The following is a 56,404-nucleotide window of genomic DNA, read 5'->3' as shown; positions in this document are numbered from 1 at the left end:
TGGTGGCGATCATCCCGCTGGTCAACGTGTTCAGCGTCGCCGTGCTCGCGCATTACGCAGCGCCCAAGAAGCAGTCCGCGCGGGCCATCGTCGTGACGGTGATCCGCAATCCCCTGATCTGGGCCTGCGCGATCGGCCTCGTCATCAACGTCGTCCATCTGCCGCTGCCGAAGATCTGGCACGAGGTGGCGGACGCGCTCAGCCGCTCCTCGCTGGCGATCGGCCTGCTCGTCACCGGCGCCGGCCTGCATCTCGAAGGCCTGCTGCGCCCGAGCCTGAGCGCGGCCATCGGCGTCGTGTTCAAGCTCGTGCTGATGCCCGCGCTCGCGCTGGCGCTCGCCGTCTGGTTCGGGCTGACCGGCGACAGCCTTGCGATCGTCGCGATCTGCTCCGCGGTGCCGACCTCGTCCAGCGCCTATGTGCTGGCCCGCCAGATGGGCGGCGATGCGCCGCTGCTGGCGCAGATCATCACGCTGCAGACCATTTTGGCGGCGATCACGATGCCGATCGCGATCGCGCTGGTGGCCTAGCTCCCCAGCCACATCGTCAGCACCACCGCGGTCATGTTGTTCAGCGCATGCAGCGCGATGGTGAGCCAGAGCGAACCCGTGCGATAGCGCATGTAGCCGAACCACAGGCCGATGCTGAACACCTCGGCGAGGAAGTACATGTCGTATTGCAGGTGCACGATTGTCCACACCAGCGACGACAGGATGATCGCGCCCGGCACGCGCAAAAAGCTCGCCGACCAGCCGCGAAACAGGAATCCGCGTGCCAAAACCTCTTCCGACATCGGCGCGGCCACGCTGAAGGCGACCAGCAGCATGAGCGCGGCGCCCTTGTCGCGGCCCGATTTCAACAGATCGGTCATGAAGCCCGGCGTCGCCTCGCGGCCGAGCGACCGCGACGCCACCTCCCAGGCCAGGACGATCAGGACAAGACCCACCGCGCCGAACAGCAGTTGCTTCCAGGACGGCCAATAGAGCGCGAGATAATCGACGAAGGATGCCTTCTTGATCCGGATTGCGAGCCACACCGCGGCCAGCGTCGTCGGCAGGCCCATGATCACCGAGAGCGCCAGCGCCTGGGGCTCGTGGCCGACGATTTCAACCGAGCTGAGATTTGCGGGAAGGCCGCGCAGCAGCACCAGCAGCACGATCGCCCCGACCTGCCCGACGAACATCGCGAAGAAGATGAAGAGACCCCACAGCGCCGTGCCCCAGAATTTCCAGACGCGCGGCGGCGCAGGCGTCATGACGAGCGGCGGATGATCGGGATTGAGGGAGTCCATCAGGAGGCTTTCGTTGGGAAGGCTCACGGCAGCGCCCGCACCAGCAGCGCGCGCTCGTCGGCGCTGTCCAGCTCCACCGCGCCATACATGCTGGCATGGGTCGCGGCGAGGCGCGTGGCGGCGAACAGCTCGGCCTGACGAGGCGAGACGCCGTTGAGCGCAGCGGCCGCGGCCAGCAGCGCCAGCTTTTCGACCGCAAGGCGCGCGACACGCTCGCCGTCGGCGCGGCGAAAGATCTTGCCGATGAACGCGGCCGCCTCGGCTGCGCCTGGCAGGCCTTTGGTCTCGGCCGCAAGCGATTGCAGCACGGCCGTCGCCGCCTCCGGCTCGCGCGCGAGTGCGCGCAGCACGTCGAGGCACATCACGTTGCCCGAGCCTTCCCAGATCGCGTTGACCGGCGACTCCCGGTAATGGCGCGCCAGAATGCCGTCCTCGACATAGCCGTTGCCGCCGAGGCACTCCATCGCCTCATAGAGAAAGGCGGGCGCACTCTTGCACGTCCAGTATTTGATTGCGGGCGTGAGCAGCCGCATATAGGCGGCCTCGGACGCATCGTGCGGCGTGCGGTCGAAGGCACGGCAGAGCCGCATCACCAGGGCCACGCTCGCTTCCACATGCAGCGCCATGTCCGACAGCACGGCCTGCATCAGAGGCTGATCGGCGAGATGTTTCTGGAACACGCTGCGGTGACGGGCGTGATGCAGCGCATGCGCGAGCCCCGAGCGCATCAGGCCGGTGGAGGCGATCGCGCAATCCTGCCGCGTCAGCTGCACCATCTGGATGATGGTGCGGATGCCCTTGCCCTCCTCGCCGACCGCTTGCGCATAGGCGCCGACGAATTCGACCTCGGAGGACGCATTGGAACGGTTGCCGAGCTTGTCTTTTAGACGCTGGAACTGGATCGCATTGACCGAACCGTCCGGCGCGAAGCGCGGCATGAAGAAGCAGGTCAGCCCGCTATCCGCCTGCGCCAGCACCAGGAACGCATCGCACATCGGCGCCGACATGAACCATTTGTGGCCGGTGATGCGATAGGCTTCGCCGTCGCGCACCGCGCGCGTCATGTTGGCGCGCACGTCGGTGCCGCCCTGCTTCTCGGTCATGCCCATGCCAAGCGTCATGCCGCGCTTGTCCCACCATGGCGCAAAGCTCGGATCGTAGCTTCTCGTCGACAGCACCGGCATCACGCGCGCGAGCAGGTCCGGCTGCATCGCGAGCGCCGCGACGGAGGCGCGCGTCATGGTGATCGGACAGAGATGGCCGGTCTCGACTTGCGATGCGATGTAGAACTTCGCGGCCCGGATGACCTCGGCGGCATCGCCCGCGGGCCGACCGTCCGCCGTCCACGTCGAATTGTGCACGCCGGCATGGGCACTGTGCGCCATCAGCTCGTGATACGAGGGGTGAAACTCGACCTGGTCGCGGCGATTGCCTTTTGCATCAAAGGTCCTGAGCTTCGGCGTGTTCTCATTCGCCACGCGGCCGCGATCGGCCATCGCGGCCGAGCCCCAATGCCTGCCAAACTCAGACAGCTCCCGCTCCGCCGCCGCGCCGCCATTGGCCTTGATCGCGTCGACCAACGGCCGGTCCACCGCGAACAGGTCGACGTCCTCGAATGGCGGCGACTGGTTGAAGACCTCGTGGGTCGTAAATGCGGGCTGGGTCATCTTGCGTCCTCGACCGGAATCAGTTCCGGCGCGGCTGGATCGGGAAATCATAGGCCGCCCCGCCCGCCCCCGGCAGGGAAAAGTGCCACCACTCCTTCGAATAGTTCACAAAGCCTTGCCTGGCCATCGCAGCCACCAGCCGCCTGCGCCAGGTTCGCTGCTCCGGTGTGATCGACGGTGCCGCGGTATGGCCCTTGGCGTCGGTACAGTCGTAGCCGGTGCCCATGTCGACGCTGCCTTCCGGCGCCCGCGCCTCGACCGGCGCCGTGCAGTCGGCATAGGTTTTCGTCGGGTCGTATTTGCCGGAATTGTCGGCCTTGAGGTCGACCAGCGTGAGATCGAGCGCCGCACCGGTGGAATGCTGCGAGCGGCTCGCGATGTAACCAAGGCGAAATAGCTCGGTCTTCGCGATCTTTGGATTGTAGCGCCGTTCGGCGGCGGTCTCGTGGCCGTTCTGCGACCACCTGACCATGTCGAGCGAGGCCCGCGCCGGCCGGTAGCAGTCGAACATTTTCAGCGACAGGTTTTGCGCCGCCAGCTCCTCCTGCACCGCCTTCAGCCGCAGCCCCACCTCCCGTTTCACCACGCAGTCGCCGGCGCCGTAGCCGGCGAGCGGACGGCCGACGAAATTGTTCGACGTGGCGTAGCGGATATCCTGGACGATGCTGGGATCGATGTCGCGCAGATAGACGAAGCCGCCGGGCAGCGATTGGGCGGCCGCGGATGAAATGGAGGCGATCATGAGAAATGAAATTGAAATAGATCTGACCAAGCCCATTCACCTTCCCCTGTCATTCCGGGGCAGCTCGAAGAGCCGAACCCGGAATCTCGAGATTCCGGGTCTGGCGCTCGCGCGCCATCCCGGAATGACTGTGCGGGAGACAGATCAGGGGATAACTCCCGTCCCGCTCTTTGCCCCTTGCCCCACCCCCGGTCCGCGCCTATAGCTCTGCTTTTAATGACATCGAAATCGACCTTTGTCCTCGGCCACCGGCATTTGCTGGGCATCGAGGGCCTTTCCGCGGCCGACATCACCGGCCTCCTCGACCTGTCCGAAGAATATGTCGAGCTCAACCGCCAGGTTGACAAGAAGCGCACCGTTCTGCGTGGACGGACGCAGGTGAACCTCTTCTTCGAGGCCTCCACCCGGACCCAGTCCTCGTTCGAGCTCGCGGGAAAGCGGCTCGGCGCCGACGTCATGAACATGTCGGTCGCCTCCTCGTCCATGAAGAAGGGCGAGACGCTGATCGACACCGCGATGACGCTCAACGCCATGCACCCGGACATCCTGGTGATGCGCCATCACGCCTCCGGCGCGGTGGAACTGCTGGCCCGCAAGGTTGACGGTTCCGTGATCAATGCCGGCGACGGCGCGCATGAGCATCCGACCCAGGCGCTGCTCGACGCGCTGACCATTCGCCGCAACAAGGGCCGCATCGAGGGGCTCGTGGTCGCGATCTGCGGCGACGTGCTGCATTCGCGCGTCGCCCGCTCCAACATCATCCTGCTGAACACCATGGGCGCCCGCGTCCGCGTTGTCGGCCCCACCACGCTGCTGCCGCCCGGCATCGAGCGGATGGGCGTCGAGGTCGCGCGCGACATGCGCGAGGGCCTCAACGGCGCCGACATCGTCATGATGCTGCGGCTCCAGCGCGAGCGCATGAACGGCTCTTTCGTGCCGTCGACCTCCGAGTATTTCAACTATTTCGGGCTTGACCAGAAGAAGCTCGCTTACGCCAAGCCGGACGCGCTCGTGATGCATCCCGGCCCGATGAACCGCGGCGTCGAGATCGACACGGCGGTCGCCGACGGCGCGCAGTCCCTGATCCGCGAACAGGTGGAGATGGGTGTCGCCGTGCGCATGGCAGTGCTGGAAGCGCTCGCCCGTAACCTGCCGAACGCGTGATGCCCATGCTGACCGACCGCCGCCCGATCCTGCTCGCCAACGCCCGTGTCGTCGATCCCTCAAGGGATTTCGACGGTGTCGGCGACGTCCTGATTGCCGACGGCACCATCCGCGAAACCCGCCGCGGCATTGGCGCGGCCGGCGTCCCCGAGGGCACCGACATCGTCAACTGCGCCGGCAAGGTCATCGCGCCGGGCCTGATCGACGTGCGCGCCTTCGTCGGCGAGCCCGGCTTCAGCCATCGCGAGACCTTTGCTTCCGCGAGCCAGGCGGCTGCGACCGGCGGCATCACCACCATCATCTGCCAGCCCGACACGTCTCCGGTGATCGATAACTCGGCGACCGTCGACTTCGTGATGCGCCGCGCCCGCGACACGGCGATCGTCAACATCCAGCCGATGGCGGCGCTCACCAAGGGCATGCACGGCCAGGAGATGACCGAGTTCGGCCTGCTGAAAGCCGCGGGCGCCGTGGCTTTCAGCGATGGCGACAGAAGCGTGACCAATGCGCAGGTGATGCGCCGCGCGCTGACCTACGCGCGCGATTTCGACGCGCTGATCGTGCACTACACGGAGGACCCCGATCTCGTCGGCGAAGGCGTGATGAACGAGGGCGAGTTCGCATCGCGGCTGGGCCTGATGGGCATCCCGAGTGCCGCCGAGGCGGTGATCCTCGAGCGCGACATGCGCCTCGTTGCATTGACCGGCGGCCGCTATCACGCCGCCTCGCTGTCCTGCGTCGACTCGCTCGACATCCTCAAGCGCGCCCGCGATGCCGGCCTCCCCGTCAGCGCCTCGGTCTCGATCAACCATCTTGCGCTGAACGAGAACGACATCGGCCCCTACCGGACGTTCCTGAAACTGTCGCCGCCGCTGCGCACCGAGGACGACCGCCGCGCGCTGGTCGCCGCCGTCGCCTCCGGCCTCGTCGACGTCATCATGTCCGATCACAATCCGCAGGACGTCGAGGTCAAGCGCCTGCCGTTCGCGGAAGCCGCTCCCGGCGCCATCGGTCTGGAGACCATGCTGCCCGCGGGCCTGCGGCTCGTGCACAATGGCGAGCTGGAACTCAAGACGCTGATCCGGGCGATGTCGACCCGGCCGGCGGAGCTGCTCGGCTTGCCGGGCGGAACCTTGCGCGCGGGTGCGCCTGCGGACGTCATCGTGATCGACCCCGATGTACCCTGGGTGGTCGATCCCGCCGACCTCAAATCGCCCTGCAAGAACACCCCGTTCGACGAGGCCCGCTTTACAGGCCGCGTGGTGCGCACCATTGTCGGCGGACGGACGGTCTACGAGCATGTCTAGAGTGGCTTCGGGCGTCGCCCGGGTTGGCGACCGCGCATCGGGACAGGATCATGCGGGGCGTCGCAGTTCAGCATGGAGACACGGCCAAAGGATTTGCAGCCATGGGGCTTGAAGCATTTTTGCCGGTAGCCTTCGTCATCGGCTATCTCCTCGGCTCGATTCCGTTCGGACTGGTGCTGACCAAACTCGCCGGCACGCAGGATATCCGCTCGATCGGCTCCGGCAGCATCGGCGCCACCAATGTGCTGCGCACGGGGCGCAAGAGCCTTGCCGCGGGCACCCTGCTGTTCGATGCGCTCAAGGGCACCGTGGCCGTGGTGATCGCCGGCTACATCGCCGGACCCAATGCGGCGATGGTGGCGGGGCTCGGCGCTTTTCTCGGGCACCTCTTCCCGGTCTGGCTCAAGTTCAAGGGCGGAAAAGGCGTCGCCGTCTATATCGGCATCCTGCTCGGACTGTTCTGGCCGGCCGCGGTGGTGTTCTGCCTGCTCTGGCTGGCGACCGCCTTCACCACCCGCTACTCCTCGCTCTCGGCGCTGGTGGCGTCCTTCATCACGCCGATGTTCCTGTGGTGGTTCGGCCATCTCGCTTTGTCTGCGCTGTTCGCGGTGCTGACGCTGCTGCTGTTCTACGCGCATCGCGAGAACATCAAGCGGCTGCAATCGGGCAAGGAAAGCCGGATCGGCGAGAAGGCCTAGAGCCTGATCCAAAAAAAGTACGGATACTGCCGCAGCCCTTCCGCATTATATGCCAAATCCTGTTCGCAACTTCCGCACCACTCGCGGCAGGCTGTAGCGGACGGGTTCCATGCCTGTCATCCTGACGTGGAAGATGGCGTTACGCGGTTGCTCAGAATGAGCGAGAAGATGGTCGGCGCGCAGATTGACGGTGGCTCGCAAGGTGCAGCACGCACCGCGGCAAGCCAGCTGCTCTTTGCAACGGACATCTGGTCCGGTGCCCCCTCGCCGCCTCCCGCTCCCGAGCCTGCCTCCGTTGCACCGCCGGCGCCGCCGCCTGTTCCGATCGCGCAACCGCCGCGTCCTGTCGAAGTGATCACCGTCGCTGCACCTGTTGCGCCGGCACCGGCTCCGTCAAGACAATGGCCGCCGCGAAAACTTTCGCTGGCCCTCCAGGGCGGCGGCACCTTCGCGGCCTTCACCTGGGGCGTGCTGGAGCGGCTGCTGGAAGAGCCAGATATCGAAATCGACACGATCAGCGGCGCCAGCGCCGGCGCGATCAATGCACTCCTGCTCGCCTCCGGACTCGCCGAGGGCGGCCGTGAAGCCGCCCGCAACCGGCTGAACCGGTTCTGGGTCCGCCTGATGCACGAGGCCTCGTTCCGCTCATTGATGCTGGTCGGCGGATTTTCACCGGCGGGAAGCTCGGTCGCGTTCGGGCCGACGCTGCGCTCTGGCCAATTCGATCCGTTCGATCTCGATCCGCTCAGGCAGGCGCTGTCGCGCGACATCAATTTCGCGGCGCTGCGCGCGGCGAAATCGCCAAGACTCCTGATCGCGGCAACGCGGATCCGCGACGGGCAGCAACAGATCTTCCGCAATGAGGCCATCACCGCCGACGTCGCGCTGGCCTCGACCTGTCCGCCGCTGGTGCATTGCGCCGTCGAGATCGACGGCGAGGCCTATTGGGACGGCGGCTTCGGCGGCAATCCGCCGCTGGTGAAGCTGGTGCAGGAAACGGCGGCGACGGACGTGCTGCTGGTCCAGGTCACGCCGTCGCGCGACAGCTATGTGCCGATCACGCTCGCCGCCATCGACCGCCGGCTCGACCAGATCGCGGCCAACACCGCGCTCAATGCCGAGGTCGCGGCGATCGCATGGGCTCAGGCGCAGACGGCGCCTTCGCTGCGCCTCTCCAGGATCGCGGCGGAAGACTCCGTCGAAGGGCTGGCGCAGCGCTCGTCGACCGATCTCGGTCGCGGCTTCATCCGCCTCCTGCACCGGAGCGGCCGCGAAGCTGCCGAGCGCTGGCTCAATCAGGGCGCAACCGCCGGCGCAGCTCCACCTGCATCCGGCCAAAGCATCACCGCCGGCGAACCCGCGCTAGCCTGACTTCGCCAGCGCGTTCTCCAGGAACCACGCCGTCGCCAGCGCATGCGCGTCATTGCCGAAGCGCGCGATCACCTGCACGCCGATCGGCAAGCCATTGGCCTTCAGCACCGGCACGTTGACGCACGGATTGCCCATCAGCGTCCACAGCCGGTTGTAGCGGGGGTCGCCGGTGGTCGCGAGTTCCTTCGGCGGCGCGGTGCCCGGCGCCGAATAGGTCAAGAGCACGTCGACGCCCTCGAACAGCTCGCCGAGTTCGCGGCGACCGCGGCGGCCGACCCGACGCGCCTCGTCATATTCCTTCGGCGTCAGGCCAACGGTCGCATCGAGGCTGGCGCGCAGCATCGGCGCGATCTCGTCGTGATGCTCGGAAAACTCCCAGGCGAGCGCGCGATGCGCCTCGAAATTCTGGATGACCGGATGGATGCGCCAGGCTTCCTGCACCGCCTCGGGCAGATCAATCGTCTGCACGCTGGCGCCGGCCTTCTCCGCCGCCTTGATCGCAGCCTGCAAGCCCTCTTCGGCGGATGCCTCGACCGCACCGGCGAACTCCTGCCTGACCACGCCGATGCGCGGCGCCTTCGCCGGAACGATGCCGGAGAATTCGCTGCGGCCGGTCATCGCCAAAAGTCCGCGCGCGAGATCCTCGGCGCGCGCGCCGAACAGGCCGACCGTGTCGAGCGCCCACGAATAGCACTTCACGCCGACCGTTGGCAGCATCCGGAACGACGGCTTGATCGCGGCCGTGCCGCAATAGGCCGCGGGCCGGATCACCGAGCCGCCGGTCTGGGTGCCCAGCGCCAGCGGGATCATGCCGGCGCCGACGGCTGCGGCCGAGCCGGCGGACGAGCCGCCCGGCGAATGGCCGGTATTGTGCGGATTGAGCGTCGGGGTCGGATCACTCGAGGCGAACGCTGTGGTCGTGGTCTTGCCGATGATGGTGGCGCCTGCCCGCTTCAGCATCATCACGACCGGCGCGTCCGAGCGCGGCTGCCAGCCGCGATAGATCTCCGAGCCCATCTCGGTCGGCATATTCGCGGTGTCGATGATGTCCTTGATCCCGACCGCGATGCCCCGCAGCGGGCCGGAGGCTTGCGCCGTCGCGGATTTGTCATGCCGGACGAAGGCGCGGACGTCCTTCTCCTTGGCCTCGATCGCCGCGTGCGACTGGGCGATGGCGGCGTCGGGCGAAAGCTCGCCCGCTTCAATGCGGCGCTGGAGGTCGGCAAGTGAGATCATGGGTATTCCTAAGTAAAGGTGCCTCGGTCGCTGAACGGCAGAGGCAAGCCGTGCTCATCCAGGACGGCCTTGTAGTGATTGAGGTACGACCAAAGCCGGTTTCTGAGCTCGTTGGCATTCTCGTACGCTTCCGACGACCGGTCGAGGGCCGAACAGGCATCGTCTGCCATGCAACAGAGCAAGTGGAGGGTATCGCCCTGGATCAGCACGCCGGGAAAATGCCGTCCCGGGTGACGCATCACCGCCGCGTTCGTGGTGTCGGCGAAAATCTCGACCGGTGCGATACGCATTCCAATGCCTCAGGCAACAATCCGCTTGGTCACTATCCATTTATTGGGGTGTCGCAGCCGGGTCCACCCCCTTCCATACGCCCTCAGGTTGTTCCATGCTGCGCCCACAAGGAGACGCCGTGGACGCCATCAACCCAAGCGTAGAGCTGACCGAGGCTGAGCGGATCGACCGCCTGCGGCTGATCCGCTCCGACAATGTGGGCCCGCGCACCTTCCGTTCGCTGGTCGATCATTTCGGCACGGCGCGCGCGGCGCTGGAGCGGCTGCCGGATCTCGCGCGCCGTGGCGGCGCGGCGCGCTCCGGGCGCATCTGCAGCGCGGATGAAGCGAAGGCCGAACTCGCCGCGAGCCGCAAGTTCGGCATCGCCTGGCTCGCGCCCGGCGAGGACGGCTATCCGGCGCGCCTCGCGATGATCGACGATTCGCCACCGCTTCTCGCGGTGCGTGGGGACGCCAAAACCCTGATGCGGCCGATGATCGCGATCGTCGGCTCGCGCAATGCTTCCGGCGCCGGCTTGAAGTTCGCCGGCCAGCTCGCTCGCGAGCTTGGCGAAGCCGGCTTCGTCATCATCTCGGGGCTGGCGCGCGGCGTCGACCAGGCCGCGCATCGCACCAGCATGGAGAGCGGCACGATCGCCGTGCTCGCCGGCGGCCATGACTGCATCTATCCGCCCGAGCATGGCGATTTGCTCGCCGCGATCCTCGACCACCAGGGCGCGGCGATTTCCGAGATGCCGCTCGGCCACGAGCCGCGCGCCCGCGATTTCCCCCGCCGCAACCGGCTGATCTCGGGCGCCGCGCTCGGCGTCGTCGTGGTGGAGGCGGCGCACCGCTCCGGCTCGCTGATCACCGCGCGCATGGCGGCCGAACAGGGGCGCGAGGTGTTCGCAGTCCCCGGCTCGCCGCTCGATCCGCGCGCCGCCGGCACCAACGATCTGATCAAGCAGGGCGCAACGCTCGTCACCGAAGCAGCCGACATCGTCAACGCGGTTCAGCCGATCATGGAGCGGCCGCTGATGCACACCGTCGGCGAGCCCGACAGCGAGCCGTTCGAGAGCGATCCGCAAGGCCATGACCGCGACCAGATCACCGTCCTGCTCGGCCCGGCGCCGATCTCGATCGACGACCTCGTGCGGATGTCCGGCGCCTCGCCTGCGATCGTGCGCACCGTGCTGCTGGAGCTCGAGCTCGCCGGCCGTCTCGAACGTCACGGCGGCGGACTGGTGTCGCTGCTTTAGCCCTCGTTGCGCTGGTCGAACCGGGTGCGTGCGGCCTCGATCTGATCGAGATGCTCCTTCGCCCATTTGCCGAGCGCCTCCACGGGCCGCGACAGCCCCCGGCCGAGATCGGTCAGCTCATAGTCCACGCGCGGCGGGATGGTCGGGAAGATCGTGCGCGTGACGAGGCCGTCGCGCTCGAGGCCACGCAGCGTCAGGGTCAGCATCCGCTGCGAGATACCGTTGATCATGCGCTTCAGCTCATTGAAGCGCCTTGGCCCGTCGCTCAGCATCATGATGACGAACACGCTCCATTTGTCGCCGACGCGGGACAGCACGGAGGCGACCCCGCGGCAGTCCGCGTGGTTCGGATCCGGCCGTTGATCCGGACCTGGATACGGCCTTGGTGAGGCAGGCAAATCGGTGTGTGCCGGTTTCAAATATGTGTCCATGGCTCAAAAAAGTGCGTTCTTGCGGGGATTTCGACAGTCACTCATGTAGTGCGGGTTACAAATCTATACCATGGGTGACCCAAATGAAACTCCTCCATATCGACTCCAGCGTACTCGGCCCCCACTCCGTCAGCCGGCAGGTTTCCGCCGCCATCGTCGACCGCCTCAAGCAGGCCACGCCCTCGCTTCAAGTGGTCTACCGCGACCTGAGCCAGGCCCCGCTCGCCCACCTCTCCGGCTCGCACCTGGCAGCCGCGCAAGGCGTGCCGGCGCCGGCGGAACTCGGCCCCGACCTCGCCGCGAGCGCGGCCGCGCTGGACGAGTTCCTGGCCGCCGACATCGTCGTGATCGGCGCGCCCATGTACAACTTCACCATTCCCAGCCAGCTCAAGGCCTGGATCGACCGCATCGTCGTCGCGGGCAAGACGTTCAGCTACGGGGCGAATGGGCCGCAGGGTCTTGCCGGCGGCAAGCGCGTGATCCTGGCCATCTCACGCGGCGGCTATTACGGCGCCGGCTCGCCCGCCGCGGCGCTCGAGCATCTCGAAACCTATTTGCGCGGCGTGTTCGGCTTCATCGGGATCAATCCCGAATTCATTAGCGCCGATGGCATCCAGGTCGGACCGGAGCACCGCGAAAAGGCGATTGCAGGCGCGCTCCAGGCCGCCACCAATTTGCGCGCCGCGTAAAGCTCGCGCCGACGACACCAGCCGCTGCCGGACTCCGGCGGCGGCTGACCTCGCTAAAACCAGGCGCCCTGCATGCCGAGGATGACGGCCACGAGCGAAATGAACAGGCCGATGCCGGCGAAAAGAGCCACTCCGATGAACTCTGAGGTGTCGGAGCGTTTGGCGGGAATGGCGGAACGTTCGGTGTAAATACGCGGTGCTGAAATCGACGAAAAAATGCGAGCTGCCTTCGGCATCACGGGCTCCCATAAAATCGGGTCTTGTGACCCCCTGCCCGTAAAAATGTCTTTGCAGCGCAAGCGAAGGTTCAACACCTCACGCAAAGGTTTAGAAATTAGATCGCACAACGCGAGGGAACCGGTCGACGCAACCGACGTCGTGGCGCCGACCGATTCAATTTTCACTTCACTTGATCAACCGCGATAGATCGGCGCGCCGCTTGGCGATGCCACCGCGCCGCCGTCGACGAAGATCTCCTGGCCCTGCACGTGCGCGGCATCATCGGAGGCGAGGAACAGCACGGTCTTCGAGATGTGATCGGGTTCACCAAGTCGTCCGAGCGGCGTCATCAGCCCGATGCGCTTCTCGAACGCCTTCTCGGCCTCCGGCGTTGCGACCGCAGCGCCCCAGATCGGCGTGCGGATCGCACCCGGCGCGACGACATTGACGCGGATGCCGCGCGGCGACAGTTCTGAAGCCATGATCCGCGCCATCGCGCGCACGCCGGCCTTCGCCGCGCCGTAAGCCGAGTAGCCGGGAATGCCGAGCACCGAGATCACCGAGCCGTTGAGGATGATCGAGGCATTGTCGTTGAGATAGGGCAGCGCGGATTGAACCGTGAAGAACACGCCGGTCAGGTTGGTGCTGATGACCTTCTCGAACACATCCAGCGTCGCCGAGCCCAGCGGCGTGCCGCCGGAGATGCCGGCATTGGCGAACACGATGTCGAACTTGCCGAATTTTTCCGCGCCCTGCTTGATCGCAGCTTCCGTCGCCGCGATGTCCGTCGCATCGGCAGGCACGGCCAGTGCGTTCGGACCGAGCTCCTTGGCGGCCGCTGCCAGCGTCCCCTTGTTGCGCCCGGTGATCACCACCTTGGCGCCCTCGGCCACGAACAGCTTTGCCGTCGCAAGCCCGATGCCGCTGTTGCCGCCGGTGATCAGGGCCGTCTTGTTCTTCAGTCTCACGCTCGCCTCCAGTGGTTGCATAATGAAACTACTTTGCCATCTAGGGCATTTGGTTTTATGATGCAACCACACAAGCGCGTGATCGGCGCTCTCGCCGTGCGAACGCGATAGGACGAAAGACGATGGTGAAACGAACGAGATTCGAGGGCGATTCCTGCCCGATCGCGCGCTCGCTGGATGCGCTCGGCGACTGGTGGTCGCTGCTGATCATCCGCGAGGCGCTGTTCGGCCTGCGCCGCTTCGGCGAGTTTCAGAGCAAGCTCGGCATGGCCAAGAACATCTTGTCAGTGCGGCTGCGCGCACTGGTCGACCACGGCATCCTGGCCCCCGCCCCCGCCTCCGACGGCAGCGCCTATCAGGAATATGTGCTGACGCCGAAGGGCCGCGGCGCCTTCCCGATCCTGGTCGCGCTCCGGCAATGGAGCGAGGAATTCGACGACCATCCCGAGGAGATCGCGACGATCCTGGTCGATCGCGCAAAAGGCCGCCCGGTGAAGAAGCTCGAAATGCGCGCGGAGGATGGGCGGCTGCTCAGCCCGGCCGAGACCACCCTGAAGCCGAGACCCGCGCGACGACGGCGGTCGGCGTAACGGCGCGCGACCGCCCCCACCCAGTCATTGCGAGCGCAGCGAAGCAATCCAGGCTGCCTCCGCGGTAAGGCTCTGGATTGCTTCGCTGCGCTCGCAATGACGGCGTGGAGAGACTTGTACAAAGCATCAACGACGTCGAAGATGGCTGAAGACCTCCAAAGCGGCACCGCCATGCCCCTGCTCGCCATCGTCTATTTTTCCATCTCCGGCACCACCGAGAAACTGGCGCATGCGGTGGCGCGCGGAGCGGATGGCATAGCGGACGTCGCGTCTTGCCGCATCACAGGCAACGACATCATGTCAGGCCGCTTCCAGAATGAGCGCTTCTTGGAAACGATCGACCACGCCGACGCGGTCGCATTCGGTAGCCCGACCTACATGGGCGGACCGGCCGCGCAATTCAAAGCCTTCGCAGACGCTTCAAGCGACCGATGGAGCCAGCAGCGATGGGCCAACAAGATCGCAGCCGGCTTCACCACGGGAGCCTGTGCAAGCGGCGATCAGCTCCACACCCTGAGCTACTTTACGATCCTGGCTGCTCAGCACGGCATGCTCTGGTGCGGCCTCGACATTCCCGGTGGCGAGGATCCGGGCGGCCGTAATCGTTTGGGCAGCCAGCTTGGCCTTGCGACACATCTGGTCGGCGGTTCGTTGCCGCAGAGCGACGTCGGCACGGCCGAATATCTCGGCCAGCGGTTGGCGAGAATGGCGAGCCGCAACAGCTGACACGCCGTCATTGCGAGGCTCCACGCGCGGCACATGTGAAGCGCTCAGGTCAGCTCATGCTGCCCGGTAGAAAACACCGGACTTTCGGATGACCGTCGAGGTAATGCTTCCATACCATTGTCCATCCGGCGCGATTGGGCTGCTTGACCACGGCGCCATCAGGTACATTCACCCACTCATTGTCGATACGAACGCGATAATTTACGCCATCGGTGTCCCAATCCGGATCGGAGACGATGTATCCGTCGGCATTGGTGCAGCACTGCCCGAATTCGCTGTGCAAACTCTCGAACCACGACTTGAGCGGCGAGTTGGCGTAACGACCGTCGTCGCGGCCGAGCGCCGGCGCCGCCAAAACGATCACAGCGAACAGCGGCACGATGCGAGTCACCATGAACATCCTTGTCTCCGCGGTTCCTCCGGCACGGCCACGCGCGTGCAGGCACCCGCCCGCACCAGGTTCGGCCCGTCGGAATGTGTCAGTCGAATTTACGAATTGGCGTCGAGAGCGTCGGTCATCTCGTCGACATAGGCCTGGCTCTGTGTCGGGCCCTCGGTGAGGGCCAGCTCGAAGCCGTGCTTTCTGCCCTCCGCGAAGCCCTGCGCAATCATCCGTACGACAATATCGGTCTCGTCACTCGTGAGCCGCCTGAGGGGGCCCCACGACCTCAGGATATGGCGGGCGCGCGCCAGATCCGTCGCGACGAACGGAAGCGGTTTGATCGACATCTCCGCAAACCTCAGTTTCGCGAAGGCAAATCTACCACAGATGGAATTGCTCCAGGCATGCATTTTATGCGCCGAAGCGGGAGGTTCGCTCGGTCGACCGCATGTCGTTGCGCGTGGAAGCAAGCGACCCGACGGCGCTCGTCTCATACCTTAAGACGACGGGTCGAATGGGTTAGCGCCTCTCACGACAGCTTGCGCCTCGTCCGCAGCCGCAAATGCTCGTCCGCCTCCAGCTGCGTCATCCCCAGCAGATAATGCAGCACGTCCAGCTTGTGGCGCTCGGCGAGCTTGCGCAAGGCAGCCACCTGCTCGGCGATAAAGGCCACCGCCTCATCTGCCCCGCCTTCCCCCGGTTCCTCGTTACGCGAGCCTCCCGGCACGCCCGATACGACGCGCGCCCGTTTCTTTCCCGGCCTTGTCACCCGTCCCCACCCCGAATCCATGCCCCACAGAGACACTACGCCGACATGGATCGCAACTCCAAGGTGGTAATTTGCAACTTTCTCGATATGAAACTTTTCCCATTCCGAGGGCTTTCAACACCCCCCGATTTGACAGCGGAGGCCTCACCACCCATGTTCGAGGCGAAACGGCCGACCCGAGTCCTTTCGTTTCCGGCCCGAGATTTTCCCGTAAGCCACTGGAACTAAATGAATATCGTCATTGTGGAGTCGCCGGCGAAAGCCAAGACGATCAACAAATATCTGGGCTCGTCCTACGAGGTTCTGGCCTCGTTCGGGCATGTCCGCGATCTCCCGGCGAAGAATGGTTCCGTCGATCCCGACGCCAATTTCAAGATGATCTGGGAGGTCGACCCCAAGGCGGCCGGCCGGCTCAACGATATCGCCAAATCCCTGAAGGGCGCGGACCGCCTGATTCTGGCGACCGACCCTGATCGCGAGGGCGAGGCCATCTCCTGGCACGTGCTGGAGGTGATGAAGGAGAAGCGCGCGCTCAAGGACCAGAAGATCGAGCGCGTGGTGTTCAACGCCATCACCAAGCAGGCCGTTACGGACGCGATGAAGCATCCGCGCGAGATCGACGGTGCGCTGGTCGACGCCTATATGGCGCGCCGTGCGCTGGACTATCTCGTCGGCTTCACCCTCTCTCCCGTGCTGTGGCGCAAGCTGCCGGGCGCCCGCTCGGCCGGCCGCGTGCAGTCGGTGGCGCTGCGTCTCGTCTGCGACCGCGAGCTCGAGATCGAGAAGTTCGTGCCGCGCGAATACTGGTCGCTGATCGCGACCCTGCTCACCCCGCGCGGCGATGCCTTCGAGGCCCGCCTCGTCGGCGCCGACGGCAAGAAGATCCAGCGCCTCGACATCGGCACCGGCGCGGAAGCCGAGGACTTCAAGAAGGCGCTGGAAGCAGCCGCCTACGCCGTCACCGCGGTCGATGCAAAGCCCGCCCGGCGCAATCCGCAGGCCCCCTTCACCACCTCGACGCTGCAGCAGGAAGCCAGCCGCAAATACGGTTTTGCGCCGGCGCACACGATGCGCATCGCCCAGCGCCTCTATGAAGGCATCGACATCGGCGGCGAGACCACCGGACTCATTACTTATATGCGTACCGACGGCGTGCAGATCGCCCCCGAGGCGATCACCCAGGCCCGCAAGGTGATTGGCGAGGATTACGGCAACGCCTATGTGCCGGATGCGCCGCGCCAGTACCAGGCCAAGGCCAAGAACGCCCAGGAAGCGCACGAAGCGATCCGCCCGACCGACCTCTCCCGCCGCCCCGACAGCATGAGCCGCAAGCTCGATGCCGACCAGGCCCGGCTTTATGAGCTGATCTGGAAGCGCACCATCGCGAGCCAGATGGAATCGGCCGAGCTGGAACGCACCACCGTGGACATCACGGCAAAGGCTGGCGGGCGCACGCTGGAGCTGCGCGCCACCGGCCAGGTCGTCAAGTTCGACGGCTTCCTCGCTCTTTATCAGGAAGGCCGCGACGACGAGGAGGACGAGGATTCCCGCCGCCTGCCCGCGATGAGCCAGGGCGAGCCGATCAAGCGGGAATCGCTGTCGGTCACCCAGCATTTCACCGAGCCGCCGCCGCGCTTCTCGGAAGCATCGCTCGTCAAGCGGATGGAAGAGCTCGGCATCGGCCGGCCCTCGACCTATGCCTCGATCCTCCAGGTCCTGAAGGACCGCGGCTACGTCAAGCTGGAGAAGAAGCGCCTGCACGGCGAGGACAAGGGCCGCGTCGTGATCGCGTTCCTGGAAAGCTTCTTCAGCCGCTACGTTGAATACGATTTCACGGCCGGCCTCGAAGAGCAGCTCGACCGCATCTCCAACAACGAGATCTCCTGGCAGCAGGTGCTGAAGGATTTTTGGCGCGACTTCATCGGCGCCGTCGACGACATCAAGGACCTGCGCGTCGCGCAGGTGCTCGACGTGCTCGACGAGATGCTGGGGCCGCACATCTATCCGCCGCGCGCCGATGGCGGCGACGTCCGCCAGTGCCCGAATTGCGGCACCGGCCGGCTGAACCTCAAGGCCGGCAAGTTCGGCGCCTTCGTCGGCTGCTCGAACTATCCGGAATGCCGCTACACCCGCCAGCTCGCAGCCGATGGCGAGGCGACGGCCGACCGTTCGCTCGGCCAGGATCCTGATACGGGCCGCGATGTCTGGGTCAAGGCCGGCCGGTTCGGCCCCTACATCCAGCTCGGCGAGCAGAAGGATTATGAGGAAGGCGAGAAGCCGAAGCGCGCAGGCATCCCCAAGGGCACCTCGCCCAGCGATGTCGATCTCGAGCTTGCGCTGAAGCTGCTGTCGCTGCCGCGCGAAATCGGCAAGCATCCGGAGACCGGCCAGCCGATCACGGCGGGCCTCGGCCGCTTCGGGCCGTTCGTGAAGCACGAGAAGACCTATGCCAGCTTAGAGGCCGGCGACGAGGTCTTCGACATCGGCCTCAACCGCGCGGTGACATTGATCGCCGAGAAGGTCGCCAAGGGCCCGAGCCGTCGCTTCGGCGCCGATCCCGGCAAGGCCATCGGCGATCATCCGACGCTCGGCACCGTCACCGTGAAGAGCGGCCGCTACGGCGCCTATGTCACCGCGGGCGGCGTCAACGCCACGATCCCCGCCGAGTTCGAGAAGGACGCCATCACGCTGCCGCAGGCGATCGCGCTGATCGACGAGCGCGCGGCCAAGGGCGGCGGCAAGGCCAAGGCGAAGAAGGCGGCTAAGCCCGCCAAGGCCAAGAAAACTGCAGACAAGGCTGCGGACGGCGAGGACGCCGCGCCGAAGCCGAAGAAACCGGCCGCGAAGAAAGCCGCGGCCAAAACCAAATCCGAATCCACCAGCAAGGCGCGCGCCGCCGTGTCGTCGACAGCAAAGACGTCGCCGACCAAGGCCGCCGCCACCAAGGCTCCGGCCAAGAAGAGTGCCGGCAAGAATTAGAGGTTAAGTGAAACCAAAGAAAGACCGTGGCTTTCCCGACAGGCAAGCCATCGTCGCCTTCATCAAGGCAAATCCAGGAAAGGTCGGAACTCGCGAAATTGCGCGCGAGTTCGGCCTGAAGAACGCCGATCGCGTCGAGCTCAAGCGCATGCTGCGCGAGCTCGCCGACGACGGGACCATCAAGAAGAAGCGCCATAAGGTCTCCGAACCGGACACGCTGCCGCCGACGCTGGTCGCCGACATCACCGGCCGCGACCGCGACGGCGAATTGATCGCCACTCCCACCGAATGGGACGAGGTCGAGAGCGGCGAGCCGCCAAAGATCCTCATCGAGATGCCGCGCCGGCCTAAGCCCGGCACCGCCGCCGGCGTTCGCGACCGCGTGCTGCTGCGCGTCGAGCGCTCCGAGGAGACCGAAGGACCGGCCTATCGCGGTCGCATCATCAAGGTCTTCGACAAGACCAAGACCCGCATCCTCGGCGTGTTCCGCAGCCTTCCCGAAGGCGGCGGACGGCTCGTCCCCGTCGACAAGAAGTCCGCCGATCGCGAGTTGAACATCGCCCCGGCCGATGCGCACGGCGCGCAGGACGGCGATCTCGTCAGCGTCGATATCGTCCGCACACGCAGCTTTGGGCTCGCTTCGGGACGGGTCAAGGAGAAGCTTGGCTCGGTCAAGTCGGAGAAGGCGATCAGCCTGATCGCGATCTACGCCCACGACATCCCGCTGCCATTCTCCTCCGCCGCCGAGCGCGAGGCGGAAGCCGCTGAGCCTGCGAACCTGAGAGGACGCGAGGACTGGCGCGACGTCCCGCTTCTCACCATCGATCCGCCCGATGCCAAGGATCACGACGACGCGGTGCATGCGCGCCCCGACGACGATCCCAACAACAAGGGCGGCTTCATCGTCAACGTCGCCATCGCCGATGTCAGCTTCTACGTCCGGCCGGGCACCGCGCTCGACCGTGACGCGCTCAACCGCGGCAACTCGGTCTATTTCCCCGACCGCGTCGTGCCGATGCTGCCCGAGCGCATCTCCAACAATCTCTGCTCGCTGGTGCCGGGCGAGCCGCGCGGCGCGCTTGCGGTGCGCATGGTGCTCGGCCCCGACGGCCGCAAGCGCTCGCACAGTTTTCACCGCATCCTGATGCGCTCGGCCGCGAAGCTCAGCTACGCGCAGGCGCAGGCTGCGATCGACGGACGGCCTGACGACACCACCGGCCCCCTGCTCGATCCGATCCTGAGGCCGCTCTACGCCGCCTATGCCTGCGCCAAGCGCGCGCGCGACGAGCGCGATCCGCTCAATCTCGATCTGCCCGAGCGCAAGATCCTCTTGAAGAGCGACGGCACAGTCGACCGCGTCGTCGTGCCTGAGCGTCTCGACGCGCACAAGCTGATCGAGGAGTTCATGATCCTCGCCAACGTCGCGGCAGCGGAGATGCTGGAGAAGAAATCGCTGCCGCTGATCTACCGCGTCCATGACGAGCCGACGCTCGAAAAAGTCCACGCGCTCGCGGAATTCCTGGAGACGCTCGACGTTCCCTTCGCCAAATCGGGCGCGCTGCGTCCCACCACGTTCAACCGCGTGCTGGCCCAGCTCGAGGGCCATGACTACTACCCGCTGGTCAGCGAGGTCGTGCTGCGCGCCCAGGCGCAGGCTGAGTACTCATCCGAGAACTACGGCCATTTCGGCCTGAACCTGCGCCGCTACGCCCACTTCACCTCGCCGATCCGCCGCTATGCCGACCTCGTCGTGCACCGCGCGCTGGTTCGCGCGCTTGGCCTGGGCGAAGGCGCCCTGCCCGACAGCGAGACGCCGGAGAGCCTCGGCGAGGTTGCCGCGCATATTTCGCTGACCGAAAGGCGCGCGATGAAGGCGGAGCGCGAGACCGTCGACCGCCTGATCGCCCATCATCTCGCCGACCGCATCGGCGCCAGCTTCCAGGGCCGCGTCTCCGGCGTCACCCGCGCCGGCCTGTTCGTCAAGCTCGCCGAGACCGGCGCCGACGGATTGATCCCGATCCGATCCCTTGGCACGGAATATTTCAACTATGACGAGAGCCGCCATGCCCTGGTCGGTACGCGCAGCGGCACTATGTATCAGCTCGGTGACGTCGTTGACGTCCGCCTGATCGAAGCAGCCCCCATCGCGGGTGCGCTGCGCTTCGAGCTGCTATCCTCGGAGAGCGAGAGCGGCCCGCGCGAGCGCAGGCCGTTCCGCGCGCAGCGCAAATCGTCCAGGCCCCATCCCGGACGCAGCCCGGAGAGAAAACGCAAGCCGGAGAAGCAAAAGTCCGGCAAGGGGAAGAAGGGCAAGAACAAGGGAAAAGCTAAGGGCAAGAAGGGCAAGGCGTGGTGACGATGAGCACGGCCCCAAAAATCTGGACGCGCGAGACCGGCCTCGTCGAGAAGCGCGACGTCTGGACGGCAATGAAACGCGGCTTTCGCGGCCGCTGCCCGCGCTGCGGCGAGGGAAAACTGTTCCGCGCCTTCCTGAAAACCGCCGACAATTGCGCGGTTTGCGACCTCGATTTCACGCCGCACCGCGCCGACGATCTGCCGGCCTATCTCGTGATCGTCATCGTCGGCCACATCGTGGTGCCCACCATCCTCTGGATTGAGACCAATTACACCACGCCGGTCTGGATCGGCTTCGCGGCTTATCTGCCCTTCACGTTCTTTGCCTCGCTCGGACTGCTGCAGCCCGTCAAGGGCGCCGTAGTCGGCTTGCAATGGGCTCTGCGCATGCACGGCTTTGACGAGAACCCTCCGGATGGTATTCCGCCGGTCTAAGCAATAAGCAAGAAACGGTTTGGGTGAGGACATGACGGATATTTCGCAGGCAGAAGAGAAGGCCAAGATCCACGAGGGCAAGGAAGCCGACCATCATCCTTACTTTCGCCCGAAGGATGCCGCGACGCTGATCCTGGTCGATCGCAGCGGCTCCATTCCAAAGGTCCTGGTCGGCAAGCGCCACGACAAGGTGGTGTTCATGCCCGGAAAATTCGTCTTCCCCGGCGGCCGTGTCGACAAAGACGATTACCGCGTGCCGGTTGCAGCGCCCATGACCGCGGAGCTGGAAGCCAATCTCGCCAAAGGCAGCCCGAAGACGCCGGCCTCGCGCGCAAAATCGCTGGCGATCGCCGCGATCCGCGAGGCCTGCGAGGAGACCGGCCTCTGCCTCGGCCGCAAGGCGGAGGGCAAGGCCAGGCTCGAAGGCGCGTGGAAGCCGTTTGCGGATGCCGGCCTTTTGCCCGATCCCTCCAGCCTGTTCCTGATCGCGCGCGCGATCACCCCGCCTGGCCGCGTCAAGCGGTTCGACACGCGCTTCTTCACCGCGGATGCCTCCGCGATCACCCATCGCGTCGAGGGCGTGATCCATGCCGACGCGGAGCTGGTCGAGCTGGTCTGGGTCGAGCTCGGCTCGCAGCCCCTCGCCGATCTGCATCCGATGACGCGCAACGTGCTCAACGAGCTCGACACCCGCCTTGCCACCGGGCCGCTCCGCCACGATGCACCGGTGCCGTTCTTCCATTTCTACGGCGGCAAGATGCAGAAGGACATTTTGAGCTAGTCGTCTTCGTCCGCATCCGGCTCGGTGCCGACATAGTCGCGCGCCGACAGCTTGAGGACGCGGCCGATCTCGCTCGCCAGCCTGTCCGCGTCATCACGCTTCGTGAAGCTCATCAGGTTGATTGGTTCGGTACCCTTGCTGCCGCATAGATTGACGTCGTAGGCCGTCAGCTCCGGATCATAGTCCTCGGTGATGCTAATGAAGTGGTAGTCGGCGAGATTGCGGTGCTTGCGAAAATTCAGCGGGCCGAACTGCCTGGTGATGACGATCTGGCGCAGCGTCTCGTTGAGCACGACGAAAGTGCGAAAGGTGAGCAGGATCAGGCCGGGAATGCCGACGAGCAGTCCGAGCCCCGTGAACACCAGCACCGGCACGAGGTCGTCGGCGAGCCGGCCGAAGCCGGAAAAATCCTGGCGCAGTCCGAGCGCGACATTCCACAGGAGATAACCGCTCGCTGCCAGCAGCGGCAGCGACAGCAGCCGGCCAACCCAGGGCATGGGGCGGTCGATGCGAACCATGCCGCCATCTACTGTCATTGCGCCGGCCATGTCGGGTCTCCTCACGAGGTCATGGCTTGGTCGGGGCTAGGGGGCGGATTGGTTCGAAGAGGCGCCTCCGACGCCTTGCGACCGGCCTCCTGCGTCACGGGGCGCCGGTGCCGTTCTTCCATTTCCATGGCGGCAAGATGCGACGAGATGTGCTAGGTGAACGAAAGGGCGCTTGAACGACTGGAGGATCGGATGACGCGGTTCGTAAGGCCTCTGCTCGCTTCCGTGGCGTTGTGCGGCCTGCTCTCGCCACCTGCCCATGCGGAGCTCGACGTCGCCAGATTGAAGCAGACGATCGAGACCTCCTTCGAGAGCGAATATCCGAAGCTCGACGCGCTCTACAAGGACATCCACGCCCATCCCGAGCTTGCCTACCAGGAAGAGAAGACGGCGGCGAAACTCGCCGCCGAGATGCGTGCGATTGGCTTTGAGGTCACCGAGCGCGTCGGCAAGACCGGCCTTGTTGCCATCTTTGGGAACGGCGACGGTCCCACCATCATGGTTCGCACCGAGCTCGATGCGCTGCCGATGGAGGAGAAGACCGGCCTGCCCTATGCGAGCCGCGACAAGCAGATCTGGCAGGGCCGCGAGACATTTGTCGCCCATAGCTGCGGCCATGACATCCACATGGCGAGCTGGGTCGGCACGGCGAAGACCCTGGTCGGCCTCAAGGACCGGTGGCACGGTACGTTGATGTTCATCGCGCAGCCCGCGGAGGAAGAGGTCACGGGCGCAAGGGCGATGATCGACGATGGCCTGTTCACCCGCTTTCCGAAGCCCGACGCGGGTTTTGCCCTGCACGACGGCAGTGGCGCCTACGGCTACGTGAACTATAGAGTCGGGGTCGGATCGTCGAATGTCGACGGTCTCTTCATCAAATTCCTTGGCCGCGGCGGCCATGGCGCGATACCGCAGGCGACCATCGATCCCGTGATGATGGCATCCCGCTTCGTCGTCGACGTGCAGAGCGTGATCAGCCGCGAGAAGGACCCGACCGAATTCGGCCTTGTCACCATCGGCGCGATCCACGCCGGCACCGCCGGCAACATCATTCCCGACGAAGCCAGAGTGATCGGCACGATCCGCAGCTTCAAGCCGCAGGTGCGCGCCAGGATGCTGGCCGGGATCGAGCGGACGGCGAAGGCGGTGGCGGCGATGGCGGATGCGCCGGCGCCCGAAATCCATCTCGACGAGGGAACCAAGGCGGTGGTGAACGATGCCGCCGTCGTCGGCCAGGCCGAGCGGGTGCTGAAAGTGGCCTTCGGCGACAAGTTCAACGTCAGCCCTGCAAACACGACCAGCGAGGACTATTCGGAATATGTCAACGCCGGCGTGCCTTCGATGTTCTTCAACATCGGCGTCTATGAGCCCGAACGCGTCGCTGCCGCGCGTAACGGCAGCGGCCCGCCGCTTCCCGGCAACCACTCGCCGCAATTCGCCCCGGTGCCGAAACCGACCATCCGGACCGGCGTCACCGCGATGACGCTCGCCGTGCTGAGCGCCTTCGATCAAAGGGCACGGGGGCAGTAGACCCCTCGCGTCAGTGTCTGCCGCGCGATGGATTCCGGCTCGCCACTACGCGGCGCCCCGGAATGACGCGAACGTGCTGAGAGTTGATCGAAAAACAAAAAAATCTTCTCGGCCATCCCAATGGCGGAGTTCCTCAGCGTCCCTATGTCTTTGCGAACGACACCCAGAACGGATACGGGGCGATGGCACAACGGCAACTCAAGCTTGGCGCGTTCATGCGCCCGATCAGCATCCACACCGGCGCCTGGCGCTATCCCGGGGCCTGGCCCGACGCCAATTTCAACTTCGGCCACATCAAGCAGCTGATCCAAAAGCTCGAGGCCGGCAAGTTCGACGCCTTCTTCATGGCCGATCATCTGGCCGTGTTGAACATGCCGATCAATGCGCTCAAGCGCAGCCACACCGTGACCTCGTTCGAGCCGTTCACGTTGCTGTCGGCGCTCTCGGCCGTCACCGAGCGCATCGGCTTGATCGCGACCGGCTCGACCACATTTGACGAGCCCTATCATGTCGCGCGCCGCTTCGCCTCGCTCGACCATCTCAGCGGCGGCCGTGCGGGGTGGAATATCGTCACCACCTCGAACCCGGACGCGGCGCTGAATTTCGGCCTCGACGACCACATGGAGCACGCCGAGCGCTACAAGCGCGCCCGCGAGTTCTACGACGTCGTCACGGGCCTGTGGGATTCCTTCGCGGACGATGCCTTCGTGCGCGATGTCGAGAGTGGGCTGTTCTTCGATCCCGCGAAGATGCACACGCTCGACCACAACGGCCAATATCTGAAGGTGCGCGGTCCCCTCAACATCGCCCGCCCCGTGCAGGGCTGGCCGGTGATCGTGCAGGCCGGCGCGTCCGAGGACGGCCGGCAGCTCGCGGCCGAGACGGCGGAAGCGGTGTTCACCGGCGGCGGCAGCCTCGCCGACGGCCAAAAACTCTATGCCGACATCAAGGGCCGCATGGAGAAGGTCGGCCGCGACCCTGAACATCTCAAGATCCTGCCCGGCGCCTTCGTCGTGGTTGGCGACAGCGTCGATGAAGCCAAGGAGAAGCGCGCCCTGCTCGACAGCCGCGTGCATTACGACAGCGCCATCGCCTCGCTCTCCGTCATCCTCGGCACCGACGCCTCCGGCTTCGATCCCGATGGTCCCCTCCCCGAGATCCCCGAGACCAATGCCAGCAAGAGCGGCCGCCAGCGCATGGTCGATCTCGCCGCCCGCGACAAGCTCACCGTGCGCCAGCTCGCCCAGCGCGTCGGCGGCTATGGCGGCCTGTCCTTCGTCGGCACCGCCAAGACCATCGCCGATCAGATGGAGGAATGGCTGGTCGGGCGCGGCTCGGATGGCTTCAACATCATGTTCCCGTTCCTGCCCGCCGGCCTCGACGATTTCGTCGACAAGGTCGTCCCGGAGCTGCAGAAGCGCGGGATTTTCCGCAAAGAGTATGAAGGGGCCACTTTGAGGGAGAATCTGGGCCTGCCGCGGCCGAAAAACCGCTTCTTCGAGGCATAATGGGGCCGTTTCGGGTAGATTTCCGGCCCTAAAACCTTGACATCAGGCGGTTTCTGGCTAGGTTGCCGGCCAACGCGGGCCGTTTGGCCGGCTCCAGATTCCCCAATTTTCTGAGGTTCAGAACATGGCCAAAGCGGTCACCATCAAGGTCAAGCTCGTGTCCTCGGCCGACACCGGCTTCTACTACGTCGCCAAGAAGAATTCGCGCACCATGACCGACAAGCTGGTCAAGAAGAAGTACGACCCGGTCGCGCGCAAGCACGTCGAATTCCGCGAAGCCAAGATCAAGTAAGATCGCGGAACGCTGAAGGACTTTTGACGGGGCCTCACGGCCCCGTTTTTATTTTGGCCTCCCTCTCCATCACAGGACGCGCACCTACACTTCAAATCAGCAAGTCATGAGCCGCATGTCCCGTGGCAGGATGCGAACCGCTATTGCCGTGGTTGGTCGCGTGGTCGTCCAGTGTACTGGACATTATTTGGACGATGATCTCGAGGTGCTTGTCCTGACCGGGCGGTACGTGCGTATCGGGCGGACTGTCGAGCACCGGAGGCACAACGACCGCGACGGGAGTGGAAGGCGTCGCCTCGCCATCGAAGCGGAACACCAGGTCTTGATCCGCGCCGCCGGTCTCGGGCGCAGCTTGAGCCGGCTGTGCGGCTTCTGATGCGATCGCGGCAGGTTGCACCACCTGCTGCGAATTTCCGTGTCCGGCGTTATCGCCGCTTGCGACGCTTGGTTCGACGATCTCGGTTGCGTCCGGTGCGTTTACAGAGGCTGACTGTGAATCGTGTCCCGAGTTGCCGTGGTCCGCGTCGGCCACCTCGGCCGTCGTCTTGTCATTACCGACACCGTTGCCCGGTGTGGAGTCAGCGTCAGCCAGCTCCGTAGCAGCCGTCTTTGCAGACCCTGGCTCCGACGCGTGATCCGAGTTGCCGTGGCTCTCGCTATCGGCCGCTGCGACGCTCGGTTCGACAGTCCCGGCTGCATCCGGCGCGTTCGCAGAGGTTGAGGGTAAATCGTGCCCGGAGTTGCCGTGGTCCACGTCGGCCGCTTCGGCCGTCTGCACTGCCGCTGGCGCGCTCGCGGCGTCCGAAGCCGGAGCGTGTTGCGCGTTGTCATTGCCGCCACCGTTGCCCGATGTGGAGTCAGCTTCCGTCAGCTCCGCGGCTGCTTCCTTTGCAGGCCCCGGCTCCGCAGCGCAATCCGAGTTGCCGTGGCTCGCGCTGTCGGCCATTGCGACCGCCGCTTCGGCGATTTCGGCTGCTTTCGGTCCGTTTGCGGAGTCTGGATCGTGCGCAGAGTTGCCGTGGTCCTCGTCGGCCGCCTCGGCCGTCTTCTTGTCATGGCCGACGGCGTTGCCCGGGTTGGCATCAGCTTCAGCCGGCTCCGCGGCTGCTTCCTTTACAGGCGCCGGCTCCGCAGCGCGATCCGAGTTGCCGTGGCTCGCACTATCGGCCGTTGCGACGGCCGCTTCGGCAACGTCGGCTGCTTTCGGTCCGCTTGCAGGGGTTGGCTGTGAATCGTGCCCGGAGTTGCCGTGGTCCTCGTCGGCCGCCTCGGCCATCTTCTTGTCATTGCCGACGCCGTTGCCAGGTTTGGAGTCTGCTTCAGTCGAAGCCGTGGCAGCCGCGTTTGCAGAGCTTGCATGCTCGGATTTGCCGGGCTCCGCGCCGCTTGATTCTGCATTTTCTGCCTTCTTCGCCGCCCCCTGCGAACCGTCATGGGCATTGTCACTGCCGGCGCCGTTGCCCGGTTTGGAGTCAGCTTCATTCGACTCCGTGGCGGCTGCATCTGCAGAGTTTGCGTACTCGGATTTGCCGGGCTCCGCGCCGCTTGATTCTGCATTTTCTGCCTTCTTCGCCGCCCCCTGCGAACCGTCATGGGCATTGTCACTGCCGGCGCCGTTGCCCGGTTTGGAGTCAGCTTCATTCGACTCCGTGGCGGCTGCATCTGCAGAGTTTGCGTACTCGGATTTGCCGGGCTCCGCGCCGCTTGATTCTGCATTTTCTGCCTTCTTCGCCGCCCCCTGCGAACCGTCATGGGCATTGTCACTGCCGGCGCCGTTGCCCGGTTTGGAGTCAGCTTCATTCGACTCCGTGGCGGCTGCATCTGCAGAGTTTGCGTGCTCGGATTTGCCGGGCTCCGCGCCGCTTGATTCTGCCTTTTCTGCCTTCTTCGCCGCCCCTTGCGAACCATCGTTCGCATTGTCATTGCCGACGCCGTTGCCAGGTTTGGAGTCTGCTTCATTCGACTCCGCGGCTGCCTCTTTTGCTGACTCGTGCTCCGAAGCGTGCTCAGAGTTACCGTGGCTTGCGCTGTCGGCCGCCGCGACGCTCGGTCCAACGATCTCGTTCAGCCCGGTCGACGAAATGCCGGTGCCTGCATTGATCGGCTCACCCTTCAATGTGAGATTTTCAGCTGCCGTCACCGTCACGCTGTGAACAAGCCCGGTTGATGATGCGTGAGCCGACACCGCAGACGCGCCATCGCTCTCTTCCGTTGCATCCGTCGGATCGCTGTTGAAGCTTCTGAACCTCGTCGACGCCCCTAAGCCGGTCCGGGTCTGCCCGAACTGGAACCTCGAGCCGTCGTCGGCCAGAATGTTCCAAATTCCAGCCGTCTCGACCGTGCCCTCGCCCGCCCCGCCAATGGCATGGACATTGTCCGTACTCAGAACAGCCTCATCGGTTGCGAGCGCCGATTTCAACGCTTCTTCGAGCTGCTCCAGGGTGATCGCGACAGCCGCGCTTTCCGGCTGGCCGATGACATCCGACTCCGCAATGGACACAATCCCCTGCAGATGGATTTCCAGCAGGCCGTGATCGCCGATATCGAGACTACGATCGGTCGCATTCACATAGACGATCGTTTCATTGCTTGCGGCGTTGTAGATCCAGGCGAGGGTATGTGGCGGGATGGACTTGCTTGCTGCCGTCATATGCAGCCAGGCAAGCGCCCCGAAAGCCGCAAGATTGATCCTGCCCGACCCGGATGCGAGATCGGAGACCAAGTCGGACGAGGTAGACTTGGAATCGATCTGGGAGCGATGAGCAACGTTTTCATCGACGTTGCCGCCCATCGGTTGATCGCTTCTATCTCCGCCAATGCCGGCATCGTAACCCGAGTCCACCAGGCCAGGAGTTTTTTGGAGATTGTCGCCCGCGGCGTCACCCACAGCGCCTTGGGCCATTTGGCTCCGGGCGCCTTCTCCAGCGACGCTTTCGTCTCCGGTGCTCACGAACGCGGAAGGCAGGTGGGCATCGTGCGAAGGGAAAGCCGGGGCTGAGTTGCCTGCATGATGCGCGCCAGCATCGGTGATCCCAGCCACTTTTGTGGTCGCATTCTCTCCGGTGACGACCGCAAAGCTGTCGATCGACGCTTTACCCGCCTCATGCGCCTGTGCGGCGAGATGGGGATCGTGCAGTGCGTAGATCAACGCCCCGGCGAGAGTGGCGAAGGTGCCATACCCTCCCTGAAGCGACATCGGATTGGACGCAAGCCGCGGGACGAGATGGTCCGGGGCCGGGTCACCTCCAATCTGGGTGTCGCTGGTTCCTCGCGGCAACAGCGCAGGAAGATTGGGCGTGCTCGATCCAACAGGACCGTAGTCTTTCCACAGTTTCGAGCCGACAGATTGCTCGGCCGCGCGCAGCGCTTCGATTGCCGCTGCCGGGTTCGTGACCTGGCCCAGCTTGGCAAAAAGGTCTCTCTGGGTGAGCGGGGGCGTCTCGCTGGATTCCCAGGCGATGCGGTGCCGGAGAATGGCCTTCTTCCAAGGCTCATACTCGGCGTGCTCTCCCGCATGGCCGATGCTGTCGTCATCCGGAAGCATGTCGTTCGCTTCCGCCGCCTTGAGTTCGTCCGCAATGGCGAGCGCCAGAAAGGCCAGCGCGAGCGTGCCGAAGCCGGAGGTACGCTGCAGCAATGAGATGGTCGCGAGCACCGTTCTGTTGGTGATCTCGAGCTTCTGGAAAATATTGTACAGGTGGACTTTGACTGTCCCCTGGGAAACGTCGAGCTGGCGCGCGATCTCCTTGTTCGACTTTCCTTCCGACACCAGCCGAGCAATTTGACGCTCCCGCTGCGTCAATTGCGCCAGCATCTTTTCAATTTTGCCGGCGTCAGCTTCCTTGCCGGTTGGCCAGGGATAGGACTGCTCCGGCGCCACGAAGCGCTTCGTCATCAGCCGCAGTGATTGCAGCATGGTGTCGGGCGAGGCGAACTTCGAAATGACGCTGCAGGCGCCGGCAGCGATGGCTGCGGTCAAATCGTGGTCGGTGTCGGACTCGGCAAAGAACACCAGGCGCGTAGGAAGTTTCTCAGCTTTAGCAATCGCGAGGAGCTCGGATACCGTCAGATCCGGCAGAGTGTCGGCAAGAAGCGCGACGTCGGGTTTCAAATTCCTGATAGCTTCGAGGCAGCTCGCTCCGTCGCTGGATGATGCGACGACGTCGAAGTCCTGCTGTGCCCCGAAGACCGACTTCAGCCCCTGCAGAACGATCGGTTGTCGATCGACGATCACAAGCCGGATGCACGCGGACCCCTGCTTCGCAATGACGTCTAACATGAAATATGCCTCGGCCCGGTTCTATGTCCTTCGGCATATGGCCGGGGCCGGGTACGGGGTATTAAAATACAATTAATCGTTTGGAGAAAGAGGCTTAGCGGGGTTAGCCCGATCTAAAATTGCAGTTTTGACGGTATGGTTATGACGGTATGCAGGTGAGGAATTATGTCCTTTGACCCGATGGGCGTTGCGGTTGACTGGCTCGATGCCTACCGCGCAGGCGATATCGAAGCGATCTTGGATATGTATGCCGATGATGCCGTGGTTCACTGCGGCTGCGGCTGTGTCAAAACCATTACCGGCCGCGAGGCACTTCGTGCCTATTGGGTCGATCGCCTCCGAAAATATCCGGCAGGCACATTGGACGATCTCAATCCCTGGCACGACGACGGGACCATTCTCTCGTACGTCACCAGTGCTGGCATCATGAGCGCGCTTTTTGCGTTTGACGATGCCGGGAGGATCAAGGAGCTGGACTGCAGCCCTCCCCACCACTAGCGCATGATCCGGACCCGCAGGGCTGCGATAGCGCAAAGTGTGAAGCGGTTTTCCGGAAAGATCATGCGTAAACAACAACCTGAAGCGCGGTGACGATTCATCCAAATCTCATCGCGCTTTAGACCCGCGGCGCGGCGCCAGATTCAACGTTAGAGAAGCTTGCCAGGCTGGCAATATCTGCCGTCAGGCGTCGATTTTCGCGAGAGCGCCACGGTCGACCAGTTCGAGCCGCCGCTGACTATTTCCATCAAAGCGCAGCAGTCCCTCGTCTCGAAGGATCGAAAGAGCCCGGGACACGGTTTCCAGGGTCAGTCCGAGATAATCGGCGATATCGCGGCGATTCATCGGCAAAATCATCACGTCCGGATGCTGCAGCCGTTCATCCATTTCGAGTAGGAATGCCGTCACCCGCTCGAGCGATGTCTTGCGGCCGAGGAGAAGCATATGGCTCTCGGCGTGTTGAAGATTTTGGGTGACGAATTTGATGAGGTCCTTGGCACCCGCGCCTCCATTTCGCACCGCTTCCAGAATGCTAGTGCGCCGCATGAGGTGGACATGGGTTTCGACGATCGCTTCAGCCGTAAAACGGTGAGTTGTCTCGTTTTCGAATCCGAACATGTCGCCGACCAGGTGGAACGCGTTGATCTGACGGCGGCCGTCCGGGAGAAGCTTGTAGGTGCGCACGGCGCCGGAGACGATCTGGTAGACGTATTCGGGCTCTTCGCGCTCGCCAAAAATCTCGGAGCCCCTGCGATACCTGAATTCGCTGAGCATTCGCTCACTGGCCAGAGCAGCTAGCTGCCCGTCAATCGGCATACGGGGTGCGGTGTTGATCCTCACCAGCATCGTTCGCCCTCCCTGAAGGTTGAGCACATGCTAGGCAGATACGGAGAGGCGGGATTGATCCGTCGCAAACTCGGGAAAAACTAGCAATCGCCCGGCGCGTTGTCCAAGGCTTTCCGGAGAAGCCGGGCAAAAGGAAGCCGCCAGCCCTTGGGGAAGCCGACGGCTTTGGGTTGGGCGCGTAGTGGGGCTACGCAACAGCTTCCCTAGGTCAGCGGAAAGGCGGACCATTGATCGAGATCAAACAGGCATCAGGGTGCGGCGAATCGCCCCTACGCCGTCCGCAGCGCGGGCGTCGGCGCCTGCGACCGCCGGATCAGCGCGAACGCGACCTGCACGATGCCGCCGGCAAGGCCGAGCGCCACGCCGATGCGCCAGGCCATGGCGGCTCCCTTGCCCCATAAGGCCCTGCGTCTGCTGCCCCGACTACGTCGTCCGCAATCCTCAAAATTGTCGCGTCCACTATGCGCGCGGAAGGCGACGTCGATGCCGGCTCCCTCGATATCACAATGGGCCAGGAGCTGACTAAGCATCCGAACGCGACCGACGATGCGCCAGCCAATAGTCAATCTGCCAGCCCTCGTAGCCAAGCAATTCGCAAGAACGTCGTTCGTGGTCTTCGGTCCACGCTTCGAGTTCTTTTAGAAGCATCAGCATTGCATCTATCCGCCACGCGTGGCCGGGTAACGCGTAGAGCAGCCTTCGATATGGCAGGTCATCGATGACTTCAAATACTTCGCATCCTATCAACCGGCCTGCAGCAACATGTCTGTCGAACATCCGCCAGTATCGAATATTGACGTCGAACTCGCAGCGAACAGAATTCAGGAAGTAGGCGAGAGGTTTCGTGCCCCTCAGCATGAGGCCGAGTTCTCTACCGTTGTGCCCCAAATAGGGCAGTTGAGGAGATTGCTCTGAACCCATGCTGAGCATGTTGATCGCCAAACGTTAATTTCTGCGTGGCTCATTGGCGAGACAGACATTCAATGGCTTATGGAGCGTCCTTCGGCAGTTCCTGCTGTGCAACGATCCGCACCGGTGGAAAAGTGACGCAATCGACCACGTTGAAAGTAACTTCGATCCGTCGGTCGAATGACTCCGCGTAGGCGATGGCGCCCTTGCTCTTTCCATCGGCGATGCGTGTCCCAAGTGTGCAATGGGGCGTCCAAGCGCCGGGTCGATAGTGCGGGCGGCAATGGGTCGGGTTGATGGCCACGCTGATTGAAGCGTGCCACCTTCTGAGGGTTGAACTCTCTTCAGGCTCAGCCCATAGCACGAGAGGCGGGCCTACGAACCACCGAATCCGTCTGAAAGCGATGGACAGCTGTGTTCCGCCTGCAGTTGCGCGGAGCATCGCTTCCCACGCGGTCTTCTCTTCGATTTCAGGCGAATCATAGATGGCGAATGTCAAATGTGGCCGGTAAGCCAGGACGCGCATCGACGGCTCATCCTCAAAAACCGCAACTTGGTCCCACAGGCGTTCTATCGCGTCCGCCGAAACGTTGTCGGCTCGGATATTAATAGCGACCGCCATCGAGGTCTCGCCCAAGCTGAGAAAGTCCGTCATCTTGATCGACCGGTCGAAGGTCCGCAATGGGTCTTGGTCGTGTAAAAACGTCTTGGAGGAGATCGTCTCTGAGAGCCAAATGCGTGGGGCTCAGGCCGCGATCGCAGCGATCAACGGCCTGATCCCGACGATGTTCATGACCCGGGTCAGATTGTAGGCCAGGACCGAGAGCGCCATCTCGGCGGCTACTTTTGGAAGTGTTTTCGTCAGGAAGTGTGTCGCCCCCATGCGGGCCTTCATTGTGCCGAATGGGTGCTCAACTGTCTCTCGACGCTGGCGCATCGCCTCTGGGTTGGCGTCGAGGCGCTGCTGCACAGCATCAAGGAGGTGCTCGTGCTCCCACCGTGTAATCCGCCGCTCTGACCCCGGCGTGCATTGGGACTTGATCGAACAGCTTTGACAGGCCGTGGTCCAGTAGCGCCGCAGCATCTTGCCGTCTTCTTCGTTCGTATAGCGATAGGGCAGCCGCTCCCCGGCCGGGCAGCGATAGGCATCCTCCTCTGGCAGATAGGCAAAGTCCTGTTTACCGAAGCGTCCGTCGGCCTTAGCACCCGATGTCAGCGGTTTGGGTAGGGTTACCGTGATGCCTGCTTCGTGGCACGCGAGGATCTCCGGGCTGTTGAAGTAGCCGCGATCGGCCACAGCTTCGAGCGCCTCAGTCTTCAGAACAGCCTTCGCCTGCTTGGCCATATTAGCAAGTTGTGCCCGATCCGAGCCGCTGTTCGTCACCTCGTGCGTCACGATCAGATGGTTCTCGGTGTCCACGGCGACCTGCACGTTGTAGCCAACGACGCCAGAGCCGCGGCCGCTCGTCGCCATCGAACGGCTGTCGGGGTCGGTCAGCGAGATTTGCTGGTCAGGCGAAGCATGCATTTGCTTCTCGTAGACGGCAAGCTTACCCATTTCTTCCTTCAGCTTCGTCAGCTTCTCGGTGAGCCTTGTCACCTTCGCAGCCAGCGCCTCCGTCGGCTCCTGCCGGTCCGCCGTGTCAAGTTGGCTTAGGTAGCGCGCGACGCTCTCCTCAAGCTGAGCCCGCCGCCGCTGCACCTTCGCCTTTGTGAAGTTCTTGTCCCGATTGTTCACGGCCTTGAACTTGCTCCCATCGATGGCAACGCTCGCCGTCGCGAGAAGACCCATCTCGCGGCAAAGCTCGACGAAACGGGCACAAACCTTGCGAAGCGCCACGCCGTTGTCCTTGCGGAAGTCTGCGATCGTCTTGTGATCGGGCGCCAGCCGGCCCAACAGCCACATCAGCTCCACATTGCGTCCCGCTTCTCGCTCGAGCCGCCGGCTCGATTGCACTCGGTTCAGATAGCCATAGGTGTAAAGCTTCAAGAGAACCGACGGGTGGTACGAGGGCCGGCCGGTTGCGGCTGGGTCCACCCCCTCAAAGCCCATCTCAGCCAAATCCAGCGCACCGACAAACACGTCGATCACGCGAACGGGGTTGCTCTCGTCAATGAAATCATCGAGGCATTCGGGCAATAGCGTCCGCTGCCCACGATCCGCCTCCTCAACAAAGCGCCTCATCGATTCCCCCAAAAGAATCACAGGAGAATCATAACAGCAGCCCAGCGTTTTCACACAGCCAGGGTCAAAACGAGACTTGCTGGACTGCTCTGGCCTCGTCCGCTTCTCGAGTTACGGGTTACGGTGACAAAACAGGCCTTGACCAGCGCTGCCGATAGCGCGCGCCATGCAGGATCGAGAGTCTAGTGCACTGTGACCGTAATCCGGTCTACGGCAACATGGTGATGCTCGGCATTCCCATGACGCTCTCGGCGCAGGGCGTTGAGGCCCGCAGGGCCGATGGCACTGATCCTGTCGGTGAACACGCCGCTGCTCTGGCTCTGCGGCATCCTGCAGATGGAGTTTGTCGGCCGCAAGCAGACGGGCTCGGCCACGCTGCTGGTCGTGGTGATGATCGTTGCGGGGGCGAGGTAGTTCGGCCCGCCCCCGTTCCAATAATTCGAGGTATAGCGGCGGCTACTGAAACTTGTAGCTGAACCTCACGCGCGCAACGTCGGTCGTGAGCTGGTTGCGGATGCTGCAATTCGCATCGGGTCTGCCCAGGCAGGCGCCGGTGCCATCGGCACGGCGAATGATCGCATCGTTATCCTGATACATCGTATGCAGGAATTCGCCGCCAATGATCCAGTTCGCATCCAGCGCATATTCGACGCCTATGCCGACCACGCCGCCCCAGAGAAGGCCACTGCCATTGGCCGTGACTCCGGTGGGCGTTCCAAAGTTCGCGAATTGAACGAGATTGTTGATTTCTGTCCCGGTCTGCCTGACATCAGCCCAGGCTGCGCCACCCGTCACATAGGCAAGGACGTTGTCGACGACGAGGCCGGCGCGCGCCCGGATCGTGCCGCTGGTATCCGCCTTGAGACCAACCCTCAAGATCCTGGAGTCATCACCGCCGATCACGGAGTCCTTGAAGCCGCCGTTGCCGTTGATGTCTGCTTCGATGCCGATCAGGCCGCGACCGAACTGGTAGTTGTAGCCGACCTGCGCGCCGCCGGTGAAGAAGCCGCCCGTGGGGGTCGCGGAGGAGCAGTAGAAGCAGGGATCGTCGAAATGGGATGACGCCATGCCGCCGCCGACATTGCCGCCGATGTAGAAGCCCGTCCAGCTATACACCATCGCCGCAGGCGCAGCCTTGAAGCGCGCCGGGCCGACGTCGGCCGCAGAGCTCGCTGCCGTGGCAGCCATCAACAGAGCGACCGCAGCCGCGAATGTGTTTCTCATCGTCAGTCTCCCAGTGGACAAATGTTTGGCTGTGGTCGCCGATGCCCGGACTTCAACCTCTCGTCCGAGGCGCGGGCAGGAAGCCGCGAAATCACGCCACGCGCGTCATTCGAACGTGGGAGGCCGTCGCAATCTTCGGTGGCGTTGCAGAATTGACACGCGGGCGCTGGCCCGGCAGCAGCGCGCGCGGGGCTTCAGCTTGACGGACTGAACCGATCGTTCGTTCGGATGATGCAGTCCCGATTGCCCGCACCAAAACGATTGTACGGACGCGCCTGTGGCCGACGGGAGCGCTTAGGCTCTACGGCGTGAAGGCTTCGACGCGATCGTGGGAATTGCACCTTGACCAGCGCTTCAGATAGCGCGTGCCGTGCAGTAGGAGTTTAGTACACACCGTAATGACGACTGCCAAAAGGGCTATTGAGCACGCTGGCCCGCGCGCCAGGCCATCTCCCAGAAGTCTGCCTCGAGCCGGGTTGCTTCCTTGAAGATCGCAGTCAGTTCTGCCTCGCGGGCTGGCGTGGCGTAGAGATCGGCGAGATGCTCCAGCTGCGCCCGCGCTTTGGCTGCGACCTCCTGGTACGGCACGCCGGCGTACTCGGCGATCCAGACGCGGTAGGCGTTCGTCGCGGCGTCCGCGTGGGGGCGCGAGGCGAGCCGCGTTGCGATCTCGGCGTACCCGATCACGCAGGGAGCAAGCGCCACCTTGAGTGCCAGCAGATCGCCGCGCATTCCCGCGTCGAGCACGTAGCGTGTATAGGCCAGCATCTCGGCCGCCGGAGGGGTCTGTTCAAGGTCGGCGGGGGACAGACCCCAATCGGCGCAGAGCTTCACATGCAGGTTCATCTCGACATCGAGGATGGCCGACAGGCCGGCCGCTGCTTCACGCATGTCGGCAAGTCTGGGCGACTTGTAGACCGAGATCGCGTACGCGCGAGCAAACTCGATGAGGAACAGGTAGTCCTGAACGAGGTAGTGACGAAACGCCGCTTCGGGGAGCGAGCCGTCTGCCAATCCGTTCGTGAAGGGATGTTCGGTGTAGGCCCGCCACTCAGCGGATGCTTCTGTCTTAAGACGCTCGAAGAAACTCACGATCTTTTCCGCCTGGCTTGCTTGTCCATGAACGTCTTTGGCTCGCTACCGATATCGCATTGCGAACCGGGGAGCTATGGTGACTGCGCACAAAACTGGCTTTGAGCGTTGCGGATAGGACCCTCCCCGCGTCGAAAGTTTGGTGCACTGTCACCGTAATTCTGGCGCCAACGCCTACATCTTCGCGGTCCAGTATCAGCGGCGTTGCCGGTGATGGTGGTGATCGTGCGGTGAAGAGACTTGGGCTTATGAATAAGGTATACGGATTAGCAAAGCACAATTTCAACGCGAGCACGGTAAATCCTTTAGATGGCGTCAAAGAGCACGAATACCGATCTGGGTTCAGAAAAGCTTTCAAACGAGATCGACCGATATTTCGAGCTGTTCGAGCAAAGCTTCGATGAACTTCATGCGGCGGTGGTCGCTCGGGTCAACAAACCGGGGCAGTATGTTGGGCCGCATCACGACTAATCCCTTCCGTCACAGGGATGTCAGGCAAGCGATGAGTGCCATCCGACGCGGAACGCTCCTCCATGGTCCGCTTCGGACCCAGCAGCGGGCACACTGACGGGCTCGCCCCATGCCGCCTTCTGACCCAAAGCGGTCACTGGTTTCGGCGCTCTTTCTCGACATGCTCAAAGATCAAGCCTTCGTTAAGGGTAGGCGATGCAATGTAGTCTCAACTGGAGGTTACAGTGTCATACGTCGTGACGCGGATGGGCCGTCACATGGGCCTAGCGTTCGTAGCGGTCGCACTGAGGGTGCTGGGCGGCTTCTGCGCCGATCCTGCCCATGCGGACGCCGTTCCCAATCTGGGTCGAGCTGATTACCTCCACTTCTCGCTTGATAGGACCCCCATCCGGATCAGCCTTGTCAACGATGTTGTCGGCAAGGGCAGCTTCCCGGACCTCGTCGTGCCGCGGGCCTATGTGGTTTTTGTCAATCGCGCGCCCCACAGCAGTGAAGGGTCGCTGCCTTCGCAGCTGAGCTCGAACGAGGTCGAACTCATGTTTGCTGACGGTAGCGGTGAGGCCTGGAGCATGGCGGTGGAGGAGCGATCACGGCGAGATAGCCTTGACCGCACGGCCGCCGGCCAGCTCATGCGCGCTGAGCAGACCTCGCTCCAGATCAGTCCCAGCACAAAGCCGAATGAAGCCTATGCCGCTGATGTACGTGCCAACGTTAAGCGGTCCGCACCGAATCGCCAAGACGAGAGCTTTGAAGGTTTGGCGCACTATCGGGGCGTCTCCAGCTTCTCCTATTACGTCGGCGGATCCGACGACGAGTTTTTTTCAGTGAGGTGCGAGGCACAGCTGAACCCTGTATTCCAGTGCACCTACACGATGTCGATCACTGAAGGCGTCGTGGCCTTTGCCACGTTTGTTGACTTCCGCCTCTATGGCGGCCGCGCCTATGCCAACCGCCGCCTGCGCTTCGCTCGCGAAGTGGTCTGCCGTTATCTCACCCGTTGCTGATCGCCATCCTTGGGAGAGCAACCGTGGCATAGCGTTCTGGTCGGATGAAGGAGCAAATCCGGATGCCGAGGTGATCAACGCGATCAAGCCCGGAATGGCAACGATCCCGACGTCTATGCTCCTCTTGGCATCAAGCCCATATGCTCGCAGGGGCGTGCTGTCCAATCGATATCGACAACATTTCGGTAAAGATGATCCGCGTATACTGGTGTGGCAAGCCTCTACAGAGGTAATGAACCCATCGATTGATCCGGACTTCATCAAACAAGCATACGATGACGATCCGGTCTCGGCCGCCGCTGAATCCTCCCTGCGCCCGGACGTGAGAGAAATCCGTATTTGATCGATGAGCTCACTTCCACCTTGAAGGGGCCATTGAACCCGACGCCGACGAACGTGGCGCTTTCCGCGTCAGTACAATCGTGTCCGGCATTCTGGTCTATTATCGCTCTTGGAATACGAAGCGCTTTATCCACGCTGTGGCGTGGAAACTTGGCCGTGGTGCTGCCTACGGCCTGCTTCTTCCCCTTCAAAGATCGACGGGCCTTGGCGCCCTTCTTTTTGTTTTTTTCCGGCCGTCTCTTCTTCGCGGGAGCCTCTGTGACGGCCTCCGCTACATCTTCCTCGCTCATTCTCGCTTCCTCTGCCCACTTGCTACAATCTACGCGGGCAAATGGAAGCTTCCAACGGTCGTTTAGTAGAACCACAGAGAAGATGCAGAGATCATCCAGCGCAACGTCGTTCGCGCGATACCTAAATCGCTACCCAAATAGATCGAACAGATCAGCCACGAAGCTATGTAGTTGATTTTATTGGTACAGTTGGGTGGGCTCGAACCACCGACCTCCTGTTCCACAGACAGGCGCTCTAACCAACTGAGCTACAACTGCATCCTTGCGAGCCGCCCGGGGGGCGCCTTGAAAAGGCCGGTCACCGAGGGGGGCTGGACGGGGCGGAAACTAGGTGCAACGGCTCCGTTTGGCAAGGCCGCAAACGGACGAAAAAACAGCGGAAATCATACTCAGCCCGACGAATTCGGGCCGGATGGTGACCATCAAGTGCTGAGCCTCGCCCGCTTGGCGGCGACACTCCCCGTGGGGAGAGAACCCTCTCCCGGCCTCTCCCGCAAGCGGGAGAGGTGAAGAAAAACCCGGGCCTTTCGGCCCGGGTCTCTCAACTCAAACCGACCTGTCCGCTTCAGGCGGCGGGCTTGTAGAACTTCGCGGCGCTGGCCTTGATCGGCTCGGCGGTCTCATTGGCGACGCGCTGGCTGATCTCGACCAGCTCCTTGGCCTGGGCCTGGAAGGTCTCGAGCTGCTTGCGGGCATGGCCGTTCCAGAGCGCGAACGCGTCCGACGGCGACTTGGCGCCGAGCAGCTCCTGGGCGAAGTCCAGCGAGGCCGTGGAGTTGGCCTTCATGAACTCGACCAGCTTGGCGGTGTACTCGCTCGCGCCCTTGCTGGCGCAGGTGAACACGGCCTCGACGGTGCCGTTGTGGGTCTCGGCCGCATCCTTGAACTTGGCGTAGCTCTCGCGGGCCTGCGACACGCCCTTTTCGGCGAACGCACGCATCTGCTCGGGAACCTCGAACGGAATGATCGAGGCAGAGAACGGATCAGTCGCACCTGTCATGGTTGTCCCTCACGATTTGGAAAAAGAGCAGTGCCTTCCGGCGCGCCCGCCGGCCCTCGATTTGCGGACCTGAATTCAGCGGGTACGAAGACTGGAAACGCGAAACAAACGAGATGGTTTGGCTGCGCCCCAGTAATATTGCTGCCTATCATGTCAACATTGTGCAACGCAACGCGATCCGGGGGTGCATCGCGAAATTTAATCCCGGTGAGGGTGAGGTTCCCGGGCAGGGGAACCCGAGGTTGAGGTAGTGGCGTGCCGAAGCATGCAGGCGGTCCGCTCCCTCTCCCGCTTGCGGGAGAGGGTTGGGGAGAGGGTGCTTCCGCGATGGGACAGCCCCGATGACGAGAGACGTCCACCACAATCCTCTACAACCCCAATGCGGAGACACCCCCACCCCAGCCCTCCCCCGCAAGCGGGAGAGGGAGCCCCAGCGCCGATGCCGCAGCATCGTGCACGCAATATGCGATTGTCCTGCCCGCAAGCGGGAGAGGCGGACCAAAACCCCCCGCGAATCCTGCGGATGCAGCGGGCCTGCGGCTTGCTTGGGTGGCACCATTAAGGTTATCGCGGCTTTCGGCCGCTCTCCGCCAGTCGGGGCCGTGGACCTGCCCGCGCCCGCGGGCAATACTAACCCTTTCTTAAGGCTGTCATTCCGGCAGCCGCCCCAACGAGACGCCGACAGCGAGACGTGAAGCCGGTTGGATGAGTAGTTCGGATTTCCAGTTGCGAGGCGTGGGCGATCCGCGGCTGGCCGTGCATGCGACCTCGCAGCTCGCCACCTGGCTCTTCGCGGTCGACGGCACCCGCGTGCTGTGGGCCAATCCGGTCGGCGCCAGACTGTTCGGCGCGGCCCATGCCACAGCGCTAGCAGAGAAGATCTTCGGCCCCGCCGACAGCCATCGCCGCCAGGTGGCCCGGCTCGCCCGCCAGCTGCCGGGAAGCGGCGCGGTGCGGCTGGAGCGGCTGCGCGGCTTCGGCGCCCGGCTCGGCACGCTCATGACCTGCGCCTGCGCGCGGCTCGACTTCGCCGACGGCAAGAACGGCGTGCTCGTCACCGCGCTGGACCCGACGGGACAAGCCATGCCGCTGGTCGAGCGGCTGCATCGCCTGGTCGAAGCCGCGAACGTGCCGATGGCGGCGTTCGCGCCCGACGGATTGTTCGTCGGCGCCAGCGAGGCCGCGCGCTCCCTGCTCGGCTTCCGCGACCTCGGCGAGGCCGGCCTCGAACAGGCCCGCAGCGATGCGCTGGCTAAAGGCCGCGTCGAGACGCCGATCGGCCTCGGGCAGATGGTGCTGCAACGGGTCGGCCTAGGGGCCGATGTCGGCCTGGTCGCGCTGATCGAGCCGGTTGCCGCGCAGGCGGCGGAGGTGGCCGCGGATGCTGCGCCCGAAGCGGTGCAGGAGAGTGCGCGCGAAGCGGCCGCACAGCCCGCGCCCGACGCGCCTGTCCCTGCGGCCACGGTGCCGGACGATGTGCAGCTTGCCTCCGGAATCCCGCTGTTCGATGCCTTTGCCGAACCGGCCGAGACGATCGCGGCGAGCGAGCCGGCGGAGGAGATCGTGTCGATCCAGGACGCCGTCGCACCTGAGGAGCCTGCCGCAGAAACGACCGAAGCCAGCGACATCGCGCCAAAGACTCCGGTTGAAAACCCGCACGCAGCCATTGTGTCGCCGCAGGCCGCGCCGATCACATCAGGCATGGTCGAGCCTCCGCCCGCTCCCGCAGAGCCACCGCGCCAGCATCCGCTGCGCTTCCTCTGGCAGATGGATGCGGAGGGCCGCTTCGTGCTCGGTTCCGACGACTTCATCCGCCTGATGGGCGCGCACACCGCCGCCGGCTTCGGCCGCCCCTGGCGCGAGATCGCCGACCAGTTTTCGCTCGATCCCGAGGGACGCGTCGCGCAGGCGCTCGAAAGCCACGACACCTGGGCCGGGATCACCGTGAACTGGCCGGCCGACGGCGGCGAGCATCTGCCGGTCGAGCTCGCAGGCCTGCCGATCTACGACCGCGATCGCAACTTTGCGGGCTTTCGGGGCTTTGGCGTCTGCCGCGATCTCGACGGCCTCAACCGGCTCGATGCGCTCAGGCGCTTCGAGCTGTTCGTCGAGCCACACGCGCCGCAAAGCCTGTCCGCCGATAGCGTCGAGCCGGAGCATGAACCGGAGGCAGCGGCGCCGCCGCCGATCGAGCCGCCGCTACCTGAGCCTGAGCCGACACCTGAACCTGAACTGCCCGAGCCCATCACCGAAGCGAATTCACACCCAACCGATCCGGAAACGCCAGTGGAAACGCCTCCCAACGTCGTGCCGTTCCGCAGCCCCGGCGACACCAGACCGCCGACGCTGACGCCGGTCGAGAACAGCGCGTTCAACGAGCTCGCAAGGCAATTGTCCGAGCGGCTCGAACGCGAGCGCGAGAGCATCGCAGCCGCCGGCGCCGAGCCGCCGGCTGCTGAGAGTGCGCCCGAGCCGCTGCTGTCCGAGCCTGAACCTCTGCCGCCGCCCGCACCGGCCGAATGGCTGACCGAGCCCGCGCCGCCGGCACGCGGCGCCAGCATGCGCGACCGCACGCTGCTCGACCTGCTGCCGACGGGCATTTTGATCTATCGCCTCGACCGCCTGCTCTACGCCAACCCCGCGTTCCTCGCGCGCATGGGCTATGCCAGCATCACGGCGCTGGAGCATGCCGGCGGGTTGGACGCGCTCTATGTCGAACCGGGCGTGTCATCGGCCAGCAGCACATCGCAAGGCGGCACGCCGGTGACGATCAGCGCGACGCTTGCCAATGGCGAAGCGCCGCTGCCGACCACCGAAGCGCATCTGCACAGCATCGACTGGGACGGCGACAGCGCGCATGCGCTGATCTGCGCGCTGCCGCAAGCCGCACCCGCTGCCCCCGCTGTCGCTGCGCCGCCCGTTGTTGCCGAGCCCATCGTCCCCGAGTCCTTCCCCTACGCGCCCGATCTCGAGCCTGCGGCCGGCGATGCCGACGCGGAAGATCTCGCCGCGATCCTCGACACCACCGCCGAGGGCATCGTGATGTTCGATGCCGAAGGCAACATCCACGCCTGCAACCGCAGCGCCGAAGCGCTGTTCGGCTATGACGGCGATGCGCTGCTCGAGCAGAATTTGGTGACGCTGTTCGCGCCCGAGAGCCAGCAGGTCGTCGCCGACTATCTCGACAGCGTGAAGAGCCAGGACATCGCGAGCCTGCTCGACCACGGCCGCGAGGTGCTGGGCCGCGAGAAGAAGGGCGGTGTCATTCCGCTCGCAATGATCATGGGCCGCACCCGGCCCGACGGCCCGAACTTCTTCGCCGTGTTCCGGGATCTCTCGCAAAGCAAGAAGGGCGAGAGCGAGCTGACGCAGGCGCGCCGCCTCGTCGACGGTGCGGCGAATGCCAAGGCCGACATGCTGGCGCGGATCAGCCACGAGATCCGCACGCCGCTCAACGCCATCATCGGTTTCGCCGAGGTGATGATCTCGGAGCGCTTCGGCACGCTCGGCAACGAGCGCTACGGCGAGTACATGAAGGACATCCGCGCCTCCGGCGAGCGCGTCATCGCCATCATCGACGATCTCCTGGAGCTGTCGCGGATCGAGACCGGCAAGCTCGACCTCACCTTCGCCAACCTCAACCTCAACGACCTCGTCGAAGCCTGCGTCGTGGTGATGCAGCCGCAGGCCAACCGCGAGCGCATCATCATCCGCACTTCGCTGGCGCATGCGCTGCCGCAGGTCACAGCGGACGCGCGCGCGATGCGGCAGATCACCATGAATTTGATCTCGAACTCGATCCGGCTTGCCAGCGCCGGCGGCCAGGTCATCGTCTCCACCGCAATGACCGACCGCGGCGAGATCGCGCTGCGCATCCGCGACACCGGCCATGGCCTCTCAGAGCGCGAGGTCGCCGCCGCGATGGAGCCGTTCCGCACCCCGCCACCCGGGGACGCCGCGGACAATTCCGCGCTCAATTTGTCGCTGACGAAGGCGCTGGTGGAAGCCAACCGCGCCCAGTTCAACATCAAGAGCGCCGGCCACGGCACGCTGATCGAAGTGGTGTTCGCACCGGTGGCGGCGCGGGCTTGAGGTGCGCTCCCTCTCCCGCTTGCGGGAGAGGGTCGGGGAGAGGGTGCCTCCGCACCGGGACAATCTCCTAGAGGAAAGAGCCCTCACCCGGCGCTTCGCGCCGACCTCTCCCGCAAGCGGGAGAGGTTAAACCTGCGGCACGACCGCTCTAACCCACGCCAGTCCGCCGTCGCCATCACGCCGCCCGCACCGTATCCAAAAACCTGCTGACCTCGATCTTCAGCCGGTTGCTGTCATTCGACAGCGACTGCGCCGCGGAGAGCACCTGCGAGGAGGCCGAACCGGTCTCGGTCGCGCCCTGGCGCACGCTGCTGATATTGGCGCTGACCTGCGTGGTGCCGGCGGCCGCGCTCTGGACGTTGCGCGAGATCTCGCTGGTCGCGGCGCCCTGCTCTTCCACGGCGGCGGCGATGGTGGAGGAGATCTCGGACAGACGCTCGATCGTGCCGCCGATGGTCTTGATCGCGCCGACGGAATCCTCGGTCGCGACCTGGATGCTCGAGATCTGCTGGCCGATGTCGCCGGTCGCCTTGGCAGTCTGCTCGGCCAGCGCCTTCACTTCCGAGGCCACCACGGCAAAGCCGCGCCCGGCTTCGCCGGCGCGCGCGGCCTCGATGGTGGCGTTGAGCGCCAAAAGGTTGGTCTGGCCCGCGATCGCATGGATGAGCTCGACCACGTCGCCGATGCGCGCGGCAGCCTTCGACAATTCGCTGACGCGGTCGTTGGTCTGCCCGGCCTGATTGACGGCCTCGCCGGCCATGCGCGCGGATTCCTGCACCTGCCGGCTGATCTCGTTGACGGACGCGGTCAGCTCCTCGGCCGCGGAGGCCACCGACTGCACGTTGGCCGCCGCCTCTTCGGAGGCGGCTTCGACCAGCGTCGCGAGCTCGGTGGAGCGGCCGGCGGTCGTCGTCAGCGACGTCGCGGAGGCCTCGAGCTCGGTCGCCGCCGACGACACGGTCTCGACGATCTCGCCGATCGCGCCTTCGAAATCGTCGGCCATCCTGATCATGTCGGCGCGGCGGCGCTCGGCGGCGAGCTTGTCCTGCCTGATCTTCTCCTCCGCCTCCTCGCGCGCCTTCCGCTCGGCGTTGATCTTGAACGTCTCGACGGCCTGCGCGATCTCGCCGATCTCGTCGGGCCGGCCGAGCCCCGGCAGCACGATGGCGAAATTGCCGTTGGCAAGCTCGATCATCGCCGCGCGCATCGCGGTCAGCGGCTTCGACACCGAGCGCCCGATGAAGATGCCGAGGCCGAGTACGCCCGTCGCAACCAGCGCGATCGCGACCGCAATCCAGAACTGGATGCTGGCGCGCTCGGCATCGTTCAGACGATCGGCCTCGACACGGGTCTGGTCGACCGATGTCGAGACCTGCTCGATCACGGGCTCGACCGCAGAGAACGCCTCGGACATCGCCTTCAACTCGGTCGCAAGCTTCAGCGCGGTCTCCATCCAGGCCGAGAAGTCGCGCTGATAGTCGGCGAGCTTCTGACGCAGCTCGGTCTTCGCGCTGTCGGGGATGGTGGCGGCGTCGAGGGCAGCCGTGAATTCCGCCGCGCGCTTCTTCATGTCGTCGCCATATCTGGCGTCGCGACGCAGCATGAAATCCTTCTCATGCCGGCGCATCATGAGCATGATCACCTTGAGCTGGGAATTCTGGAGCTGGTCGACCTGGCTCTCGATGCCGTGGACGGATGCGCGCAGGCGGCCTTCGAGGCCGGACTTCTCGTCGAGGCCGAGCCGCTGCCGTTCCTCGACCACCGCGGCAAAGCGCGCCTGGTACGTCTTCAGCGACGCATTCATCGCGTCGATCTTTTGCGCCAGCTCGGGCTTGCCGAGGGCCGCGATCCTGCCGCGCAGCGTCTCGATGTCGAGCGCCACCCGCCTGCTGATCTCCATTTGGCGCTGAGCTTTGGCCGCATCGCTGCGCAGCAGGAAATCCTTTTCGGCGCGGCGCGCCTCGAGCAGCTCGACCGCGATCCTGTTGTTCAGCTCGAACACGCTGCGCGCATCCTCGGCCGCGTCGCGATAGGCGCTCATCGCGCGCTCACCATAGAGATGGATGCCGCCGATCAGGACGACGCCGATGACGCCAATGACGCCGATTGCAGTGATCTTGTGCGTGAGCCGGAGGGAGGGAAATCGCATCTTGGCTTCAAAAATTGATTGTGGCGGATGCGATTAATGAAGCCTCAATGCGCGGAAACTTCCGTTAATTTGCGGACACGTAAGACTACGTGCTTATGCACGATACTCGTCATACGGGAGGTACGGGAATCCCAATGTCAGGATTATGGCGGCGCCTTGTGCACGATAGGATGCACAGGCGCGGCAAAAAAAACACGGCGCTTGTGGCGCCGTGCTTTCATGTCTTCAGGTGACCGTGACGATCCGGATCAGCTGTAGATCTCGAACAGGCCGGCGCCGCCCTGGCCGCCGCCGATGCACATCGTCACCACGCCCCACTTGGCCTTGCGGCGCGCGCCTTCCTGCAGCAAATGGCCGGTGAGACGGGCGCCGGTCATGCCGAAGGGATGACCGATCGCGATCGAGCCGCCGTTGACGTTGTACTTGGCGGGATCGATGCCGAGCTGGTCGCGACAATACAGGCACTGGCTGGCGAAGGCCTCGTTGAGCTCCCACAGATCGATGTCGTCGATCTTGAGGCCGGTGCGCTTCAGGAGCTTCGGGATTGCGAACACCGGGCCGATGCCCATCTCGTCGGGCTCGCAGCCGGCGGTCGCCCAGGCGACGAAGCGGCCGAGCGGCTTGAGGCCGCGCTTCTCGGCATCCTTGGCTTCCATCAGCACCACGGCGGCGGCGCCGTCGGAGAGCTGGCTGGCATTGCCGGCGGTGACGAACTTGCCGGGTCCCTTCACCGGCTCGAGTTTTGCCAATCCTTCCATCGTGGTGTCAGGGCGATTGCATTCGTCGCGGTCGACGACGTAGTCGACGATCGACTCGGCCTTGGTCTGCTTGTCGACGACCTTCATCTTGGTCTTCATCGGGACGATCTCATCCTTGAACTTGTTCGCCTGCTGCGCGGCGGCCATGCGGCGCTGCGATTCCAGCGAGAACTCGTCCTGGTATTCGCGGCTGAGCTTGTAGCGCTCGGCGACGATGTCGGCGGTATCGATCATCGCCATGAAGATGTCGGGCGCGACCTTGAGCAATTCAGGATCGACCCATTCCTTCGGCGAGCCGCCGCCGGGAATGGAGATGCTCTCGACGCCGCCGGCGACGATGCAGTCGGCGCCGTCGGAACGGATCGAGTTGGCGGCCATCGCGATGGTCTGCAGCCCCGAGGAGCAGAACCGGTTCACCGAGACGCCGGCGGTGGTCTTCGGCAGGCCCGCGAGCAGCGCGGCCTGGCGGCCGATGTTCGGCGCGCCGTGGGCGCAATTGCCGAGATAGCAGTCCTCGACATAGTCCTTGTCGACGCCGGCGCGATCAACCGCGTGCTGGATGGCGTGCGCCGCAAGCGACATCGGCGGCGTGATGTTGAACCCGCCGCGGCCGGACTTGGCCAGGCCCGTGCGCGCATAGGAAACGATGACGGCTTCACGCATTGTTTTCTCCCTTGTCGAACGATTTGAACGGAACGTAGTTACGAGGCGTTCTGGGCGCCATTGGTACACAAAGTTTGGTGGTCGCGGGGAAAATAAAAACGCCGCCTCCGGCGATGGAGGCGGCGCTGTTCCGCAGGTCGGAATATATGATGCGCGTCATTCCGTGGCACGCGCCACGGAACGACTGTGCCTCAGAACGTCAGCGCCTTGGCCTGCTTGACCTGCGGCAAGGCCAGCACCTTGGCGAGCACGTCCGCCGGCACCGCGCCGTCGACCTCGACCAGCGCAATGGCATCGCTGCCGGGCGCGACGCGGCCGAGATGGAAGGTCGCGATATTGATCTTGGCATCGCCGAGGAGGCTTGCGAACTTGCCGATGAAGCCCGGCTTGTCCTCGTTGGTGATGTAGATCATCGACTTGCCGAACTCGGCATCGACACGGATGCCCTTGACGTCGACGAGGCGCGGCTTGCCGTCGTGATAGACGGTACCGGAGACCGAGCGCTCCTGGCGTTCGGTCGCGACGGTGACGGTGATCAGGCTCTCATAGTCGCTCTGGGCGGCGCGCACAATCTCGTCCACCACCATGCCGCGCTCCTTGGCGACGACGGGTGCCGACACCACGTTGACCTCGCCCAGCATCGGCCGCAGCAGGCCCGACAGCACGGCCGAGGTGATCGCCTTGATCTTCATCTCGGCGACATGGCCTTCATAGGTGATCTCGACCTTGAGAATGCCGGTCTCGGTGAGCTGGCCGGCGAACGAGCCGAGCTTCTCGGCAAGCGCGATGAACGGCTTCAGCTTCGGCGCCTCTTCCGCCGTGATCGAGGGGAAGTTGACCGCATTCGAGATCGCGCCGGTGAGCAGGTAGTCCGACATCTGCTCGGCGACCTGGAGCGCGACGTTCTCCTGCGCTTCCGTGGTGGAGGCGCCGAGATGCGGGGTGCAGATCACGTTGGGATGGCCGAACAGCACGTTGGACGTCGCGGGCTCCTCGACGAAGACGTCGAAGGCGGCACCCGCAATGTGCTTGGAATTGAGCGCATCGACCACCGCCTGCTCGTCGACGAGACCACCACGGGCGCAGTTGATCAGGCGCACGCCCTTCTTCATCTTGGCGATCGCGGCCGCGTCGATGATGTTCTTGGTCTTCTCGGTCAGCGGCGTGTGCAGCGTGATGAAATCGGCGCGCTTGAGGAGATCGTCGAGATCAACCTTCTCGACGCCGATGTCCTTGGCGCGCTCCGGCGACAGGAAGGGATCGAACGCGATCACCTTCATGCGCAGGCCGAGCGCGCGATCAGCGACGATCGAGCCGATATTGCCGCAGCCGACCACGCCGAGCACCTTGCCGGTGATCTCGACGCCCATGAAGCGGTTCTTCTCCCACTTGCCGGCCTGGGTCGAGGCGTCGGCTTGCGGGATCTCGCGGGCGAGCGCCAGCATCAGGGTGATGGCATGCTCGGCGGTCGTGATCGAATTGCCGAACGGCGTGTTCATCACGATGATGCCCTTGGCCGTCGCGGCCGGGATCTCGACATTGTCGACGCCGATGCCGGCGCGGCCGATCACCTTCAGCTTGGCCGCCTTCTCGAGGATCTTGGCGGTCGCCTTGGTCGCGGAGCGGATCGCGAGGCCGTCGTAATTGCCGATGATCTCGGCGAGCTTGTCCTTGTCCTTGCCGAGGTTGGGCTGGAAGTCGACCTCGACACCGCGGTCTTTGAAGATCTGAACAGCGGCGGGAGAGAGTGCGTCGGAAATGAGAACTTTGGGTTTGGTCATGGGGATGATCCGTGGTGCGTGCTGCATTTACGGAACGTCATCCGCGGGCTTAAGCGCGAAGCGCGTCTTCGCGCCAGAACCCCGCGGATCCATCTCTCTTGATTGATGGATGGCCGGGTCAAGCCCGGCCATGACGAGGAGTTGGTTTGCTTACGCCGCCTTGGCCAGCGTGGCCTTGGTCTCGGCGAAGGCCCAGTCGATCCACTGCGTCAGCAGCTCGACGTCCTTTGCTTCCACCGTGGCGCCGCACCAGATCCGCAGGCCGGCCGGCGCATCCCGGTAATAGGCGAAGTCGTAACCGGCGCCTTCCTTCTCGACCAGCGCGACCAGCTTCTTGGAGAACTCGGCCTGCGCGTCGTCCGAGAGCGAGGTGATCGCGGGATCGGTGAACTTCAGGCACACCGAGGTGTTGGAGCGGATCGAGGCGTCCTTGGCGAGGAAGTCGATCCAGGGCGTCTTCACTTTCCAGTCGGCGAGCACCTTGGTGTTGGCATCGGCGCGCGCGATCAGCGCCTTGAGGCCGCCGATCGACTTGGCCCAGTTCAGCGCATCGAGATAATCCTCTACGCAGAGCATCGACGGCGTGTTGATGGTCTCGCCGACGAAGATGCCTTCGTTGAGCTTGCCGCCCTTGGTCATGCGGAAGATCTTTGGCAGCGGCCAGGCCGGCTTGTAGGTCTCGAGCCGCTCCACCGCGCGGGGCGACAGGATCAGCATGCCGTGCGCGGCTTCGCCGCCGAGCGCCTTCTGCCAGGAGAAGGTGACGACGTCGAGCTTCGGCCAGTCGAGCGGCTGCGCAAACGCGGCGGACGTCGCGTCGCAGATGGTCAGGCCTTCGCGGGTCGCGCTGATCCAGTCGGCGTTCGGCACGCGCACGCCCGAGGTGGTGCCGTTCCAGGTGAAGACGACGTCGCTCTTGGGATCGACCTTGGAGAGGTCGGGGATATCGCCATAACCAGCGTTGAGCTTGGTGACGTCCTTGAGCTTCAATTCCTTGACGATGTCGCTGACCCAGCCCTCGCCGAAGGATTCCCAGGCGAGCGTGGTGACGGGCCGCGCACCGAGCAGTGACCACAGCGCCATTTCGACCGCTCCGGTATCGGAGGCCGGCACGATGCCGATGCGATAATCGGCGGGCACTTCAAGCACTTCGCGCGTCAGATCGATCGCGAGCTTGAGCTTGGTCTTGCCGACCTTCGCGCGATGCGAGCGACCGAGCGCTGCGTCCTTGAGATTTTGGGCGTTCCAGCCGGGGCGCTTGGCGCAGGGGCCGGAGGAAAAATGCGGCACAGTCGGCCGCGAAGCGGGCTTCGCTACAGTCATGATCTACCCTTCCAGATAGTAAGCCTCCCGTTGGGGGGAGGTGTCCCGCCGCGGCTGATACGGGAAACGGGAAGAGTCGTCAAGGAAGTTCGGACGTCTCACGCTGGAGTGAAGGCGCCTCGGGGGCGATTTCCGGGGATTCGACCGCAGTGAGCGCATTCAGCAAGTCCGTGGCCTCGCTGATCAATTGCGCGGCACGGCGGCGGCTGCCGACTTTCAAAATGCACTTGTCGTTGGCCTGCACAACGTAGTGGTTGCCGACCTTGATCATGGAATAGCTTGTCATCGAAATCCCCGAACCGACCGAGCCCGGTGTCTGACGCTGCGTAGCACCGTTCGTTCCCGCGTCCACGTGAACGACGGCTGGGTAGTTTATCAGCTCTTAAGATGAACGAACGCGCGATCCGAATTTGTAGATGGCGCAACGGCCGCGGCCAGAGCCCCATTCCGATACAACCGGAACGGGACTCTGGATTTTTGCATTGACGCGTTTTTCTTGACGCGAACCGGTATCCACTTCGCTCGAAAACGCTCCTGCTGCCTCAAAAGCGGACAGTCATACCGACATGACTCGCTGTGAATCCCAGCCGCTTGTAGAATCGCTGTGCATCTGTTCGCGTCTGATGCGTCGGCAGTTCGACCAAATTGCAGCCACGCGCCTTTGCTTCCGTCACCGCCCATTGCACCAACTTCTCGCCGATGCCGCGGCTGCGACAATCAGTGGCAACGCGCACGTCCTCGAGCAGACCGCGGATGCCGCCTTGCGAGCTGATGCCTGAGAGAACAGCGAGTTGCAGGCAGCCGACCACCCTGCCCTCGCTCTCGGCAACGACGAGCGTCAGGTTTGGATCGCGCTCGACCCGCGCGAATGCCGCGTAATAGGATGCAGGCAGCGGATCCTCCACGCGCTCGCGGCCCCGCCCGAGATGATCATCGGCGAGCATCGCCACGATCGCCGGCACGTCCTCGCGGCGCGCGGGACGGATCGAGACGGACTTATCGTTCATACGGGAAACTCCAGAAACTCAGCGCCAAGACTCAGCGCCAAGACTCCGCGCGAAGACTCAGCGCGCCGCGGGCAGGCCGAGAAAGGCCTCGGCCTCGCCGATCCAGCGGCGGATGGCCGCATAGCGACCGAGATCGAAACCGCCCTCATGCGCGACGCGCGTATAGGCGAGCAGCGAGACGTCGGCGAGCGACACCGCATCGCCGGCGAAGAAGCGGCTGGTGGCGAGATGCTGCTCCATGCGGTCGAGCGCCGCATAGCCACGCTTGACCTTTTCAGGATCGAGCTCGGAGGCGTCCTTGCCGAGATAGACAAGCTGGAAGCGGCACACCGCAATATAGGGCTCGTGGCTGTACTGCTCCCAGAACAGCCATTCATCCATCTTCGCCGCGGCAAAGGCATCACGCGGAATGAGGACGCTGTCGCGGGCGAGATAGCGGATGATGGCATTGGACTGCGCCAGCGTGCGGCCGTCGTCGAAGGCGACGGTCGGCACCTGGCCGGCGCCGTTCATCTTGAGGAATTGCGGCGTGCGCGTCTCGCCCTTGCTTGTGTCGATCTCGACCCACTGATAGGGCACCGCGAGCTTGTCGCAGACCCACTTCACCTTCAGACAATTTCCGGAATTGCTGTCGCCGTAGATCTTCATTTCCGCCACCCCGCTTTGGAGCGACAGAGCATCAGGACGGAGAGAACCTGTCAACCGGCGAGGCGCGGCCGCGTCAGAACTTGTAGCCGAGGCCGAGGCGCGCGTTGTTCAGCGTCACCTGCGTGTTCATGACGGGAGAGAATCTCACATATTCGTATTCGACGCGCGCGAATAGACCGTCCCAGATGCAGTATTCGAGACCAAGACCGGCAGTCCAACCCACCGCGAACGTATTGGTTCTGTGCTGGGACTGGGTCTGCGATTGCGCCGGAACGGGGTTGGTCGTGCCGATGACGGTGATGACGTTGCCGAACGCGTCCGTGACCGTCGAGTCCTGCCGCAATGTCACGTTGCTCGTCACCGTACGGGAGACGTCCATGCGACCGACAGCCGCTCCGGCGAACATGTAGGGCATGAAGTCGCCACCGTCCCAACCCACGCGCCCGCGCAACGTGATCATGTCCTTGACCTGCGCCGCAGCGGTACCGGTCAGCGTCACGCCATAGTTGTTGGTGATGCCCGGGGGGCGTGTTTCGCCGGCCGGGTTGACGATCATGAGCGAGTTCGAGCCCGACGTCGATGTCGCGAGATTGTTGAAGTAGCTGTAGGTGCCCTCGAGACTGAGAATGGCATCATACCATTGCCAGTTGCGGCCGATGAAGCCGCCGAAATTGACGCCTTGCGTGTTGGTCTTGTTCATCAGCGACCATGTCGACGTCGGCTGCTGAAGAACGCTGTCGCGGAAGATGAAGTTGGTCAGGCCGACGACGCTTTGGCTGAAATCGGTGGCGTTGGTGGTATAGCCGGCGTTGCCGCCGACATAGAAGCCGTCCCAGTTGCGGGACGTCTTCGACAGGCCGTCGGTGAAGCCGCCGCGCAGGACCGGCAGATCCGGCATATCGGCCGCGTGTGCGGCAGACACCGTCCCCAACATCACCGCCGCCAACAAAAGCCTACGCATCGCAACGCTCCAGATCGGACTCGAACTTTCGCCGATGATCATGGCTCGTTAACCTTAACCAATGGTTGCGTCCGGTGATTTCGCCGCCGTCGGGCCATGAAAAATCCGCAAAGCAAAACGGCGCGGGATGATCCCGCGCCGTTAAGAGACGTTAAGCGATGGGCTTGAGGATCAGCCCTTGGTGACGAGCGGCGGCGGCACGTAGGCCGGCGGGCTGTTGAGATCCCAGCGCACGCCGAGCTTGAGATCGTGCGAGGTGAGCTCCTTGAGCTTGATCGAGGTCGGACCGGAGGCGCTGTTGTCGAACAGGCGGAAGTTGCCGGGCGCTGCGTCGCCGAGGTTCATGTAGCTGTAGGCCAGTTCGACGGTGAACCCGGGATTGACCTTGTAGGCGAGACCGGCGTGGGCGGCCCAGGCGAAGTTCCACTTACCGTTGTCGGCGAAGTAAGCGACGCTGTTGGACAGCGCGCCACCGCTGAACGACACGCCGTCGTCGCGGAAGCCGCTGATCTTGTTGTAGGAGCCGCCGAGACCGGCGCCGATGAACGGGGTGATGCACCACCAGGTGCCGAGATCGACATAGGCATTCGCCATGACGACCCACTCGGACTTGCTGCCGGTGTAATTGTTGACGCCGACGAAGCCGGGTCCAATGACGTTGTCGCTGCCGTGCAGATTGGCCTTGCCCCGGTACTGGCCGATCACGTCGGCGCGGAACCAGTTGTTAAAGCGATAGCCGACGCCGAGATCGAACAGCGGCGAGGAATCGAAGCCGAGTCCCTCCGTCGTCTTCGTAAACCCAGGCGCTACGTTACCCTCGATGCTCTTGGCGCGCTGGTTGGTCATGCCGACGTCGCCACGGAGATACCAGCCGCCGAAATCGGCGGGCGGAGCCGGCGGCGCGTACATCGGAGGGGGCGCTGCGATCGGCATGTCGGCGGCGAACGCCATCGACGAGATCAGGGTTGCCGCACCCGCGGCAAGGAGAGACTTAACGCTACGCATTGGCTTCGTCCTTATGGCCGGTGAGGCAGAAATGCAGACGCCCCACGTTCTGGAAACTCACGACCCGGACGATGGCAGTAAATGTTTAAGCGCCACTTAACCCTAATTTTTAAGGTTGATTTTTTCTCTACCTACACGCGGATGCAGCGGGAGCGTTGCAAAAATGCAAGCGCTGGGCGGAGCCCAATTGCTAACGATGTGTGAAGCCGCAACGCAGCAACAAAGAAACTGTTAACGCGCGTGGCGCGGCAGCTTGGGCAGGAACACCGCGAGCAGCCCAATCGCCGGCAGATAGGCACAGACCTGGTAGACGAACTCGATCGAGGTGTGGTCGGCGAGCTTGCCGAGCACGGCCGCCCCCAAGCCCCCGATGCCGAAGGCGACGCCGAAGAACACGCCGGAGATCATGCCGAAGCGGTGCGGCACCAGCTCCTGCGCGAACACGATGATCGACGACGTCGTCGAGGAGATGATGAGGCCGATGATCACTGACAGCACCGCGCTGGCGTAGAGCCCGGCATAAGGCAGCGCCAGCGTGAACGGCAGCGCGCCCAGGATCGAGATCCAGATCACGATCTTGCGGCCGAAGCGATCGCCCAAGGGGCCGCCGAAGAACGCTCCGACCGCATTCGCCGCGAGGAAGATGAAGAGGTAGATTTGCGCTGCCTGCGTCGACACGCCGAAACGGTCGATCAGGTAGAAGATGTAGTAGCTCGACAGGCTCGAGACGTAGAGCTGTTTTGAGAACAAGAGCGCCACCAGCACGAGAAGTGCAACGGCGACACGGCGCGAGCTCGGCCCGCCGGGCTGAGTGTGGACGGGCGCCGCCTTCTTCGTCGTGATCTGCGGCGCGTACCAGCGCCCGATGCGCCAGAGGATGAGAATGGCGAGGAACGCGATCGAAGAGAACCAGGCGATGCTGCCCTGCCCGAACGGCACCACGATCAGCGCGGCCAGCACCGGCCCCATCGACGTGCCGAAGCTACCGCCGAGCTGAAACACCGATTGCGCAAAACCGTAGCGGCCGCCGGAGGCGAGCCGCGCGATGCGCGCGGATTCGGGATGAAACACCGCCGAGCCGAGGCCGACCAGCGCGGCGGCGACGAGGATGACGAGATATTGCTGCGCAACGCTGAGCAGCAAGAGGCCGAAGAAGGTCGAGGCCATGCCGATCGACAGCGAGTAAGGCTGCGCCTTCTTGTCGGTGTAGTGCCCGACCACCGGCTGCAGCAGCGAGGCCGTGAACTGGAAGGCCAGCGTGATCATGCCGATCTGCGCGAAGTCGAGCGCGTAGGTGTCCTTCAGGAGCGGATACACCGAGGCGATCAGCGACTGCATGGTGTCGTTGAGGAAGTGCGAGAAGCTGATGCCTGCAAGCACGACATAGGCCGGCCCGGCGGCCTTCGCGGCAGATTTGGCAGCAGCGGGCGCAACGTCGGCGACGACGACGGGCTCGGCCAGCGTTTCCGCAGGTACGACGACAGGCTTGTTCAATGCAGCGATCCCGGCAGGCGCGGCGAACCGCCGCATCCGCTCATTACGATGCAAGGGGCGGTGGAACCAGCGTCAATCGCAAATGGCTGGGATGCGTCTCTGAGCAACCGGCAACATAGGTAACAGTTCAGACCGACGACATGGGTAACACAATTCTCGTTTCGTTCAGGTCTGTTG

At 64.1% G+C, this 56,404-nt stretch carries 52 protein-coding genes and 1 tRNA gene (1 of these 53 cut by a window edge); 21 read left to right on the top strand and 32 right to left on the bottom strand.

The window, feature by feature from the left end:
- A protein-coding gene (locus JQ635_RS19695) for an AEC family transporter (protein ID WP_211411470.1) crosses the window boundary here: on the top strand, positions 1-530 show its 3' portion. The gene continues 394 nt to the left of window position 1, outside the view; the window shows 530 of its 924 coding nt (coding positions 395-924); the start codon falls outside the window, past its left edge; the stop codon is at positions 528-530.
- Here JQ635_RS19695 and JQ635_RS19690 read toward each other — a convergent pair.
- The 3 genes from JQ635_RS19690 to JQ635_RS19680 are packed head-to-tail and all read right to left on the bottom strand — an operon-like array spanning position 527 to position 3,700.
- Positions 527-1,291, bottom strand: a complete 765-nt coding sequence (locus tag JQ635_RS19690) for a CPBP family intramembrane glutamic endopeptidase (protein WP_211411469.1) — start codon at positions 1,289-1,291, stop codon at positions 527-529. The genes JQ635_RS19695 and JQ635_RS19690 overlap by 4 nt on opposite strands.
- A gap of 23 nt (positions 1,292-1,314) precedes the next feature.
- On the bottom strand, positions 1,315-2,958 hold the full coding sequence (locus JQ635_RS19685; RefSeq protein WP_211411468.1) for an acyl-CoA dehydrogenase family protein: 1,644 nt from the start codon (positions 2,956-2,958) through the stop codon (positions 1,315-1,317).
- Between the two features lie 19 nt (positions 2,959-2,977).
- Positions 2,978-3,700 carry a M15 family metallopeptidase gene (locus JQ635_RS19680; RefSeq protein ID WP_246583651.1) on the bottom strand — a complete coding sequence of 241 codons (723 nt, stop codon included), beginning with the start codon at positions 3,698-3,700 and terminating at the stop codon, positions 2,978-2,980.
- Positions 3,701-3,916: 216 nt separating this feature from the next.
- On the opposite strand from JQ635_RS19680, the gene JQ635_RS19675 reads away from it, so the two are divergent.
- From JQ635_RS19675 to JQ635_RS19660, 4 genes are all read left to right on the top strand, one after another.
- Positions 3,917-4,864: an aspartate carbamoyltransferase catalytic subunit gene (locus JQ635_RS19675; protein ID WP_130366261.1), complete on the top strand. Its 948-nt coding sequence runs from the start codon at positions 3,917-3,919 to the stop codon at positions 4,862-4,864.
- A 5-nt stretch (positions 4,865-4,869) separates the two neighbouring features.
- Complete coding sequence (locus JQ635_RS19670) at positions 4,870-6,171, top strand: dihydroorotase (RefSeq protein ID WP_211411622.1); 1,302 nt, start codon at positions 4,870-4,872, stop codon at positions 6,169-6,171.
- Positions 6,172-6,272: 101 nt separating this feature from the next.
- The gene (gene plsY / locus JQ635_RS19665) at positions 6,273-6,869 is read left to right on the top strand and encodes a glycerol-3-phosphate 1-O-acyltransferase PlsY (protein WP_211411466.1); all 597 of its coding nucleotides are present in this window, start codon (positions 6,273-6,275) and stop codon (positions 6,867-6,869) included.
- Between the two features lie 156 nt (positions 6,870-7,025).
- The gene (locus tag JQ635_RS19660) at positions 7,026-8,240 is read left to right on the top strand and encodes a patatin-like phospholipase family protein (RefSeq protein WP_211411465.1); all 1,215 of its coding nucleotides are present in this window, start codon (positions 7,026-7,028) and stop codon (positions 8,238-8,240) included.
- On the opposite strand, the gene JQ635_RS19655 is transcribed toward JQ635_RS19660, so the two are convergent.
- Entirely contained in the window at positions 8,232-9,476 is a 1,245-nt protein-coding gene (locus JQ635_RS19655) for an amidase (protein ID WP_211411464.1), read from the bottom strand. The genes JQ635_RS19660 and JQ635_RS19655 overlap by 9 nt on opposite strands.
- Before the next feature lie 8 nt (positions 9,477-9,484).
- Positions 9,485-9,766, bottom strand: a complete 282-nt coding sequence (locus tag JQ635_RS19650; RefSeq protein ID WP_211411463.1) for a DUF6959 family protein — start codon at positions 9,764-9,766, stop codon at positions 9,485-9,487.
- Positions 9,767-9,861: 95 nt separating this feature from the next.
- Here JQ635_RS19650 and dprA point away from each other — a divergent pair, with 95 nt between their 5' ends.
- The gene (gene dprA, locus JQ635_RS19645; RefSeq protein WP_211411462.1) at positions 9,862-11,004 is read left to right on the top strand and encodes a DNA-processing protein DprA; all 1,143 of its coding nucleotides are present in this window, start codon (positions 9,862-9,864) and stop codon (positions 11,002-11,004) included.
- Here dprA and JQ635_RS19640 read toward each other — a convergent pair.
- Positions 11,001-11,435 carry a winged helix-turn-helix transcriptional regulator gene (locus JQ635_RS19640; RefSeq protein WP_211411461.1) on the bottom strand — a complete coding sequence of 145 codons (435 nt, stop codon included), beginning with the start codon at positions 11,433-11,435 and terminating at the stop codon, positions 11,001-11,003. The genes dprA and JQ635_RS19640 overlap by 4 nt on opposite strands.
- An 83-nt stretch (positions 11,436-11,518) precedes the next feature.
- On the opposite strand from JQ635_RS19640, the gene JQ635_RS19635 reads away from it, so the two are divergent.
- Positions 11,519-12,124 (top strand): FMN-dependent NADH-azoreductase, encoded by a 606-nt coding sequence (locus JQ635_RS19635; RefSeq protein WP_211411460.1) that lies wholly within the window; start codon positions 11,519-11,521, stop codon positions 12,122-12,124.
- 53 nt (positions 12,125-12,177) lie between these two features.
- Here the strand turns inward: JQ635_RS19635 and JQ635_RS19630 are convergent, their stop codons facing one another.
- Together JQ635_RS19630 and JQ635_RS19625 are read right to left on the bottom strand one after the other, a co-directional pair.
- Complete coding sequence (locus tag JQ635_RS19630) at positions 12,178-12,360, bottom strand: hypothetical protein (protein WP_211411459.1); 183 nt, start codon at positions 12,358-12,360, stop codon at positions 12,178-12,180.
- A gap of 177 nt (positions 12,361-12,537) precedes the next feature.
- The gene (locus JQ635_RS19625; RefSeq protein ID WP_211411458.1) at positions 12,538-13,311 is read right to left on the bottom strand and encodes an SDR family oxidoreductase; all 774 of its coding nucleotides are present in this window, start codon (positions 13,309-13,311) and stop codon (positions 12,538-12,540) included.
- 122 nt (positions 13,312-13,433) lie between these two features.
- Between JQ635_RS19625 and JQ635_RS19620 the strand changes: the two genes are divergently transcribed.
- Positions 13,434-13,901 carry a winged helix-turn-helix transcriptional regulator gene (locus JQ635_RS19620; RefSeq protein WP_211411457.1) on the top strand — a complete coding sequence of 156 codons (468 nt, stop codon included), beginning with the start codon at positions 13,434-13,436 and terminating at the stop codon, positions 13,899-13,901.
- 141 nt (positions 13,902-14,042) lie between these two features.
- Positions 14,043-14,627 (top strand): flavodoxin family protein, encoded by a 585-nt coding sequence (locus JQ635_RS19615; protein WP_246583649.1) that lies wholly within the window; start codon positions 14,043-14,045, stop codon positions 14,625-14,627.
- 49 nt (positions 14,628-14,676) lie between these two features.
- Here JQ635_RS19615 and JQ635_RS19610 read toward each other — a convergent pair whose 3' ends face one another.
- The 3 genes from JQ635_RS19610 to JQ635_RS38995 form a co-directional block, all read right to left on the bottom strand.
- Positions 14,677-15,021 (bottom strand): hypothetical protein, encoded by a 345-nt coding sequence (locus JQ635_RS19610; RefSeq protein WP_433996570.1) that lies wholly within the window; start codon positions 15,019-15,021, stop codon positions 14,677-14,679.
- A gap of 95 nt (positions 15,022-15,116) precedes the next feature.
- Positions 15,117-15,356, bottom strand: coding sequence for a hypothetical protein (locus tag JQ635_RS19605; protein WP_211411455.1), 240 nt, complete (start codon positions 15,354-15,356; stop codon positions 15,117-15,119).
- Positions 15,357-15,538: 182 nt separating this feature from the next.
- Positions 15,539-15,682 carry a hypothetical protein gene (locus JQ635_RS38995; protein ID WP_246583669.1) on the bottom strand — a complete coding sequence of 48 codons (144 nt, stop codon included), beginning with the start codon at positions 15,680-15,682 and terminating at the stop codon, positions 15,539-15,541.
- Between the two features lie 324 nt (positions 15,683-16,006).
- On the opposite strand from JQ635_RS38995, the gene topA reads away from it, so the two are divergent.
- Genes topA through JQ635_RS19580 form a run of 4 tightly spaced genes read left to right on the top strand, consistent with a single transcriptional unit; the run spans position 16,007 to position 22,328 of the window.
- Positions 16,007-18,757, top strand: a complete 2,751-nt coding sequence (gene topA, locus JQ635_RS19595; protein ID WP_211411453.1) for a type I DNA topoisomerase — start codon at positions 16,007-16,009, stop codon at positions 18,755-18,757.
- A gap of 7 nt (positions 18,758-18,764) precedes the next feature.
- Positions 18,765-21,113 carry a ribonuclease R gene (gene rnr, locus JQ635_RS19590; protein WP_211411452.1) on the top strand — a complete coding sequence of 783 codons (2,349 nt, stop codon included), beginning with the start codon at positions 18,765-18,767 and terminating at the stop codon, positions 21,111-21,113.
- Positions 21,107-21,547 carry a DUF983 domain-containing protein gene (locus JQ635_RS19585; protein WP_211411451.1) on the top strand — a complete coding sequence of 147 codons (441 nt, stop codon included), beginning with the start codon at positions 21,107-21,109 and terminating at the stop codon, positions 21,545-21,547. Before rnr ends, JQ635_RS19585 begins: the two co-directional genes overlap by 7 nt.
- A gap of 31 nt (positions 21,548-21,578) precedes the next feature.
- Positions 21,579-22,328: an NUDIX hydrolase gene (locus tag JQ635_RS19580; protein WP_211411450.1), complete on the top strand. Its 750-nt coding sequence runs from the start codon at positions 21,579-21,581 to the stop codon at positions 22,326-22,328.
- Here the strand turns inward: JQ635_RS19580 and JQ635_RS19575 are convergent.
- Positions 22,325-22,876, bottom strand: a complete 552-nt coding sequence (locus JQ635_RS19575; RefSeq protein ID WP_211411449.1) for a hypothetical protein — start codon at positions 22,874-22,876, stop codon at positions 22,325-22,327. The genes JQ635_RS19580 and JQ635_RS19575 overlap by 4 nt on opposite strands.
- 192 nt (positions 22,877-23,068) lie before the next feature.
- On the opposite strand from JQ635_RS19575, the gene JQ635_RS19570 reads away from it, so the two are divergent.
- From JQ635_RS19570 to rpmG, 3 genes are all read left to right on the top strand, one after another.
- Positions 23,069-24,406 carry an amidohydrolase gene (locus JQ635_RS19570; RefSeq protein WP_211411448.1) on the top strand — a complete coding sequence of 446 codons (1,338 nt, stop codon included), beginning with the start codon at positions 23,069-23,071 and terminating at the stop codon, positions 24,404-24,406.
- A gap of 182 nt (positions 24,407-24,588) precedes the next feature.
- On the top strand, positions 24,589-25,914 hold the full coding sequence (locus JQ635_RS19565; RefSeq protein ID WP_211411447.1) for an LLM class flavin-dependent oxidoreductase: 1,326 nt from the start codon (positions 24,589-24,591) through the stop codon (positions 25,912-25,914).
- A gap of 124 nt (positions 25,915-26,038) precedes the next feature.
- Complete coding sequence (gene rpmG / locus JQ635_RS19560) at positions 26,039-26,206, top strand: 50S ribosomal protein L33 (RefSeq protein ID WP_007603295.1); 168 nt, start codon at positions 26,039-26,041, stop codon at positions 26,204-26,206.
- 91 nt (positions 26,207-26,297) lie between these two features.
- Here rpmG and JQ635_RS19555 read toward each other — a convergent pair whose 3' ends face one another.
- A complete protein-coding gene (locus tag JQ635_RS19555; protein ID WP_211411446.1) occupies positions 26,298-30,485 on the bottom strand; it encodes a LuxR C-terminal-related transcriptional regulator in 4,188 nt (1,395 codons plus the stop codon).
- Between the two features lie 165 nt (positions 30,486-30,650).
- On the opposite strand from JQ635_RS19555, the gene JQ635_RS19550 reads away from it, so the two are divergent.
- Entirely contained in the window at positions 30,651-30,983 is a 333-nt protein-coding gene (locus tag JQ635_RS19550) for a nuclear transport factor 2 family protein (RefSeq protein WP_211411445.1), read from the top strand.
- Between the two features lie 183 nt (positions 30,984-31,166).
- Here the strand turns inward: JQ635_RS19550 and JQ635_RS19545 are convergent, their stop codons facing one another.
- The 4 genes from JQ635_RS19545 to JQ635_RS19530 all read right to left on the bottom strand — a co-directional run bounded on the left by JQ635_RS19545 (position 31,167) and on the right by JQ635_RS19530 (position 34,923).
- Positions 31,167-31,799 (bottom strand): helix-turn-helix domain-containing protein, encoded by a 633-nt coding sequence (locus JQ635_RS19545; protein WP_246583658.1) that lies wholly within the window; start codon positions 31,797-31,799, stop codon positions 31,167-31,169.
- A gap of 552 nt (positions 31,800-32,351) precedes the next feature.
- Positions 32,352-32,771: a hypothetical protein gene (locus JQ635_RS19540; RefSeq protein WP_246583647.1), complete on the bottom strand. Its 420-nt coding sequence runs from the start codon at positions 32,769-32,771 to the stop codon at positions 32,352-32,354.
- Between the two features lie 46 nt (positions 32,772-32,817).
- Complete coding sequence (locus JQ635_RS19535) at positions 32,818-33,420, bottom strand: 2'-5' RNA ligase family protein (RefSeq protein WP_349631872.1); 603 nt, start codon at positions 33,418-33,420, stop codon at positions 32,818-32,820.
- Positions 33,421-33,483: 63 nt separating this feature from the next.
- Positions 33,484-34,923, bottom strand: a complete 1,440-nt coding sequence (locus tag JQ635_RS19530; protein WP_211411443.1) for an IS1182 family transposase — start codon at positions 34,921-34,923, stop codon at positions 33,484-33,486.
- A gap of 279 nt (positions 34,924-35,202) precedes the next feature.
- On the opposite strand from JQ635_RS19530, the gene JQ635_RS39225 reads away from it, so the two are divergent.
- A complete protein-coding gene (locus JQ635_RS39225; RefSeq protein ID WP_283826894.1) occupies positions 35,203-35,337 on the top strand; it encodes a hypothetical protein in 135 nt (44 codons plus the stop codon).
- 42 nt (positions 35,338-35,379) lie between these two features.
- On the opposite strand, the gene JQ635_RS19520 is transcribed toward JQ635_RS39225, so the two are convergent.
- Positions 35,380-36,147, bottom strand: a complete 768-nt coding sequence (locus tag JQ635_RS19520) for an outer membrane protein (protein ID WP_211411442.1) — start codon at positions 36,145-36,147, stop codon at positions 35,380-35,382.
- 417 nt (positions 36,148-36,564) lie between these two features.
- Entirely contained in the window at positions 36,565-37,239 is a 675-nt protein-coding gene (tenA, locus tag JQ635_RS19515) for a thiaminase II (protein ID WP_211411441.1), read from the bottom strand.
- A 309-nt stretch (positions 37,240-37,548) separates the two neighbouring features.
- Between tenA and JQ635_RS19510 the strand changes: the two genes are divergently transcribed.
- Together JQ635_RS19510 and JQ635_RS19505 are read left to right on the top strand one after the other, a co-directional pair.
- Positions 37,549-37,710: a hypothetical protein gene (locus JQ635_RS19510; RefSeq protein WP_211411440.1), complete on the top strand. Its 162-nt coding sequence runs from the start codon at positions 37,549-37,551 to the stop codon at positions 37,708-37,710.
- 224 nt (positions 37,711-37,934) lie between these two features.
- Complete coding sequence (locus JQ635_RS19505) at positions 37,935-38,714, top strand: hypothetical protein (RefSeq protein ID WP_211411439.1); 780 nt, start codon at positions 37,935-37,937, stop codon at positions 38,712-38,714.
- 260 nt (positions 38,715-38,974) lie between these two features.
- On the opposite strand, the gene JQ635_RS19500 is transcribed toward JQ635_RS19505, so the two are convergent.
- From JQ635_RS19500 to JQ635_RS19490, 3 genes are all read right to left on the bottom strand, one after another.
- Entirely contained in the window at positions 38,975-39,346 is a 372-nt protein-coding gene (locus tag JQ635_RS19500) for a hypothetical protein (RefSeq protein ID WP_211411438.1), read from the bottom strand.
- A gap of 181 nt (positions 39,347-39,527) precedes the next feature.
- Positions 39,528-39,604, bottom strand: a tRNA-His gene (locus tag JQ635_RS19495).
- 307 nt (positions 39,605-39,911) lie between these two features.
- A complete protein-coding gene (locus tag JQ635_RS19490) occupies positions 39,912-40,346 on the bottom strand; it encodes a phasin (protein ID WP_211411437.1) in 435 nt (144 codons plus the stop codon).
- A 705-nt stretch (positions 40,347-41,051) separates the two neighbouring features.
- On the opposite strand from JQ635_RS19490, the gene JQ635_RS19485 reads away from it, so the two are divergent.
- Positions 41,052-44,438: a PAS domain-containing sensor histidine kinase gene (locus tag JQ635_RS19485; RefSeq protein ID WP_211411436.1), complete on the top strand. Its 3,387-nt coding sequence runs from the start codon at positions 41,052-41,054 to the stop codon at positions 44,436-44,438.
- A 175-nt stretch (positions 44,439-44,613) separates the two neighbouring features.
- Here the strand turns inward: JQ635_RS19485 and JQ635_RS19480 are convergent, their stop codons facing one another.
- From JQ635_RS19480 to JQ635_RS19435, 10 genes are all read right to left on the bottom strand, one after another.
- Positions 44,614-46,587 carry a methyl-accepting chemotaxis protein gene (locus JQ635_RS19480; RefSeq protein ID WP_211411435.1) on the bottom strand — a complete coding sequence of 658 codons (1,974 nt, stop codon included), beginning with the start codon at positions 46,585-46,587 and terminating at the stop codon, positions 44,614-44,616.
- 248 nt (positions 46,588-46,835) lie between these two features.
- A complete protein-coding gene (locus tag JQ635_RS19475) occupies positions 46,836-48,008 on the bottom strand; it encodes a thiolase family protein (RefSeq protein WP_211411434.1) in 1,173 nt (390 codons plus the stop codon).
- 191 nt (positions 48,009-48,199) lie between these two features.
- Positions 48,200-49,789, bottom strand: a complete 1,590-nt coding sequence (gene serA / locus JQ635_RS19470; protein ID WP_211411433.1) for a phosphoglycerate dehydrogenase — start codon at positions 49,787-49,789, stop codon at positions 48,200-48,202.
- 150 nt (positions 49,790-49,939) lie between these two features.
- The gene (locus tag JQ635_RS19465) at positions 49,940-51,112 is read right to left on the bottom strand and encodes a phosphoserine transaminase (protein ID WP_211411432.1); all 1,173 of its coding nucleotides are present in this window, start codon (positions 51,110-51,112) and stop codon (positions 49,940-49,942) included.
- A 79-nt stretch (positions 51,113-51,191) separates the two neighbouring features.
- Entirely contained in the window at positions 51,192-51,398 is a 207-nt protein-coding gene (locus JQ635_RS19460; protein ID WP_211411431.1) for a hypothetical protein, read from the bottom strand.
- Positions 51,399-51,654: 256 nt separating this feature from the next.
- Positions 51,655-52,119, bottom strand: coding sequence for a GNAT family N-acetyltransferase (locus tag JQ635_RS19455; RefSeq protein ID WP_211411430.1), 465 nt, complete (start codon positions 52,117-52,119; stop codon positions 51,655-51,657).
- Positions 52,120-52,176: 57 nt separating this feature from the next.
- Positions 52,177-52,767, bottom strand: coding sequence for a glutathione S-transferase family protein (locus JQ635_RS19450; protein WP_211411429.1), 591 nt, complete (start codon positions 52,765-52,767; stop codon positions 52,177-52,179).
- A 73-nt stretch (positions 52,768-52,840) separates the two neighbouring features.
- Positions 52,841-53,728 (bottom strand): outer membrane protein, encoded by an 888-nt coding sequence (locus JQ635_RS19445; protein ID WP_211411428.1) that lies wholly within the window; start codon positions 53,726-53,728, stop codon positions 52,841-52,843.
- A 171-nt stretch (positions 53,729-53,899) separates the two neighbouring features.
- Positions 53,900-54,733: an outer membrane protein gene (locus JQ635_RS19440; RefSeq protein WP_211411427.1), complete on the bottom strand. Its 834-nt coding sequence runs from the start codon at positions 54,731-54,733 to the stop codon at positions 53,900-53,902.
- A 231-nt stretch (positions 54,734-54,964) separates the two neighbouring features.
- Positions 54,965-56,227: an MFS transporter gene (locus JQ635_RS19435; protein ID WP_211411426.1), complete on the bottom strand. Its 1,263-nt coding sequence runs from the start codon at positions 56,225-56,227 to the stop codon at positions 54,965-54,967.
- Between the last annotated feature and the right edge of the window lie 177 nt (positions 56,228-56,404).

Origin of the sequence: Bradyrhizobium iriomotense (assembly GCF_018130765.1) — a bacterium.
In the GTDB taxonomy this organism is placed as follows: Bacteria; Pseudomonadota; Alphaproteobacteria; order Rhizobiales; family Xanthobacteraceae; genus Bradyrhizobium; species Bradyrhizobium iriomotense_A.
Note: the sequence above shows the minus strand (reverse complement) of the source record. Positions and strands in the feature narration are given on the sequence as shown.

What these genes read in the sequence shown, in the direction of transcription:
- JQ635_RS19620 (WP_211411457.1), top strand. Translation starts at nt 13,434, where the DNA reads ATGGTGAAACGAACGAGATTCGAGGGCGATTCCTGCCCGATCGCGCGC.
- JQ635_RS19475 (WP_211411434.1), bottom strand. Translation starts at nt 48,008, where the DNA reads ATGCGTGAAGCCGTCATCGTTTCCTATGCGCGCACGGGCCTGGCCAAG.
- JQ635_RS19640 (WP_211411461.1), bottom strand. Translation starts at nt 11,435, where the DNA reads ATGGACACATATTTGAAACCGGCACACACCGATTTGCCTGCCTCACCA.
- JQ635_RS19655 (WP_211411464.1), bottom strand. Translation starts at nt 9,476, where the DNA reads ATGATCTCACTTGCCGACCTCCAGCGCCGCATTGAAGCGGGCGAGCTT.
- JQ635_RS19660 (WP_211411465.1), top strand. Translation starts at nt 7,026, where the DNA reads ATGAGCGAGAAGATGGTCGGCGCGCAGATTGACGGTGGCTCGCAAGGT.
- JQ635_RS19610 (WP_433996570.1), bottom strand. Translation starts at nt 15,021, where the DNA reads ATGGTGACTCGCATCGTGCCGCTGTTCGCTGTGATCGTTTTGGCGGCG.
- JQ635_RS19480 (WP_211411435.1), bottom strand. Translation starts at nt 46,587, where the DNA reads ATGCGATTTCCCTCCCTCCGGCTCACGCACAAGATCACTGCAATCGGC.
- JQ635_RS19440 (WP_211411427.1), bottom strand. Translation starts at nt 54,733, where the DNA reads ATGCGTAGCGTTAAGTCTCTCCTTGCCGCGGGTGCGGCAACCCTGATC.
- JQ635_RS19555 (WP_211411446.1), bottom strand. Translation starts at nt 30,485, where the DNA reads ATGTTAGACGTCATTGCGAAGCAGGGGTCCGCGTGCATCCGGCTTGTG.
- JQ635_RS19545 (WP_246583658.1), bottom strand. Translation starts at nt 31,799, where the DNA reads ATGCCGATTGACGGGCAGCTAGCTGCTCTGGCCAGTGAGCGAATGCTC.
- JQ635_RS19680 (WP_246583651.1), bottom strand. Translation starts at nt 3,700, where the DNA reads ATGATCGCCTCCATTTCATCCGCGGCCGCCCAATCGCTGCCCGGCGGC.
- JQ635_RS19670 (WP_211411622.1), top strand. Translation starts at nt 4,870, where the DNA reads ATGCTGACCGACCGCCGCCCGATCCTGCTCGCCAACGCCCGTGTCGTC.
- JQ635_RS19485 (WP_211411436.1), top strand. Translation starts at nt 41,052, where the DNA reads ATGAGTAGTTCGGATTTCCAGTTGCGAGGCGTGGGCGATCCGCGGCTG.
- JQ635_RS19550 (WP_211411445.1), top strand. Translation starts at nt 30,651, where the DNA reads ATGTCCTTTGACCCGATGGGCGTTGCGGTTGACTGGCTCGATGCCTAC.
- JQ635_RS19650 (WP_211411463.1), bottom strand. Translation starts at nt 9,766, where the DNA reads ATGCGTATCGCACCGGTCGAGATTTTCGCCGACACCACGAACGCGGCG.
- JQ635_RS19635 (WP_211411460.1), top strand. Translation starts at nt 11,519, where the DNA reads ATGAAACTCCTCCATATCGACTCCAGCGTACTCGGCCCCCACTCCGTC.
- JQ635_RS19445 (WP_211411428.1), bottom strand. Translation starts at nt 53,728, where the DNA reads ATGCGTAGGCTTTTGTTGGCGGCGGTGATGTTGGGGACGGTGTCTGCC.
- JQ635_RS19520 (WP_211411442.1), bottom strand. Translation starts at nt 36,147, where the DNA reads ATGAGAAACACATTCGCGGCTGCGGTCGCTCTGTTGATGGCTGCCACG.
- JQ635_RS19455 (WP_211411430.1), bottom strand. Translation starts at nt 52,119, where the DNA reads ATGAACGATAAGTCCGTCTCGATCCGTCCCGCGCGCCGCGAGGACGTG.
- rpmG (WP_007603295.1), top strand. Translation starts at nt 26,039, where the DNA reads ATGGCCAAAGCGGTCACCATCAAGGTCAAGCTCGTGTCCTCGGCCGAC.
- JQ635_RS19565 (WP_211411447.1), top strand. Translation starts at nt 24,589, where the DNA reads ATGGCACAACGGCAACTCAAGCTTGGCGCGTTCATGCGCCCGATCAGC.
- dprA (WP_211411462.1), top strand. Translation starts at nt 9,862, where the DNA reads ATGCTGCGCCCACAAGGAGACGCCGTGGACGCCATCAACCCAAGCGTA.
- JQ635_RS19605 (WP_211411455.1), bottom strand. Translation starts at nt 15,356, where the DNA reads ATGTCGATCAAACCGCTTCCGTTCGTCGCGACGGATCTGGCGCGCGCC.
- serA (WP_211411433.1), bottom strand. Translation starts at nt 49,789, where the DNA reads ATGACCAAACCCAAAGTTCTCATTTCCGACGCACTCTCTCCCGCCGCT.
- JQ635_RS19580 (WP_211411450.1), top strand. Translation starts at nt 21,579, where the DNA reads ATGACGGATATTTCGCAGGCAGAAGAGAAGGCCAAGATCCACGAGGGC.
- JQ635_RS19460 (WP_211411431.1), bottom strand. Translation starts at nt 51,398, where the DNA reads ATGACAAGCTATTCCATGATCAAGGTCGGCAACCACTACGTTGTGCAG.
- JQ635_RS19630 (WP_211411459.1), bottom strand. Translation starts at nt 12,360, where the DNA reads ATGCCGAAGGCAGCTCGCATTTTTTCGTCGATTTCAGCACCGCGTATT.
- topA (WP_211411453.1), top strand. Translation starts at nt 16,007, where the DNA reads ATGAATATCGTCATTGTGGAGTCGCCGGCGAAAGCCAAGACGATCAAC.
- JQ635_RS19615 (WP_246583649.1), top strand. Translation starts at nt 14,043, where the DNA reads ATGGCTGAAGACCTCCAAAGCGGCACCGCCATGCCCCTGCTCGCCATC.
- JQ635_RS19450 (WP_211411429.1), bottom strand. Translation starts at nt 52,767, where the DNA reads ATGAAGATCTACGGCGACAGCAATTCCGGAAATTGTCTGAAGGTGAAG.
- plsY (WP_211411466.1), top strand. Translation starts at nt 6,273, where the DNA reads ATGGGGCTTGAAGCATTTTTGCCGGTAGCCTTCGTCATCGGCTATCTC.
- JQ635_RS19685 (WP_211411468.1), bottom strand. Translation starts at nt 2,958, where the DNA reads ATGACCCAGCCCGCATTTACGACCCACGAGGTCTTCAACCAGTCGCCG.
- JQ635_RS19530 (WP_211411443.1), bottom strand. Translation starts at nt 34,923, where the DNA reads ATGAGGCGCTTTGTTGAGGAGGCGGATCGTGGGCAGCGGACGCTATTG.
- JQ635_RS19675 (WP_130366261.1), top strand. Translation starts at nt 3,917, where the DNA reads ATGACATCGAAATCGACCTTTGTCCTCGGCCACCGGCATTTGCTGGGC.
- JQ635_RS19465 (WP_211411432.1), bottom strand. Translation starts at nt 51,112, where the DNA reads ATGACTGTAGCGAAGCCCGCTTCGCGGCCGACTGTGCCGCATTTTTCC.
- JQ635_RS19690 (WP_211411469.1), bottom strand. Translation starts at nt 1,291, where the DNA reads ATGGACTCCCTCAATCCCGATCATCCGCCGCTCGTCATGACGCCTGCG.
- JQ635_RS19575 (WP_211411449.1), bottom strand. Translation starts at nt 22,876, where the DNA reads ATGGCCGGCGCAATGACAGTAGATGGCGGCATGGTTCGCATCGACCGC.
- JQ635_RS39225 (WP_283826894.1), top strand. Translation starts at nt 35,203, where the DNA reads ATGGCACTGATCCTGTCGGTGAACACGCCGCTGCTCTGGCTCTGCGGC.
- JQ635_RS19490 (WP_211411437.1), bottom strand. Translation starts at nt 40,346, where the DNA reads ATGACAGGTGCGACTGATCCGTTCTCTGCCTCGATCATTCCGTTCGAG.
- JQ635_RS19510 (WP_211411440.1), top strand. Translation starts at nt 37,549, where the DNA reads ATGGCGTCAAAGAGCACGAATACCGATCTGGGTTCAGAAAAGCTTTCA.
- JQ635_RS19500 (WP_211411438.1), bottom strand. Translation starts at nt 39,346, where the DNA reads ATGAGCGAGGAAGATGTAGCGGAGGCCGTCACAGAGGCTCCCGCGAAG.
- JQ635_RS19570 (WP_211411448.1), top strand. Translation starts at nt 23,069, where the DNA reads ATGACGCGGTTCGTAAGGCCTCTGCTCGCTTCCGTGGCGTTGTGCGGC.